At 62.1% G+C, this 56,082-nt stretch carries 55 protein-coding genes (1 of these 55 only partly in view); 21 read left to right on the forward strand and 34 right to left on the reverse strand.

The window, feature by feature from the left end:
- The 8 genes from FAZ95_RS22745 to FAZ95_RS22780 all read left to right on the forward strand — a co-directional run.
- Positions 1-432: the 3' end of an MFS transporter gene (locus tag FAZ95_RS22745; RefSeq protein WP_137334794.1), read on the forward strand. Its footprint begins 825 nt before the window's first position; only the last 432 of its 1,257 coding nucleotides appear in the window; its start codon lies beyond the left edge, outside the window; the stop codon is at positions 430-432.
- 99 nt (positions 433-531) lie between these two features.
- The gene (locus FAZ95_RS22750; protein WP_137334795.1) at positions 532-1,461 is read left to right on the forward strand and encodes a LysR family transcriptional regulator; all 930 of its coding nucleotides are present in this window, start codon (positions 532-534) and stop codon (positions 1,459-1,461) included.
- Positions 1,462-1,576: 115 nt separating this feature from the next.
- A complete protein-coding gene (locus FAZ95_RS22755; protein WP_137334796.1) occupies positions 1,577-2,071 on the forward strand; it encodes a cupin domain-containing protein in 495 nt (164 codons plus the stop codon).
- 90 nt (positions 2,072-2,161) lie between these two features.
- Positions 2,162-3,181: a hydroxyquinol 1,2-dioxygenase gene (locus FAZ95_RS22760; RefSeq protein WP_137334797.1), complete on the forward strand. Its 1,020-nt coding sequence runs from the start codon at positions 2,162-2,164 to the stop codon at positions 3,179-3,181.
- Positions 3,182-3,216: 35 nt separating this feature from the next.
- On the forward strand, positions 3,217-4,683 hold the full coding sequence (locus FAZ95_RS22765) for an aldehyde dehydrogenase family protein (protein WP_137334798.1): 1,467 nt from the start codon (positions 3,217-3,219) through the stop codon (positions 4,681-4,683).
- Positions 4,684-4,690: 7 nt separating this feature from the next.
- Positions 4,691-5,758: a maleylacetate reductase gene (locus tag FAZ95_RS22770; protein WP_137334799.1), complete on the forward strand. Its 1,068-nt coding sequence runs from the start codon at positions 4,691-4,693 to the stop codon at positions 5,756-5,758.
- 85 nt (positions 5,759-5,843) lie between these two features.
- Positions 5,844-6,155 carry a YciI family protein gene (locus tag FAZ95_RS22775; protein ID WP_137334800.1) on the forward strand — a complete coding sequence of 104 codons (312 nt, stop codon included), beginning with the start codon at positions 5,844-5,846 and terminating at the stop codon, positions 6,153-6,155.
- A 4-nt stretch (positions 6,156-6,159) separates the two neighbouring features.
- The gene (locus tag FAZ95_RS22780; RefSeq protein WP_137334801.1) at positions 6,160-6,492 is read left to right on the forward strand and encodes a Rieske (2Fe-2S) protein; all 333 of its coding nucleotides are present in this window, start codon (positions 6,160-6,162) and stop codon (positions 6,490-6,492) included.
- Between the two features lie 130 nt (positions 6,493-6,622).
- Here the strand turns inward: FAZ95_RS22780 and FAZ95_RS22785 are convergent, their stop codons facing one another.
- The gene (locus FAZ95_RS22785) at positions 6,623-7,576 is read right to left on the reverse strand and encodes a LysR family transcriptional regulator (protein ID WP_137337555.1); all 954 of its coding nucleotides are present in this window, start codon (positions 7,574-7,576) and stop codon (positions 6,623-6,625) included.
- Between the two features lie 148 nt (positions 7,577-7,724).
- Here FAZ95_RS22785 and FAZ95_RS22790 point away from each other — a divergent pair, with 148 nt between their 5' ends.
- Both FAZ95_RS22790 and wrbA read left to right on the forward strand, forming a co-directional pair.
- Positions 7,725-8,090 carry a nuclear transport factor 2 family protein gene (locus FAZ95_RS22790; RefSeq protein WP_137334802.1) on the forward strand — a complete coding sequence of 122 codons (366 nt, stop codon included), beginning with the start codon at positions 7,725-7,727 and terminating at the stop codon, positions 8,088-8,090.
- A gap of 38 nt (positions 8,091-8,128) precedes the next feature.
- Positions 8,129-8,728 carry an NAD(P)H:quinone oxidoreductase gene (gene wrbA / locus FAZ95_RS22795; RefSeq protein ID WP_137334803.1) on the forward strand — a complete coding sequence of 200 codons (600 nt, stop codon included), beginning with the start codon at positions 8,129-8,131 and terminating at the stop codon, positions 8,726-8,728.
- A gap of 9 nt (positions 8,729-8,737) precedes the next feature.
- Here the strand turns inward: wrbA and FAZ95_RS22800 are convergent, their stop codons facing one another.
- The 5 genes from FAZ95_RS22800 to FAZ95_RS22820 all read right to left on the reverse strand — a co-directional run bounded on the left by FAZ95_RS22800 (position 8,738) and on the right by FAZ95_RS22820 (position 12,087).
- Entirely contained in the window at positions 8,738-9,643 is a 906-nt protein-coding gene (locus FAZ95_RS22800) for an NmrA/HSCARG family protein (protein WP_137334804.1), read from the reverse strand.
- Between the two features lie 40 nt (positions 9,644-9,683).
- Positions 9,684-10,289 (reverse strand): FMN-dependent NADH-azoreductase, encoded by a 606-nt coding sequence (locus tag FAZ95_RS22805; protein WP_137334805.1) that lies wholly within the window; start codon positions 10,287-10,289, stop codon positions 9,684-9,686.
- A 21-nt stretch (positions 10,290-10,310) separates the two neighbouring features.
- Positions 10,311-10,889, reverse strand: a complete 579-nt coding sequence (locus FAZ95_RS22810; protein ID WP_137334806.1) for a YceI family protein — start codon at positions 10,887-10,889, stop codon at positions 10,311-10,313.
- A 68-nt stretch (positions 10,890-10,957) separates the two neighbouring features.
- Complete coding sequence (locus tag FAZ95_RS22815) at positions 10,958-11,518, reverse strand: YceI family protein (RefSeq protein WP_137334807.1); 561 nt, start codon at positions 11,516-11,518, stop codon at positions 10,958-10,960.
- A gap of 8 nt (positions 11,519-11,526) precedes the next feature.
- Positions 11,527-12,087 carry a cytochrome b gene (locus FAZ95_RS22820; protein ID WP_137334808.1) on the reverse strand — a complete coding sequence of 187 codons (561 nt, stop codon included), beginning with the start codon at positions 12,085-12,087 and terminating at the stop codon, positions 11,527-11,529.
- Between the two features lie 100 nt (positions 12,088-12,187).
- On the opposite strand from FAZ95_RS22820, the gene FAZ95_RS22825 reads away from it, so the two are divergent.
- On the forward strand, positions 12,188-13,111 hold the full coding sequence (locus FAZ95_RS22825; RefSeq protein ID WP_137334809.1) for a LysR family transcriptional regulator: 924 nt from the start codon (positions 12,188-12,190) through the stop codon (positions 13,109-13,111).
- A gap of 6 nt (positions 13,112-13,117) precedes the next feature.
- On the opposite strand, the gene FAZ95_RS22830 is transcribed toward FAZ95_RS22825, so the two are convergent.
- A complete protein-coding gene (locus tag FAZ95_RS22830) occupies positions 13,118-14,083 on the reverse strand; it encodes an alpha/beta hydrolase (RefSeq protein WP_137337556.1) in 966 nt (321 codons plus the stop codon).
- Positions 14,084-14,099: 16 nt separating this feature from the next.
- Positions 14,100-14,510 carry a DoxX family protein gene (locus FAZ95_RS22835; protein ID WP_137334810.1) on the reverse strand — a complete coding sequence of 137 codons (411 nt, stop codon included), beginning with the start codon at positions 14,508-14,510 and terminating at the stop codon, positions 14,100-14,102.
- A gap of 402 nt (positions 14,511-14,912) precedes the next feature.
- Between FAZ95_RS22835 and FAZ95_RS22840 the strand changes: the two genes are divergently transcribed.
- Positions 14,913-15,383, forward strand: a complete 471-nt coding sequence (locus FAZ95_RS22840; RefSeq protein ID WP_137334811.1) for a DoxX family protein — start codon at positions 14,913-14,915, stop codon at positions 15,381-15,383.
- A gap of 183 nt (positions 15,384-15,566) precedes the next feature.
- On the opposite strand, the gene FAZ95_RS22850 is transcribed toward FAZ95_RS22840, so the two are convergent.
- Both FAZ95_RS22850 and FAZ95_RS22855 read right to left on the reverse strand, forming a co-directional pair.
- Positions 15,567-16,181, reverse strand: a complete 615-nt coding sequence (locus FAZ95_RS22850) for an FMN-dependent NADH-azoreductase (protein ID WP_137334812.1) — start codon at positions 16,179-16,181, stop codon at positions 15,567-15,569.
- A gap of 195 nt (positions 16,182-16,376) precedes the next feature.
- On the reverse strand, positions 16,377-17,522 hold the full coding sequence (locus FAZ95_RS22855) for a porin (protein WP_137334813.1): 1,146 nt from the start codon (positions 17,520-17,522) through the stop codon (positions 16,377-16,379).
- 210 nt (positions 17,523-17,732) lie between these two features.
- On the opposite strand from FAZ95_RS22855, the gene FAZ95_RS22860 reads away from it, so the two are divergent.
- Positions 17,733-18,191 (forward strand): MarR family winged helix-turn-helix transcriptional regulator, encoded by a 459-nt coding sequence (locus FAZ95_RS22860; RefSeq protein ID WP_254700258.1) that lies wholly within the window; start codon positions 17,733-17,735, stop codon positions 18,189-18,191.
- 69 nt (positions 18,192-18,260) lie between these two features.
- Here FAZ95_RS22860 and FAZ95_RS22865 read toward each other — a convergent pair whose 3' ends face one another.
- From FAZ95_RS22865 to FAZ95_RS22895, 7 genes are all read right to left on the reverse strand, one after another.
- Positions 18,261-20,492 carry a xanthine dehydrogenase family protein molybdopterin-binding subunit gene (locus FAZ95_RS22865; RefSeq protein ID WP_137334815.1) on the reverse strand — a complete coding sequence of 744 codons (2,232 nt, stop codon included), beginning with the start codon at positions 20,490-20,492 and terminating at the stop codon, positions 18,261-18,263.
- On the reverse strand, positions 20,489-20,953 hold the full coding sequence (locus tag FAZ95_RS22870) for a (2Fe-2S)-binding protein (protein WP_137337558.1): 465 nt from the start codon (positions 20,951-20,953) through the stop codon (positions 20,489-20,491). Before FAZ95_RS22870 ends, FAZ95_RS22865 begins: the two co-directional genes overlap by 4 nt.
- Positions 20,950-22,305: an MFS transporter gene (locus FAZ95_RS22875; protein WP_254700260.1), complete on the reverse strand. Its 1,356-nt coding sequence runs from the start codon at positions 22,303-22,305 to the stop codon at positions 20,950-20,952. The genes FAZ95_RS22870 and FAZ95_RS22875 overlap by 4 nt, the downstream gene beginning before the upstream one ends.
- A gap of 187 nt (positions 22,306-22,492) precedes the next feature.
- Positions 22,493-23,464 carry an amidohydrolase family protein gene (locus FAZ95_RS22880; RefSeq protein WP_137334816.1) on the reverse strand — a complete coding sequence of 324 codons (972 nt, stop codon included), beginning with the start codon at positions 23,462-23,464 and terminating at the stop codon, positions 22,493-22,495.
- A gap of 437 nt (positions 23,465-23,901) precedes the next feature.
- Complete coding sequence (locus tag FAZ95_RS40535; protein WP_137334817.1) at positions 23,902-24,282, reverse strand: BON domain-containing protein; 381 nt, start codon at positions 24,280-24,282, stop codon at positions 23,902-23,904.
- Between the two features lie 150 nt (positions 24,283-24,432).
- Entirely contained in the window at positions 24,433-24,735 is a 303-nt protein-coding gene (locus FAZ95_RS22890) for a Dabb family protein (protein ID WP_137334818.1), read from the reverse strand.
- Positions 24,736-24,893: 158 nt separating this feature from the next.
- Complete coding sequence (locus FAZ95_RS22895; RefSeq protein WP_137337559.1) at positions 24,894-25,796, reverse strand: LysR family transcriptional regulator; 903 nt, start codon at positions 25,794-25,796, stop codon at positions 24,894-24,896.
- 205 nt (positions 25,797-26,001) lie between these two features.
- Here FAZ95_RS22895 and FAZ95_RS22900 point away from each other — a divergent pair, with 205 nt between their 5' ends.
- Positions 26,002-26,817 (forward strand): pirin family protein, encoded by an 816-nt coding sequence (locus FAZ95_RS22900; RefSeq protein ID WP_137334819.1) that lies wholly within the window; start codon positions 26,002-26,004, stop codon positions 26,815-26,817.
- 113 nt (positions 26,818-26,930) lie between these two features.
- On the opposite strand, the gene FAZ95_RS22905 is transcribed toward FAZ95_RS22900, so the two are convergent.
- Together FAZ95_RS22905 and FAZ95_RS22910 are read right to left on the reverse strand one after the other, a co-directional pair.
- Entirely contained in the window at positions 26,931-27,353 is a 423-nt protein-coding gene (locus FAZ95_RS22905) for a DoxX family protein (RefSeq protein WP_137334820.1), read from the reverse strand.
- Positions 27,354-27,401: 48 nt separating this feature from the next.
- On the reverse strand, positions 27,402-28,100 hold the full coding sequence (locus FAZ95_RS22910) for a pirin family protein (protein WP_137334821.1): 699 nt from the start codon (positions 28,098-28,100) through the stop codon (positions 27,402-27,404).
- Positions 28,101-28,278: 178 nt separating this feature from the next.
- Here FAZ95_RS22910 and FAZ95_RS22915 point away from each other — a divergent pair, with 178 nt between their 5' ends.
- A complete protein-coding gene (locus tag FAZ95_RS22915; RefSeq protein ID WP_137334822.1) occupies positions 28,279-29,196 on the forward strand; it encodes a LysR substrate-binding domain-containing protein in 918 nt (305 codons plus the stop codon).
- A gap of 25 nt (positions 29,197-29,221) precedes the next feature.
- On the opposite strand, the gene FAZ95_RS22920 is transcribed toward FAZ95_RS22915, so the two are convergent.
- Positions 29,222-30,187 (reverse strand): LysR family transcriptional regulator, encoded by a 966-nt coding sequence (locus tag FAZ95_RS22920; RefSeq protein WP_137334823.1) that lies wholly within the window; start codon positions 30,185-30,187, stop codon positions 29,222-29,224.
- A 133-nt stretch (positions 30,188-30,320) separates the two neighbouring features.
- Here FAZ95_RS22920 and FAZ95_RS22925 point away from each other — a divergent pair, with 133 nt between their 5' ends.
- The 3 genes from FAZ95_RS22925 to FAZ95_RS22935 all read left to right on the forward strand — a co-directional run bounded on the left by FAZ95_RS22925 (position 30,321) and on the right by FAZ95_RS22935 (position 33,212).
- Entirely contained in the window at positions 30,321-31,205 is an 885-nt protein-coding gene (locus tag FAZ95_RS22925) for an intradiol ring-cleavage dioxygenase (protein WP_137334824.1), read from the forward strand.
- Positions 31,206-31,292: 87 nt separating this feature from the next.
- Entirely contained in the window at positions 31,293-32,360 is a 1,068-nt protein-coding gene (locus FAZ95_RS22930; protein ID WP_137334825.1) for a maleylacetate reductase, read from the forward strand.
- Between the two features lie 201 nt (positions 32,361-32,561).
- Positions 32,562-33,212 (forward strand): TetR/AcrR family transcriptional regulator, encoded by a 651-nt coding sequence (locus FAZ95_RS22935; protein WP_175425726.1) that lies wholly within the window; start codon positions 32,562-32,564, stop codon positions 33,210-33,212.
- Here FAZ95_RS22935 and FAZ95_RS22940 read toward each other — a convergent pair.
- The 9 genes from FAZ95_RS22940 to FAZ95_RS22980 form a co-directional block, all read right to left on the reverse strand.
- Positions 33,209-34,171 carry a hydroxymethylglutaryl-CoA lyase gene (locus FAZ95_RS22940; RefSeq protein ID WP_254700262.1) on the reverse strand — a complete coding sequence of 321 codons (963 nt, stop codon included), beginning with the start codon at positions 34,169-34,171 and terminating at the stop codon, positions 33,209-33,211. The two genes, FAZ95_RS22935 and FAZ95_RS22940, sit on opposite strands and share 4 nt — an antisense overlap.
- 75 nt (positions 34,172-34,246) lie before the next feature.
- Positions 34,247-36,001, reverse strand: coding sequence for an FAD-dependent oxidoreductase (locus FAZ95_RS22945; RefSeq protein WP_137334827.1), 1,755 nt, complete (start codon positions 35,999-36,001; stop codon positions 34,247-34,249).
- A 113-nt stretch (positions 36,002-36,114) separates the two neighbouring features.
- Positions 36,115-37,836, reverse strand: a complete 1,722-nt coding sequence (locus tag FAZ95_RS22950; protein WP_137334828.1) for an AMP-binding protein — start codon at positions 37,834-37,836, stop codon at positions 36,115-36,117.
- Positions 37,837-37,840: 4 nt separating this feature from the next.
- A complete protein-coding gene (locus FAZ95_RS22955; protein WP_137334829.1) occupies positions 37,841-38,629 on the reverse strand; it encodes an enoyl-CoA hydratase/isomerase family protein in 789 nt (262 codons plus the stop codon).
- 65 nt (positions 38,630-38,694) lie between these two features.
- Positions 38,695-40,434 (reverse strand): CocE/NonD family hydrolase, encoded by a 1,740-nt coding sequence (locus tag FAZ95_RS22960; protein ID WP_175425727.1) that lies wholly within the window; start codon positions 40,432-40,434, stop codon positions 38,695-38,697.
- Positions 40,435-40,664: 230 nt separating this feature from the next.
- Positions 40,665-41,588, reverse strand: a complete 924-nt coding sequence (locus tag FAZ95_RS22965; RefSeq protein ID WP_137334831.1) for an amidohydrolase family protein — start codon at positions 41,586-41,588, stop codon at positions 40,665-40,667.
- Positions 41,589-41,748: 160 nt separating this feature from the next.
- Complete coding sequence (locus tag FAZ95_RS22970; RefSeq protein WP_175425728.1) at positions 41,749-43,128, reverse strand: MFS transporter; 1,380 nt, start codon at positions 43,126-43,128, stop codon at positions 41,749-41,751.
- A 37-nt stretch (positions 43,129-43,165) separates the two neighbouring features.
- On the reverse strand, positions 43,166-44,260 hold the full coding sequence (locus tag FAZ95_RS22975) for a porin (RefSeq protein ID WP_254700409.1): 1,095 nt from the start codon (positions 44,258-44,260) through the stop codon (positions 43,166-43,168).
- A gap of 380 nt (positions 44,261-44,640) precedes the next feature.
- The gene (locus FAZ95_RS22980) at positions 44,641-45,429 is read right to left on the reverse strand and encodes an enoyl-CoA hydratase/isomerase family protein (RefSeq protein ID WP_137334834.1); all 789 of its coding nucleotides are present in this window, start codon (positions 45,427-45,429) and stop codon (positions 44,641-44,643) included.
- Between the two features lie 398 nt (positions 45,430-45,827).
- Here FAZ95_RS22980 and FAZ95_RS22985 point away from each other — a divergent pair, with 398 nt between their 5' ends.
- Positions 45,828-46,595: a TetR/AcrR family transcriptional regulator gene (locus FAZ95_RS22985; protein ID WP_175425729.1), complete on the forward strand. Its 768-nt coding sequence runs from the start codon at positions 45,828-45,830 to the stop codon at positions 46,593-46,595.
- Positions 46,596-46,667: 72 nt separating this feature from the next.
- Here the strand turns inward: FAZ95_RS22985 and FAZ95_RS22990 are convergent, their stop codons facing one another.
- A complete protein-coding gene (locus tag FAZ95_RS22990) occupies positions 46,668-47,051 on the reverse strand; it encodes a helix-turn-helix domain-containing protein (protein ID WP_137334836.1) in 384 nt (127 codons plus the stop codon).
- A gap of 79 nt (positions 47,052-47,130) precedes the next feature.
- Here FAZ95_RS22990 and FAZ95_RS22995 point away from each other — a divergent pair, with 79 nt between their 5' ends.
- Positions 47,131-47,943 (forward strand): hypothetical protein, encoded by an 813-nt coding sequence (locus FAZ95_RS22995; protein ID WP_137334837.1) that lies wholly within the window; start codon positions 47,131-47,133, stop codon positions 47,941-47,943.
- Between the two features lie 166 nt (positions 47,944-48,109).
- Here the strand turns inward: FAZ95_RS22995 and FAZ95_RS23000 are convergent, their stop codons facing one another.
- The 4 genes from FAZ95_RS23000 to FAZ95_RS23015 all read right to left on the reverse strand — a co-directional run bounded on the left by FAZ95_RS23000 (position 48,110) and on the right by FAZ95_RS23015 (position 54,920).
- Positions 48,110-51,403, reverse strand: a complete 3,294-nt coding sequence (locus FAZ95_RS23000; protein ID WP_137334838.1) for an efflux RND transporter permease subunit — start codon at positions 51,401-51,403, stop codon at positions 48,110-48,112.
- Between the two features lie 11 nt (positions 51,404-51,414).
- Complete coding sequence (locus tag FAZ95_RS23005) at positions 51,415-52,608, reverse strand: efflux RND transporter periplasmic adaptor subunit (RefSeq protein WP_137334839.1); 1,194 nt, start codon at positions 52,606-52,608, stop codon at positions 51,415-51,417.
- A gap of 28 nt (positions 52,609-52,636) precedes the next feature.
- A complete protein-coding gene (locus FAZ95_RS23010) occupies positions 52,637-54,232 on the reverse strand; it encodes an efflux transporter outer membrane subunit (protein WP_137334840.1) in 1,596 nt (531 codons plus the stop codon).
- Between the two features lie 112 nt (positions 54,233-54,344).
- Positions 54,345-54,920, reverse strand: coding sequence for a TetR/AcrR family transcriptional regulator (locus FAZ95_RS23015; protein WP_254700263.1), 576 nt, complete (start codon positions 54,918-54,920; stop codon positions 54,345-54,347).
- A gap of 543 nt (positions 54,921-55,463) precedes the next feature.
- Here FAZ95_RS23015 and FAZ95_RS23020 point away from each other — a divergent pair.
- Complete coding sequence (locus tag FAZ95_RS23020; RefSeq protein ID WP_254700264.1) at positions 55,464-56,069, forward strand: DUF1345 domain-containing protein; 606 nt, start codon at positions 55,464-55,466, stop codon at positions 56,067-56,069.
- The last annotated feature ends 13 nt before the right edge of the window (positions 56,070-56,082 follow it).

Genomic DNA, 56,082 nt, shown 5'->3' on the forward strand with positions numbered 1-56,082 from the left:
GACCTGGTTGGCCGCCGTCTGGCGAGCATCGTCGGCTTCACGGGAACCGCCGTCATGCTGTACCTGTTCCGAGGACTCGGAGCCCACCCTGTCGAGCTGTTTGCCGTGCTGTTCGTCGCTTCGTTCTTCACCCTGGGCCTCGTCTCGCTGCTTTCCGGACCGATTGCAACGGAAGCGGCGCCGGCCGGCATGGTCTCGACTTCGATCGGCATTGTCGTGGGTGCGGGCGAGATCTTCGGCGGAGGCGTGGCGCCTGCGCTAGCCGGCTTCGTCGCCACTCGCTTCGGAATCCAGAACATCCTCTGGCTGCCGATTTTCGCCGTCCTGCTCGGAATCGGGGTTAGCGTCCTGCTCGAGGAAACGGCGCCGGCCAAACAGCGTCGCCGGAACCTTCCGGCGGCCGAGTTCTCGGCAGCTGAACAGCCCGAGTGAGCATGCCGTTCCGGCCCGCCTTGCGTGGCCGCGATCCATGCGCCAGGCACCGCCGGCCCGGATACACTGAGGGTCTGAACCGGCGGAGACGAGAGCAGCATGGACCGTTTTCTGAGTATCGAAGCATTCGTGCGTGTGGCGGAGACGAGCAGCTTTGCGGAGGCCGCGAGGCAGCTCGGCGTGACGAGTTCGGTCGTCACGAACCGCATCCAGCAGCTGGAGAAGTTCGTCAACGCGCCGCTCTTTCATCGCAGTACGCGGCACGTGCGCCTCTCCGAAGTGGGCGAGGCGTTCTACCGCGAATGCGCCGAAGTCGTCGGGCGCGTCAATGAACTGACCGACCAGATGCGCGAGCTGCGCGCGACGCCGACCGGCCGGCTGCGCATCCAGATGCTGCCGGGTTTCGCGCTGGGCCACTTCGGCGCGCCGCTCGCCGAGTTCAACCGGCGCTATCCCGGCATCCAGATCGACGTGATCGTCAACGACCGCGTGGTCGATCCCATCGAAGAGGGATTCGACGTCGCGTTCCAGATCTTTCCGCCGATCTCCGGGTCGCTGATCGAGCGCCGGCTGTTCCCCGTGCGGCGGCTGTTCTGCGCCGCGCCCGCCTACGTGATCCAGCATGGCGCGCCGCAGCATCCGCGCGATTTGCTGCAGCACACCACGGCGCTCTATTCAGGCTATCCCTCGCGCAACCGCTGGGTGATGACGGGCGGCGGCGAGGTCGTCGAAATGGAGCTGCCCGGCATGATCCGCTCGAATTCGGTGCATCTACTGCGCGACTACGCGCTCACGGGCGGTGGCGTCGTGTGCCTGCCGACGCTCGTGGCCAGCGCTTCGCTGCTCGATGGCTCCCTCGTGCCGCTCCTGACCGACTATGCGCTCTCGCCGCTGAGCTTCGCCGCCGTCTATCCCGCAACGCAGCGACAGGCCTTGAAGGTCAAGGCGCTGGTCGAGTTTCTGGCCGAATACCTGGGCCCGGAGCCCGCGTGGGACCTGCCGCTGATCGAGCGCGGCTGGGTCACTTAGCGAGGCGATTATTCGCGAAGCGCGAATGCGGCAATCGCCTCGCCGCCAGTTGTTGCCGCCCCTCGGCGCTCCTAAAGTTAAGTCCAACAGCAGCTTTTAACTAAAGGAGACAGCAATGACCGAAACGTCATTCCATACCGTCTTTGGGTCGCTCGACGGCTACCGCAAAGGCGAAATCGAAATCACGAGCGGCGATGCCCGCCACTACGTTTTCTCCAACATCTTCGAAGTCGCTTCCCAGTCGGCGCCCTATGAAAAGGTCGTGGTCGGCAAGAACCTCGAATACGTGATCGAGACACTGCGCGTCGAAGGACAGTCCGGCTGGTTTGCCTGTGCGCACGACGAGTTCGTGATCCTGATGGATGGCGAAGCCCGCATCGACTTCGTCGAGCTCGACACGCCGCCCAAGGGCAGCACGGGCACCGTGCGCGCCGGCGAGCATCCCGCCGGCCGCGCGATGGGCCACGTCGTGCTGCGCCGCGGACATCAGGCGCTGCTGCCGGCCGGCTGCGCCTATCGCTTCAGCGCCCAAAAGACCGGCGTGGCGCTCGTGCAAACGATGCTCGGCGAGCTTTCGGTTCAAAAGTGGGCCGACATCTGCCTGCACTGACACGCATCCGAACCGCCCCCCTACTTTCCGCTTTGCATGAGATCGGCGTCAGTGCTCCGCACGCGCTCCGATCGACACAGGAGACACAACATGGCCAGTCTTGAAACCATCACGCACGCAGCCGGCTTTGCCGCCGACACCGTGCGCGCCAGCGAGCCCGACGCCGTGACCGGCTATCGCCGCTTCACGCTCGGCGCATTCGAGTTCCAGCGCGACGAGTACTTCGTCAAGATCGTCTGGCCGGCGAAAGACCAGATGCGCACCCACGCCGTGCCGGCCGATGCGTTTCTGCGCGCGATGATGCGCGACGTCGCATGGGGCTTCTTCTACGGCTGGGTCAACTTCGATCATGTGTTCGGCACGCGCAATCACTACGGCAAGGTCGACGTGTACGCGGGCTCGTTCAACGGCATCATGAAGGAAGCGGGGGTCGACTACATGGAGACCTTCGAGACGCCGACGATCATGGCGACCTTCAAGGCGATCCTGCACGACTGGACCAACGAAGGCTTCGATCCGTTTGCGGCGCCGGAGGAAACGGGCACGGCATTCGGCCGCAAGCATGGCGAGAACGACGCCGCGATCGAGCGCACGCGCATCGCGACGCGCCGCATGCCGGGCCTCGAGGGCGACTCGCCGCTGCGCGAGCACCTGAGCGTGAACCGCGCGTTCGCGGACGTTCCCCAGGACGAGCCCGAAGTTCACGTCGAACCGGGTTTCGAAGGCCAGCTGCACGCGTTCAATCTCTTCAAGTACCTGTCGCGCTCGGACGTCACGTGGAATCCGTCCGTGACGTCGGTATGCGGCCAGAGCCTGTTCTGCCCGACCACCGAGGAATACATCCTGCCGGTCTTTCACGGCAACGATCGCGTCGAGTGGTTCCTGCAGCTCTCCGACGAGATCGTCTGGGACATCGGCGACAAGAACACGGGCGCGCCGCGCGCGCGCATCACGATGCGCGCGGGCGACATCTGCGCGATGCCGGCCGACATCCGCCACCAGGGCTACTCGACGAAGCGCTCGATGCTGCTCGTCTGGGAAAACGCGACGCCCGACCTGCCCAAGCGTTACGAGCGCGGCGACCTGAAGCCGTACCCGGTCGATTTCTGAAACACGCGCCCGCCATCACCAAGGAAGGACCCTTCATGCAAACCCAACTCTTCATCGACGGCCGCTTCACGGATGCCGTCGAAGGCGGCACGATCGACGTGCTCAATCCGCACGACGGCACGCTGATCGCGAAGATCGCCGCCGCCACGGCCGCCGACGTCGATCTCGCCGTGGAGGCCGCCGCGCGCGCGTTCCCGAAGTGGGCGGCGCTGCCCGCCGCCGAGCGAGGCCGCTTGCTGCTGCGTCTCGCCGACGCGATCGAGGCGAACGCCGAGGAGCTCGCGCAGCTCGAATCGCTCGACACGGGCCATCCGATCCGCGACTCGCGCGCCCTCGACGTACCGCGCACGGCGGCCTGCTTCCGCTACTTCGGCGGCATGGCCGACAAGCTGCAAGGCTCGGTGATTCCCGTCGAAACCGGTTTTCTCAACTACGTGCAGCGCGCGCCGATCGGCGTGGTCGGCCAGATCGTGCCGTGGAATTTTCCGCTGATGTTCACGAGCTGGAAGATGGGTCCGGCGCTCGCGGCCGGCAACACGGTCGTGCTCAAGCCTTCCGAGATCACGCCGCTCTCGACGCTGCGCATCGTCGAACTAATGGCGGAGGTCGGCTTTCCGGCGGGCGTCGTCAACATCGTCGCGGGCTACGGTCACACGGCCGGGCAGCGCCTCGCCGAGCACGAGGGCGTCGGCAAGATCGCGTTCACGGGCTCGACGGCGACGGGGCGGCGCATCGTCGAGGCGTCGAAGGGCAACCTGAAGCGCGTGCAGCTCGAACTGGGCGGCAAGGGCGCCAACATCGTGTTCGACGATGCGGATCTCGATGCCGCCATCAACGGCGCCGCGTGGGCGATCTTCCACAACCAGGGCCAGGCGTGCATCGCCGGGTCGCGCCTCATCCTGCACGAGCGCATCGCCGATGCGTTCCTCGAACGTTTCGTGGCGCTCGCCGCGTCGATCCGCGTCGGCAACCCGCTCGATCCCAACACCGAGATGGGGCCGCTGACGTCGAAGCAGCACCTCGAACGCGTGACGGCGTTCGTCGACGTGGCGCGCGCACAGGGCGGCCGCGTGCTCACCGGCGGCACCGCGCCGCACGATGCGTCGCTCGCGAACGGCTACTACGTGCGCCCGACGGTGGTCGAGGCCGCCAGCCCGAACGACAGCGTCGCCCAGGAGGAAGTGTTCGGCCCGTTCGCGACGGTTCTGCGCTTTCGCACCGACGAAGAGGCGCTCGCGATCGCCAACGGCACCGCCTACGGTCTCGGCAGCGGGCTGTGGACACGCGATCTGTCGCGTGCGCATCGCATGGCCGGGCAGATTCACGCGGGCATGTGCTGGGTCAATTGCTATAAGCGCGTCAATCCCGGCAGCCCGTTCGGCGGTGTGGGGCAGTCGGGCTACGGCCGCGAGATGGGCTTCGAGGCGATGCACGACTACACGGAAGCCCGCTCGGTCTGGGTCAACGTGGACGGCCAGGTGCCGCCGCACTTCAAGCGCTGAGGCCGCCATGGAGCCCTTCGTCTATCAGGGGACGCCTTCGCGCGTGGTGTTCTCATGGGGCGCACTCGCCACGCTGCCCGAGGAAGTCGAGCGGCTGGGCGCGAGGCGCGCGCTGATTCTCGCGACGCCCGAACAGCGCGCGTTGGCCGACGAGGTGGCGCGCGTGCTCGGCGAGCGCGCCGCAGGCGTGCACGCCGAGGCGGTGATGCACGTGCCCGTGTCAGTCGCGCGCGCCGCGCTCGACACGGCTGCGGCGCTCGACGCCGATTGCTGCGTGGCGGTGGGCGGCGGTTCGGCCATCGGTCTCGGCAAGGCGATCGCGCTCGAATCGTCGCTGCCGATCGTCGCGGTACCCACCACCTACGCCGGCTCGGAGATGACCCCGATCTACGGCCTGACCGAAGGCCGCCTCAAGCGCACCGGCCGCGATCCGCGCGTGCTGCCGCGCACGGTGATCTACGATCCGTCGCTTACGCTTTCGCTGCCGGCGGAAGTTACGGCGACTTCAGGCATGAACGCCATGGCGCACGCGGTCGAAGCGCTCTACGCCGAGGATGCGAACCCGACCGTCAGCCTGATGGCGGAGAAATCGATCCGCGCGCTGGGCGTTGCCCTGCCCGCCGTCGTGCGCGCGCCGGACGACGCGGCGATGCGCAGCCGCGCCCTGTACGGGGCGTGGCTCGCGGGCACCTGCCTCGGCGCGGTCGGCATGGCATTGCACCACAAGCTCTGCCACACGCTCGGCGGCACCTTCAATCTGCCGCACGCGCGGACCCACGCGGCGATGCTGCCGCACACGGCGCACTATAACCACGCGGCAGCGCCCGCCGCGCTCGCGCGCGTGGCGCGTGCGCTGGGCGGCCGAGAGGCGGCCGAGGCGGGACCGCTGCTGTTCGCGCTGAACCGCGCACTCGGTATTCCGGCGGCGCTCGCGGCGCTCGGCATGCCGGAGCAAGGGCTCGACGAGGCTGCCGACCTCGCGTGCAGGAATCCGTATGCCAATCCGCGTCCGGTGGAGCGCGAGGCGATCCGCGCGTTGCTCGGGCGGGCATGGCAGGGCGCGGCGCCGGCCTGAGCGCAGCGACCCGCCTCATGGAGGAAGACATGACGACGAACCACCAAGAGGCCGAGCGAGCCTTGACTGAGCGGAGCTGAACACGATGCCACGTTACTTCGCGGTTTTCGCGACCGACAAGCCCGGCATGCGCGAGGTACGCGAGCGCGTGCGGCCCGTGCATCGCACCTATTTGCGGACCGCCACGCAGCACGGCGTCTTCGTCCGCCTCGGCGGACCCACGCTCGCGCCGCAATGCGACGCGATGAACGGCACGCTGCTGGTGATAGAAGCGGAAGCGATCGACGACGTCATGGCGTTCGTCAGCAACGATCCGTACATGCAGGCAGGGTTGTTCGAGCGCGTCGAAATACGCCCCTGGAACTGGAGTCTCGGCAATCCCGAGCGGAGGGGGTGAAACGATGGACGGGATGCGGCTGTGCCATATCGACGACGTTCCGGACGGCGGCGCGCGCGTGGTCGCGGCGGCGCACGCGGACGAGTCGATCGTGGTCGTGCGGCGCGGCACGCAGGTTTGGGCTTACGTCAACCGCTGTCCGCACTTTTCCGTGCCGCTCGATTTCGAGCCAGGGGAAATCTCGTGCTATCGGGCGCAGGTGTTGATGTGCGCACATCACAGCGCGCTGTTCCGCTTCGACGATGGGCACTGCATCGAGGGGCCCTGCGCGGGGGCCGGGCTCGATACGGTAGGGGTCGAGGTCGACGCTGGCAGGTGGATTGCTATGAGCCGATAGCGGGACGTCGAGAAACGAGATATCAGCTTTTGGCATCTGCAATCGCGTGCTGCGAAACGATCGCGTGGAATCGATGGCGCCCGCGTGGTCAATGTGTTGTCGTTTCGAGCAACAATCACCCCAGGAATCCCTAGCCGATGCGATGGTCAGGCGGTTTCCAACCCATGAGCGTCTCCGCGCTCCATTCCGCCGCGGCCAGTTTGGAGATGAAGAAATCGGCCAGCGCGCTAACCTTCGCTGGCCGTGCGCGGGCCGTGGGGGTGACGAAATACAGCCCCCCTTCGGGCAGTCGCCAGTCGGTCAGGATCGGTTCAAGCCGCCCGTCCGCGAAATACTGTGTCGCGACAAACTCGGGCAGCTCCGCGACGCCAAGTCCCGCGAGGAGCATGGGCAGTAGTGCTTCCACCGTTGTCACTCGCAGTGCCCCGGTCGGCGTGATCGTGCATTCCTCGCCACCTTGGTGCGTAAAGCGCCAAACATCGCGCTTGCTCCTGTTGGCGTAGGTCAGACACGGGTGGGCGCCCAGATCCTGCGGATGCTGCGGTCGACCATAGCGGGACAGATAGGCAGGCGATGCCACGACAAACCGGCGCACGGGTGCGATGAGACGCGCCGCGAGCGACGAGTCTTCCATGACGGCGATGCGGAGTGCGGCGTCGAAGCCCTCCCCGATCAGATCGGCATGGACATCCGTGAGATGGAGATCCACGGAAATACCCGGATAGGTCTGGAAGAACTCGGGCAGCAGCGGGGCGACCCAGCGAACGCCGAAGGAGAGCGGAGCGGCGAGCTTGACCAGACCACGCGGACGGCTCGAGGTCTCGCGTGCGAAATCCTCGGCCTCTTCGGCGTCGGCGTAGATTTTTGCGGCTCGCTCGGCAAGCGTATGGCCGTAGTCCGTGAGTGCCAGCCGCCGGGAAGTCCGGTTGAAAAGCCTCCCTCCCAGTCGCTCTTCCAGGCGGGTGACCGCCCGGGAAACCGTGGCAACAGAAACGCCCATCGCCGCCGCCGCGGCTGCAAACGAACCCTCTTCGGCGACCTTCGCAAACATCGCGAACCCTTCAAAGTCCGGCAGCTTTGACATCGACAGTCCTGCAACGATGGTTTTCAATCATTTCTGTTTCGAAAAGTAGCACGCTGCCATAGATTTGTCTCGTTACACCGCTTATTTCCAAGGCATCCCTACACCGTGACGCGGCTCAACCCGCAGCCGATCATCAAGGAAAATCTCCATGAATAACCGCATTCAAGAACTGCTCTATCGCAACCTTCAAGAGGTCTTTGGCGAAGGCGACGCAGAGCGTCGCCGCGCCGCCATCAAGGAACTCTATACGGAAGATTGTGTGCTCTACTCGCCTGCGGGTATGGTTGTCGGGCACGACGCTCTCGATAAGTTCGCCGGAGATCTTCGCGCGACGCACCCGCATTTTGCTTATACGCCGCACGGTAAAGCCCAGGCCCTCCACAATGCGGGCCGCCTGTCATGGGGTTCCGGTCCGCGTGACGAAGCACCCGACTATACGGGCGTGGACGTCATCATCGTTCGCGACGGGAGGATTGAAGCGCTCTACGTCTTCCTGGATTCCGTGCCGTCATAGCCGCACCATCACCGCGTAAACATCAATAGGAGTTCAAAATGTCGAAAGTTCTCGTGCTGTATTACTCATCGTATGGACATATCGAGACACTGGCCGATGCCATCGCTCAAGGCGCGCGCTCGACGGGGGCCACGGTCGACGTCAAGCGGGTGCCGGAAACCGTACCGGAGGAAGTGGCCAAGGCCGCCTACTTCAAGCTCGACCAGCAAGCGCCGATCGCGACCGTCGCCGAGCTCGCCGACTACGATGCGATTGTCGTCGGTACGCCGACACGCTTCGGACGCGTCTCGTCGCAGATGGCCGCGTTTCTGGATCAGGCCGGCGGCCTGTGGATGAGCGGCGCCCTGAACGGCAAAGTGGGCGGCGCCTTCACGTCGAGCGCCAGCCAGCACGGCGGGCAAGAAACCACGCTGTTCTCGATCATCACGAATCTGCTCCACTTCGGCATGACGATCGTTGGCCTGCCGTACAGCCACCAGGGGCAGATGACGCTGGATGAGATTGTCGGCGGCGCCCCCTATGGTGCTACGACCATCGCCGGCGGCCAAGGTCAGCGCCAGCCGACCGCCATCGAGCTTGCTGGCGCACGTCATCAGGGGGAACTGATCGCCAAGACCGCGAACAAGCTGTTCGGCTAACGCGTGTTTTCAGGCGGCGGCCGGAATCGCGAAGTTTGCCTTGGCCCATGCGGCAAACTTCGTCGGCTGCCGGCCCGCGACTTTGTCGGCGAGCGCGATCGCATCGCGCGAATCCGAGCCCAGATACGTGTGCGCTTCGAAGTAGGCGAGCATCGCCGCGATGCCCTCGGCGTGCGGAAACCAGCCAGCAAAAACCTCACGCGGGACTCGCTTGAACGAGAGCGAGTTTCCTTGTTGATTCAGCGTGGCGATGATCTCGTTGAAGCTCAGGAAATCGCCGACCAGCGGCAAATGTTCCCCGTGCCCTACGAGGTCCGGTTGCGCGAACGCGCCGGCCACGAGGCGGCCGAGTTCCGTGATGTCGCCCATATGGATGACGCGCCGCTCCGGATCGAGCGGCAGCGCCCAACCCAAGGAGCCATCCGGCTGTTTCTGCGGAGCCATCAGGCCGATCAGGTTTTGGTAATAGAACGGCGCGATCACGAACGTGTGGTGCGCAAATCCGGCTTTGCTCACGACGGGTTCGAATTTCGCCTTCACCGTAAAGTGCGGGACATGGATCGTGCCGCCGCTGATCGCCTCCACATTGGGAAGCGTCGACCAGATGAAGTGCTGCACGCCGGCGTCTTTCGCCGCGTTGACGGCGGCGAGTGCCTGCTTCGGTTCGTCTTCTTGTGCTTCCCAGGAATTCGTGACCAGGAAAACGCCGTGCGCACCGGCAAACGCGGCTTTAAGCGTTTCCGGACGATTGAAATCGGCCAGTACGACTTCGTCACCCAGCTTCGGATGCTGGGCCGGATTGCGCGTCAATGCGCGCACTTTGAATTGACCGCTCGCCTGCAGCGCGCGCACAACGGCGCCGCCTTGCTGACCGGTTGCGCCGACGACGGCGATGAGCTTCTGAGTGTTCGACATGGTTGTTCTCCAGCGAGTATTGTTTCCGGGCGAAGCGACCTCACGCAGCGAGCGCGACAGTCTCTTTCTTCGCCGAGGCGATGGCCCCGTTGCGTGCCTCCGGACCCATCGCCACGCCTTCCGCGCGAATGAAGGCGATATCCGTGATGCCCAGAAAGCCGAAGGCCGCCTTCAGATAGGTCTCCTGATGATCGAAGACGGCGGCCTGGGAGCCTTCGCTGTATACGCCGCCGCGCGACGAGGCAGTGATCAGCTTCTTGCCGCCGCACAGTCCGACCGGGCCGTGCTCGCCGTAGCGGAACGTCTTCCCGGCGACAGAGATGCGGTCGATCCACGCCTTCAGTTGAGAAGGCACGCCAAGGTTGTACATCGGCGCACCGATGACCACGATATCGGCCGCCAGAAAGTCCTCGAGCGCAGCCTGGCCCATGGCGACGTCGGCCTTCAACGCATCGTCGACGGGAGCGCCTTGCTCGGCCGCGAGATGTGCGGCCGTCAAATGGCCGATCGGCGTGGCGGCAAGGTCGAGACGAGCGACATCCAACTCGGGATGGCGGCCCAGGAAGGTCTCGACGACATCCGCCGACAGATCGCGGCTGACGGAGCCTTGCCCGAGAATGCTGGAATCTACGTGTAAGAGTTTCATGAGATCGATCTCCGAACGGAATTACTGCTTGAGCGCTTCGGCCGAGATGAGCAGCTTGGTCTTCATGTTGAAGCCGTACGTCTTGCCAAAGTCGACGCCGAAGTCGCTGCGATCGAATTCGCCGACTGCGTCGACGCCACACACTTCGCGCTTGAGCATCGGATGCGGCATGCACTTGAACGAGTCGATCGTCAGCGTCAGGGGCTTGGTCACGCCGTGCATCGTCAGATTGCCGACGACAGAAGCGGGCTTGTCGCCCTTGAACTGGATCGTGCCCTTGTAGGTCGCTTCCGGGAACTTCGACGAGTCGAAGAACTGATCCGACTGCAGCATTTGGTCGAGCTTCCCGTTACCCGTGTGGACCGACACGATGTCGGTCGTCACGTCGACGGTGCCGGTCTTTGCCGCGCGATCGAGCGTCACCGAGCCCTGCGACTTGTCGAACTTGCCACGCCAGACCGACACGCCGCCCATATGGTCGGCCTCGAAGCTCGGGTACGTGTGATCCGGGTCAAACTGGTAGGTGGTCGCGTCCGCGAATGCCGACAACGACAGCGAGGCGGCCAGGGCACCCGCCACAAACATCAGATGCTTCTTCAATTCAAACTCCTTGAAACGTTAAGTTGCCGCGCTCGTGCGCGGTATCGGGTGATGTCACGCTGCCGCGCTTACTTCGTGGCAACGATATGAAACTTGATCTGCACGTCGTCGGCGACGATCGACGTGTCCTTCCACTCGCCTGTGCCGATGTTGAACACCGAACGCTTGATCGGCAGCACGCCGTCAAACGTCTGCGTCGAGCCGCTCTGGGCAAACGTGACCGGCACCGTGACCGTCTCGGCACGGCCCTTGATCGTCAGCTTGCCGGTCACGTTGTACTGGTTGCCGCCCGCAGGCGCGATCGCCGACGACACGAAGGTCGCCTGCGGATACGTCTTCGCATCGAACCAGTCCTTGCCGGCAACCTGGTCGTTGTACGCCTTGTCGCCGAGGTCGAAGCTCGCGATGTCGATCGACATCTGCGCGCTGCCTTGCGCGGCATTCGCCGGGTCGAACTTGATCTGTGCGGAGAACTTCTTGAACACGCCCTCGGTCGGCACGTTCATCTGCTTCGAGATCGCAGATACCTTGCTCTTCGACAGGTCGGCGTCGGCGAGCGCTGCGCTCGACGCTACGAGCGACACCGCCGCAAGCACGGCCGCCAGGGGCCGGAAAAATGACGTTTTCATCGGGTCCTTCATTTGGTAAAGGGAAGCATGCGTGACAGCACGCCGTCACGGTCGAACACTTGATGCTTGACCACCGCAAGCACGTGCAGCACAACAGAGGAAAGCAAGACGTAGTCCAAGGTCACGTGGAGCGTCTTGAAGGTTTCCTTCAGCACCGGGTCAGGATCGATCAGGCGCGGCAGCGGCACGATGCCGAGATACACGACCGGGATGTTCGACGCCGAGCTGTAGAGGTATCCGGTCACCGGGATCGCGAGCATCAGCACATACAGCAGGACGTGCACCCCATGCGCCCCGATCCGCTGCAACATCGGCATGTCCTCCGGCAACGGCGGCGGCACGTGGGTCGCGCGCCACGACACACGCACGATCGCGAGCGCGAACACGGTCACGCCGATCCACTTGTGCCATGAGAAGTACTTGAGCTTCGTCGGCGTGAAGCCGGGGATGTCGGTCATCACCCAGCCGAGCGCGAAGCCGCAGATGATCAGCAGTGCGATCAGCCAGTGCAGCGCTACTGCAGTCCGCGTATAGCCGGCCGGCGCGGCCGGCATCGAATTCGAAGTCATGGGTTCACCTTACTGTGTGATGCCTCAAGTATGAGGATGGAAAGCGTTTATCACTAGCTGGTAAAATAGGATTTGATTCATCCATTTTTGGTGAAATCTCATGCTCGACCTGAATGATCTGGCGATGTTCGTCCAGGTAGTCCGCTCCGGCAGCTTCTCCGAGGCGGCGCGGCGTCTGCGCATGCCGCCGAATACGCTGAGCCGGCGCATCGATCAACTCGAAGTGCAGCTCGGCACACGTCTGCTGCATCGCTCGACACGCAAACTCGCGCTGAGCATGGAAGGTCAGGCGCTGTTCGAGCGCTACGCGCCGGCGCTTGACCAGCTCCTCGAGATCGGGCGGCTCCATGCCGATGAGCAGACGCCGTCCGGCACGGTACGCGTCGCCGCGTTGGCCGGTCTGTTCGAATTCTTTCGCTTGGAATGGTTGGTCGAGTTCTACGCGCGCTACCCAAATATCAGCGTCGACTTCCTGCTCGACGATTCGCCGTCCGATCTGATCGCCGAGCGCATCGATCTGGCCTTGCGCATGGGCATCGAGACCAGCAGCGGTTTTAAGGTGCGCCGGCTGGGACCGAGCACGATGTTCCTCGCGGCGAGTCCGTCTTATCTGGAACGGCGCGCGGCACCTCGCACGCTGCGTGAACTGGCCGGACACGACTGTCTGATGATTACCAGTCGCCAGGGTCGCAACACGTGGCGTCTGCAGGGACCACGCGGTGCTCAGGAGGTGTCGATCAACAGCCGGTTCGCGGTCAACGACATGCGAGTGCTGACGCAGGCTTGCATAGCGGGACTGGGTATTGCGCTGCTGCCGCAGTTGATCGTTGAGCCGATCATCGCGCAGGGGAAACTGGTACGCGTGCTGCCGACCTATCGGCGCTCGAGCACCGACCTCGGCCTGCAGCTCGTCTATACGAGCCGCCCGCCTGTGCCGCCTGCGGTAACGGTCTTCGCCGAATTTCTTTTGGAGAAGCTGGGCGACTCGCTGACCAACCCGTCACAGGGCCATGCCAGCCGATAAGACGGTTCAAGCTCGTGGCGACGCCTGCAGCTTTTCAAAGAGAAACGCACCGATGGCGTCCAGCGATTGTGCCGATGCCTTCATTTTGCCGACGCTGCCGGCAAATCCATGTGGCATCCCCATCCAAACATCGAGCTGAACATCGACTCCCGCAGCCATGGCACGCTCGACGAATCGACGCGAATCGTCCAGTAGCACTTCGTTGTCTCCGACGTGAATACGGACGGCAGGTAAGCCGGAAAGTCGTCCGTAGAGCGGCGAAGCCAGAGGATGTTCTGGATCGGCGGTCCTCAAATAGGAATGCACCAGCTCCGAAACCTGCGGACGGGTGAAAAGAGGATCGGCATCGGCACGCGTCTCGTACGTTGCGCCCGAAAGCGTCAAATCGGTAACCGGCGACCATGCAGCCACCCCAACAAGCGTCGCATCGACGGAACCCGCTTCACCGGCAACACACGAAGCGAGTACCAGTGCGAGATTGCCTCCAGCAGAGTCTCCCGTGACGGCAATCCGACGAATACCCCTTTCCTCGAGCTCTCTGTAACAGGCGAGCACATCGTCAACCGCTGCAGGGAAAGGATGTTCGGGCGCGAGCCGATAGTCTGGAATAAATGCCCTCGCTTTGGCCCTCGCAGCGATATGCCCGACAAAATGGCGGAATGCCTCGGCGGCTCCGAAATTGAACCATCCCGCGTGCAGATGGAGAATCGCCTCGTCAGATCGATGTTGCTCAGGATAAACCCAAAGCCCTCGGATACCGCCGACCGTGCCGAATTCGAACGTAACGTCGTCGCGCGGCAGGACACTCTCCATCATGGCGTCGAATACTCTGCGTGCTTCGATTCCCAAACGCTTGCCCTTAGCGGAACTCGCCCCGGCTCGCATGGCGGTGACGATAGCCGCATCGTCCGGATCGAGGGCGCGCGTGACGATGAGGTCCCTTGATCCGCTGTCGCTAGGCAAATGATTCATCGTCAGCACTGTCTTCTCAGCTGGCGCTCAGCGCCATTGCTCGCGCGGAGCGCGCGTCCAGGCTGAATGCGCCGGCGCCGAAGTAAGCGATCTGCAGCAGGCCACCTGCCATCATCACGTTCTTCAGGAAGTGAATCATCTGGTTGTGATCGGCGACGTTGTGGTGAAAGAACACCGCCGTGACCAGACAGAACACCGCCATCGCCAGTGACACGAAGCGCGCGCGGTAGCCGGACAACAGCAGCAAGCCGCCGCCCAGCTCGATCAGCACGGCAACGACGAAGGCGAGCGGCGGCACGGGCAGACCCATCGCCGCGATATAGCCAACCGTCGCCGCGGTCGCACTGAGCTTGCCCAGCCCGCTCATGACAAACGGTGCGCCGATCATGATGCGGCCCAACAGCGGAAGAAACTTGTAAGAATCCACACCGAACTCCTGATATGAGTAAGTGGACTTGGAAATACAAGCACTCGGCCGGTGTCCACCATCACCAGCTCAGAATTTTCTATTTACTTCGCATTCCAAATTGTCACAGCATCAGATAAGACCGCCGGAAAAGAAGACTGTTGCCGGGTTAGCGGCCTACTGTGACCCGAGGAAAGGTCGAACCGTGGGACGATGCTATAGGCGGGACGACCCGCCGCATATGTCCTGAGCGACAAAGCATCATTGCGCGTGATGGAACGATGGCGTTCAACCGATACAGGCCAATCCCCTCCAGCATCTATCGCCCCTGACGATGGATCGCATCGGAAGATAGAGACTTCCTCTGGACAGCCGCAACGGCTAATCTGCACCGACCACCCCATCGAACACGTTGCCTCGAGCATGAACACCTCGCAATCCACGCGCCGGGATCTTCGCCTGTTTGCCGGACGCGTTCTGATGGCTGCTGTCTTTGTCCTAAGCGGGATCGGAAAGCTGGCCTCACCGTATGCGGCATTCCGGTATATCGCGTCGTTCGGGTTGCCCGCGGCAGAACCGGCATTGATGGTGGCGATGTTGCTCGAACTCGCGTGCGGAACGTTGCTGATCGTCGGCTACCGGACCCGATGGGTCTCATCGGTACTGACGGCGTATTGCATCGTCACCGCGTTCATCTTCCATCACGCGTTCGAAGATCCGGATCAGATGTTTCACTTCCTGAAGAATCTGGCGATGGCGGGCGGCTTGTTGGGATTCACTGCGTCCGGCGCAGGCGCGTTCAGCCTCGACCATTTTCTCGGCCGGATTTCGAAGCATGGTGCTCAAGTCGCCGAATTGGTACGGTCGCCATACGCGGACAACGCACGCACGTGACCCTCGATCGAAGGGCTCACGCTTTTTTTCACCCTGTCAGACTCCCTGAATTTCGCGCTAAGCGCAGCGGAAATGGCAGCCATACATGGATTGGCGAGGCCGGATAGTCGAATTGTCGATCCGCGCGGACTCGCACCGAATTGGGATACTACGGAACCTTGAACATCGCCCCGCGATTGGGTATCAAGCCGTCATTGCTGCGATGTCGGATCGCGCCTTCCTAATCGCTGTGTTCTTACTATCGAGGCCGAACGCAAGTCCTTCCGCGCGTACGATCGTCACATCATGCAGACCGAGAAACGAGAGCACGCTCTTTAAATAGCTCTCGTGGTGTTCGAGCGCAGCCGTAGGCGAACCCGGCTGATAGACATTCCCTCGCGTCGAGGCGATGAAGACCTTTTTATTGGGCGGGAGGAGCGTCTGGACTTCTCCGGCTTCGCCGTATCTGAAGGTCTGGCCGGCCACGACGATACGATCGATCCACGCCTTCAGTTGCGAGGGAACCGAGAAGTTATACATTGGCGCGCCAATAACGATGATGTCGGCATCGAACAGCTCGGCAATATATTCCTCGCCGGTTTCGAGGTCGCAGCTCAGCCCGGCGCCTTCGACGTGCCCGCCCGCCCATGCTTCGACGTGCGCACCCGACATATGCAGAGCGGGATCGGCTGCCAGGTCACGGTAGGTGAGCTCGATACCTGGGTGCAACGCTGTTTGGCGCTTGACGATTTCAGCGGAAAGCGCACGACTGACGGAGTGAGGACCCAGAATGCTGGAATCGATATGCAACAATTTCATTTCTAAGGTCTCCGGCGTTGGCTTGCCTCACTTCAAATCATCGGACGCGAGGCGAAAAGTCTGCATGAGAAACACACTCGCAATGTCGCATGCATAAGTCGAATCTGAATAGACATTTTCTTTCGATGATTCCCATCGCCCCGGCGAATGGATCGGTCGTGGCCTGCCCCATGTCTTCGGGCGGCCACGGCCCCCTTAGAACAGGTGGCGAATACCCACAATCGCGCCGGTTTGATCCACACCCGGCAATGGCGTCGAAGCGGGCGGCACCACGCCGCCGTCTATCGAGAACGCCGCATTGCGCTGGTTGAATACGCGCCCGGCCGAGACGTATACCGCGGTGCGCTTGGACAGCAAATACATCGCGCGCGCCGCAATGACGGAACCTCCGGCGCTACTGCGCACGGATATATGGCCGAACTGGGCGTCGAGCGCGATATCCGGACGCGGCAAATAGCTGCCGCCGATCCACCAGTAGTTGCTGACCGCATCGAAAAGGGTCGGCGTCTGCGCTCCGTGATTGATTCGATGTTGGAACCCAGCGCCGATCGTCGAGTTGCCGAACTTCACGTAGCCATCGATGACGGCGCGCGTATCGGTTTGCGAGCTGACAGGCAGCGGCGATCCCGTGCCGCCGCCACCGTAGTTGCGATCGACGGCGGCCGCGACGCCCCACCTCCCCGCGTCATACTTCACCATGGCGGACATCGCCTTGCAGGCCTGCCAGTCGGTCGTCGATTGGGCACAGCCTCCTGCCGCCGCGCGATCCACTGCGTCACGTCCGAACGAATACATGGCGGCCACCGTCAGCCCCGATAACGTGAACGTATAGGCGATTGCATTGTCGACTCGCGGCTGGGTCAAGTACGGGTCCAGATCGGCAGCGGCATAGATATTCGGCGCCAAGGTGTCGCCGGTTAATACCGCCCAAAAGATTTGCGAGTATTGCCGTCCGAGGGTCAGCGTCCCCCACCGCCCCGAAAGCCCGACATAGGCTTGCCGGCCGAATAGACGCCCCCCTTGATTCAGCGTGCCCTGTCCCGGGGCAAAACCCGACTCCAACACGAAAACGGCGTTAAGACCGCCGCCCAGGTCTTCTTTGCCACGGAGGCCCCACAGCGACGGCAGCGTGGCCGTCAGAGTCGGCACGTGCACTGAGCTGGACTTCTTGGCGCCAATGTTCGTCACATACTCGACGCCGGAATCGATAACGCCATACAGGGTTACTGCGCTTTGCGCATGCGAAGTACCCGATGCGCTCGCCGCCAGCGACGCGACTCCGCACCCGACCATACGGCGCCATGAGCGGCCACCTCTGGCCCGCTTCAAACGTGATCTCATTCTTTTGTCTCCGTCATTCAACCCATTGAAAAAATTCTTTTTTATATGTATTACTAACTAATGTATCGCGTATCTTTCCGGATTTGCTCGTACCTGCTGCGACATGTTCCGGACTATCGTTTATTTGATTTTTCAACTACTTTCCCGGTGGAGTATAGTTGATTTTTCAAGTATATCTGCCCACGTAAACCCTCGGCGTCACCGATGATCATGAAGACACCCAAGCGGCAGCAAGAGCTCGAGCAGGCAATTCCCTTCCTGTTGACACGCGCCGGAAGCAGGATGGGAAACGCGTTCGCGAAAGCACTGAAAGCCTTTGACCTGAATCTCAGCGAGTGGCGAGTCTGCGCTTCGCTGCTCTACGTACCGCGCCAGACTTTGTCTGAACTATCCGTGCACTCGTCGTCGGATATTTCCGCGCTGTCCAGGATCATTGACCGCCTGGAGAGTCAGGATCTGGTCAAGCGCGAAAGGAGTGCGACGGACGGGCGATCTATCAAGATCGTCCTGACGAGGAAGGGGGAGGAATTGGCTCAGCGCATCGTCCCTATCGCAAAGCAACATGAGTCGGTGCTCCTTTCCGGCTTCACCGCGAGCGACGTTCAGTCGCTTCGCTCGATGCTGCTCAAGTTGTACGAGAACGCGGGCGCGCTTGACGACCTTGAATAGCCCGGCTCGAACCTGACCACTTCGCTTGCACTCTCAACGCCCTTGCCTGGCAGCGGAACGCTGCGAGCATCAAGAGCGTTGCGGGTTCAAAACCTTCTCCGGCACCAAAGGCAGATCGCGTATGCGCACGCCGCTTGCATGGGCGACCGCATTGGCCAGCGCCGCGCCAGTCGGACCGACCGAACATTCGCCCGCGCCAAGCGACGCGTCATCGGGACGTTCCAGCACCACGACGTCGATCGGCGGCACCTCCTCAAAGGACAGGATCGGATAGTCCTGCCAATGGCGCGTCGTGATCTCCGTTCGATCGAACATGACGCGTTCCTTGAGCGCCCAGCTCAGTGCCTGGACGATGCCGCCCTCGATCTGGTTCTTCACGCCGTCGGGGTTGATCACGCAGCCCACGTCGACTGCGGCGGTCACGTTCGTCACACTGATCACACCGCTGGAGCGGTCGACGTGTACATCGACAACGATCGCCGCATAGGCTTCGATGTTCTTGTAGCGCGAATAGGCGAAGCCGCGTCCGCGCTGCCCGTCGGCATTCCGCCCGGGCTGCCAGCGGGAGCGGATCGCCGCCTCACGCACCACGGCGATCGCCCGCGGATCGCTCAGATGCGCCAGGCGAAATTCGACAGGATCTGCGTTTGCCGCGAGCGCCAGTTCGTCCATGAACGACTCGATCGCAAACACATTTCCGAAAGCACCCAACGTGCGCAATGAACTCGAGCGGATGGGTGCGTCCAATAGCAGATGATTGGTCACTCTCGTGCGCGGCAAATCGTAGACGGGCACGGCGTTGCGATCACCATTGCCGTATGGCTGCGGAATCTCCGGCGGCGGCGACGGTTGGAACGGCTTGGCAAGGTGCCAGGCGGCCAGCAGATTCACACCTCCGGGCTGGCCCGGCCGCATCGCGTGCGAATTGCTCCATACGTCATAGTTCCAATCGGAAATTCGGCCGTCCTTGGTCAAGCCCGCTTTCAGCCGCATGACCATGGCCGGGCTGATTGGCTCCCAGGCGAATTCGTCATCGCGCATCCATTGAAGCTTCACCGGACGCCCTTCGGCTTCACGCGCAAGCAACGCGGCATCGAGCGCCACGTCGTCCGCGCCGTTATGCCCGTAGCAGCCCGAGCCGGGAACATGCACCACGTCAACTGCACTTGTCGGCATATCGAGCACCTTCGCAAGATCGCCCCGCAGCGGAAACGCGCCCTGCGTATGCGACCAGACGGTCATATGCCCATCCTTGAGCAACGCAACGGAACATGAGGGACCAATCGAAGCATGCGATAGATACGGCCGGGAATAGACGGCCTCCAGTTGGGTCGCGATATTGGAAGCCGGCGTATCCTGCCCCGCTTCACCGACCACCTTGTCTTTGCTTCGCCAACTAAGCAATGCCTGCTGGAGATGATCCACGTCGGGCAGCGCCACATAATCCGCGCTCCACTGCGCGGCCTCCTGCAACGCGCGACGCGCTGCGATCGCCTGCTCTTCCCGCTCGGCGATCACACCGAGGAAGCTGCCGTTTCGAACCACGGCGACCACACCGGGGAGCGCTCTAACGGACGCGTCGTCGACGGCCACCAGCTTGGCGCCGTACCTCGGCGGCCGCACGATCCGGCCGAACACCATGCCGGGCAGCCGCATGTCCTGAACGAACGACGCGCCACCCGTAAACTTCGCCGGAAAATCAATCCGAGGCACCGACTTGCCGACGAGCTTGTATTCCGACGCTCGCTTGGGCGCGACGCCTGCGGTCACATCGCGCGAGAGAAGCGCCCGCTCGTCCCTGACGATATCCACATAGGCGATCCGGCGACCATCGGCGAGCAAGACTACGCCGTTCTCGACACGGACGTCCGACTGCGAAACGCCGAACCGTTGGCATGCCGCTCCAATCAGTACCGCACGCGCTTGCGCTGCGGCGGCTCGTATTGCCGCCCCGCTCTGCTCGACCGACTGGCTGCCGAAGGTATAGCCCTCGTTCGGGCTGTGTGCCGTATCCGCGGATTGCATGCGAATGCGTGCGAAATCGACATCGAGTTCGTCGGCGGCGATTTGCGCGAGTGCCGTAAGAATGCCTTGCCCCAGCTCCGCCTTTCCCGTGAAGATCGTGACCGTTCCGTCGAAGTCGAGTCGAATCCAACCGTCGAGCCTGCGATTGGCACGCAGGTCGATCGGCAAGTTCGGCTCCGATTGTGCGAACGCTGAGAATGGCGCGAGCGAAAATGTCGCGACAATTGCACCGGCCAATTTGCCGAAGGCGCGCCGGGAAAGCTTGACGGTCTTCATCCGCGCAATTCCTGCGCTGCGCGCTGGATGGCGCGGACGATCCGGTTATGCGCGCCGCACCGGCACTTCTGGCCTGCCATTTCGCGGCGTATGACCGCCTCGTCCGGATTCGGATTCCGATCCAGCAGCGCTTTCGCGGCCATGATCATGCCGCTCGAGCAATAACCGCACTGTGCGGCCTGTTCCGCGAGGAAAGCCTTCTGCAACGCGTGCAGCCGTTCGCCGTGCCCCAGGCCTTCAATCGTGGTCACGTGAGCCGCGCCTACCGCGCCGACCGGAAAAACACACGAGCGCGTTGCAGCGTCGCCGACCATGACCGTGCATGCGCCACATTGCGCCTCGCCGCAACCGAACTTCGGGCCGTTCAACTGAAGATCGTTGCGCAGCACGTAGAGCAGCGGCGTATCGGCTGCAATGGCCAGACGGTGTCGCTTGCCATTCACCGCGATCGAAATACTCATTTCGTTTCCCTTGAAGTCCGGCTGAGCAAGACAATCATCAGACAGGCCGCGAGTGCCGGCACCGCGGCCGCGACGAACAGCGCGGTGTTCGTCCACTGCAGCTTGATGAGCTGTCCGGCCACCACCGGACCGATAATCGAGCCCGCCCTGCCAATTCCCAGACTCCAGCCAACCCCGGTTGCCCGCAGCGAGGTGGGATAGCGCGTCGCGGTCAACGCGTTGACGGCGGGCTGTCCGCCCACGATGCAGATCCCGCTGATCAGCACGACGGCATAGCGGAGTCCCGTCGAAAGATCAGGAAGGCCGACGCACGACACCGCGAACGTCGCCACCAAAAAGCTGAGCGACAAGACACGATAGAAGCCGAAGCGGTCCATCAACGGTCCCATCAGAAGCGCCCCCGCCGTACCGCCGATTTGCAACGAGGTTCCGATGAGCACGGCCGTCGAGACACCGTGGCCGACGCGCAAGGAAAGCATCGGAAGCCAATTCGACAGGAAGAAGAGATCGAGCAGGTTCGCGAAGTTGATGCCCCATAGCAACAGCGTGGTCGTGCTGCGGCCATGGCGAAAGAGCTCGCCGACGGACGCCTTCGCGTTCGTCTGCCCGTGAACGGCAAAGCGGGTCGCGGGTCCGACTTGCAGGTCCGGCGCGATCTGCCTCAGCCACTGAGCGATCCGTTCCGGGCTGCGCTGCTTGAGCACCATCAGCTGAAGCGATTCAGGCAGATACCTGGCCATCGCGACCGCAATGACCAACGGCAATACCCCCCCGACGACGAACACCGACCTCCAGCCCATCGAAGGGAGCAGCGTTGCGCAGAGCAGTCCTCCTGCGATCGCGCCGCCCGTGAACCCGCATGAGACCCATGTCATCAGCGACGCCCGGTATTTCTGCGGACTGTACTCACTGACAAGTGCAATCGCATTGCCCATCACGCCACCGATGCCGAAGCCCGTCAGGAAGCGAACGACGAGAAACTCCGGAACATGCTGAACCAGGCTGGTGGCGAGCATGCATAGCCCATAGAACACCGTCGCTCCGACCAAAACCGGCCGGCGCCCCACCCGATCGGCCATCGCGCCGAAAACGATCGAGCCCGCCAGCATCCCCAGCAAGCCTGCGCCGAAAACGGGGCCGAGCTCCGCAGGGCTGATGTGCCACGCCTGCACGATCGCGGGCGCGACAAAGCCCATGGTCTGCACGTCGAAGCCATCCATCACCACCGAGCAGCCGATCATGACCATGATCCACTTCTGGAAGGTGCTCAGTGGCCGGCTATCGATCAGCGCACTGATGTCGACGATCGACGATTGCGCCTCTTCCACGTGTTGCGCAGTACTGGGTGTCAATTTTTCACCTCGCTCCGTTTGAGCATGAAAACATCCGCGCTAAAAGGGGTAAGCGGGAAGCTCATCACGACTCGTCCCCGCGCCTGCCGCTTTCCATCCGCCGCTATAGATTTTGTTGCGCCACACGCTTTCTGGCGCCAAGCCTGTCACGGACATCGGAGTTCTCCCGTTCCTCGCCTCATTGACATCATCGAAGACCGAACAGCCGTCGCGCGTTTTCCCGGCCGATCTTGACGCGATCGGTTTCGCTGATCGAGCACGTGTCGAACCACTGAGACGCCTCGTCATGCGTTTCGAACGGATAGTCGACCGAATACATGATCCGCTCGCTACCCATCTCGAGCATCGTGGCAAGCAGCGTCTGCGTTCTGAAATTCCCGCTCGTCGTCACGAAGACGTTCTCCCGGAGATATTCACCGACGCTGCGCTGGCAAGGCAATCCTCGCGGCGCCTTCTGCAGAATATGATCGACACGCCAGACGTTGAAGGGAATCCCCTCGCCGAGATGGCCCAGAATCATCTGCAACTGAGGATTGCGGTCAAAGAGACCTGACGTCATCAATCTCAGCGCGTGAATGCTCGTTTCGACCGCGAACGCCCAGGTCGCAGCGGTCAGCCATGGAAAACCGTCGTAGATCGGCTCACGGGACGGCAACGGATCGCGCGGATGCATATAGAACGGCTTGCCGAGCGCCGCCGCGCTTGCCCAGAAATCGGTGTATTGCGGGGCGTCGTAATACACGACGTTTTCCGCATCGCCCACCTGCGAGAAACCATTCACCATGAAACCGTGGAATCCGAACTCCTTCACGCAGCGCTCGAGTTCACGTGAAGCGGCTTCCGGGTCCTGCATCGGCAACGCGGCGAATCCGCCCAAGCGCGACGGATGACGCGCAACGTGTTCGGCGAGGACATCGTTGGCCCGCCTCGCGACATCGATCGCGTCCTTGATGTTTGGAATGCCCTGGATGCCGGGCGAGTTGAGCGACAAGATCGAATACTCGGTTCCGCCCTGCTCCATCCGCTCGAGCCGCTGTTGCTCGATGTCCAACAGATTCGACTTCAGCATCTCCCAGACGTGGGACGGTGCATAGCCCTTCGATTGCTCGATAGTCAGGTCGATCGCAAAGTGTTCTTCAAGCGCAATCTTGTTTCTCATCAATCAGCTCCAGTTCAGCGTGTGACGCCTTGCTCACATAACGAAGTTCACGGGTCCCCGAGGTCACTGCGGCATCATTTATTTGATTTTTCAACTACTTTCCCGACGGAGTATATTTGATTTTTCAAGTAAAAATACCCGCGTAAACCCTCGGCCTCTTCGATGCCGATGAAAACACTCGAGCGGGCGCAAACGCCCGCGCGGCGTGGCGCTTCGTGAGACGCCGAATTTATGGGGATTGGATGGAAGAGCGCGTCATGTCATGAACACCACTGGGTGTGTGGCGCGACAGCGAGCATGACGGCCTCGAGATGAACGCGCCGATCTGCAGCACGGCAATACCGCGTGGATGACTCAACGCGCAGCGCACGCTCCAAAAGCGGCGGCGTCCCCGACGCGTCACTGCCACGCGCCGGGCACGGGTCAAGCCGGAACCGTCAAAGCGGCGGACGCAACACGATCTTGCTGGTGACCGACTTGACGCCCGGCACCTTGCCGGCAGCGTCCGTTGCAATGTGTTCCTGGTCCTGGGTATCGATAAAGCCCCCGAGGACCACGTCGCCCGTTCGCGCGTTCGCAAACACCGCGATATCCGCACCTGCGAGCCCCTTCGTTTTGTTCAACACCTGATGTATTTTTTTCGCAAACAGGCGGTTCGCTGCGCGCGCTGACTTGTTCGAGGCCCCAGGTTGCGACGCTTCGCTCGCCGCTGTGGCGCCGTTTGGCGCGCTCGTGTTGGACGCCGGTCCCTGAGCGAGAGCAACCGTTGACAGCAATCCGGCAAACGCACACAGCACCGCTCGATATGTCGTTCTCATTGGCCCACCATGGTCTTTCACAGGTTAATGTCGTTCGGTGCGTGCACCGAATCCGACGCCGTACGCGCCCCGTCACCGGGGCCCCTCTACTTGCTACGACGCAAACTGCAAACGACGGGGGCGCTCGCGTGAAAGCGCCCCTCGGCGTGCCTAGCGGGCAACGTAGTCAACCTGGTGACGCGTCTCGCGCATGCCCGAAAGCGCCGCGCGGACCCGAAGGTGTTCGGGGTGGTCCGCATAAGCGTCGAGGGCAGCGCGTGAATCGAAATCCGCCACCAAGACGACGTCGCACGCGTAGTCGACGCCGCTGACATCGAGACCCACATCGAGCTCCAACAGTCCGGGGATCAAGCCTCGAAGACTCTCGAACTCCTTTTTGACCCACATGGCCGTTTCACGGCGCTCGCTTGCTGTTTCGCCCGCGACACGCCACATCACGATATGCCTGATCATTGCCCTGCCTCACGAAGTGGATTCTATTATCTTTTCCGTCTGCCAAGTTTTATGGTTAACGATAATCGGCCGCTCCGCGAAGAAAAATGCCCTCAAGGGAAAAGTGATTTCCACCAACTGGAAGAGTGAACTAGAAGCGCGGATGACCGCGCACACATTCACGCAGGCGCAGCGCCCGCCTTTAACGTCTTCACGAACCAGGTGCCCGCTGGGCCGGGCGGCGTGTCTTTGCGAAAGGCCGCGAACATCGGAACAGGCGGCGTCACTGGTTCGAATTTGTCGAGACGAAGCCGGTGCAACGCACCGGACGCGATGTCGCCCTTGACCATCGCGAGCGGCATATGCCCCCAGCCGAACCCGCCCCGCAAGAAGTCGTGCTTCGCGTGCAGATCCGCCAGCTTCCAGGTGAGCGGCGAAAAAACCTCGAAGCTTTTCCCTTGAGTCAGATCGGTGCGATCGGTCAACACCAGCTGAACGTGATGTTCAAACTCATGCGTTCCGATAACGCGCTTGAGCGATGCCAGCGGATGGGTCGGGGCCACCACCGTGACCATGGTGATATCCATGATTTTTTCGGCATGCATGCCATCCGGAACAGCAAGCGTCGAGCCAATGATTCCCAGCCGGCAGACACCGTCTAAGATCCGTTTGGCCGGCCCGCCCAAAGCGTCGACATAGAGGCGTAAAGGCGTGTGTGGAAACTCAACGGCAAATGCCTGCACGGCCGCGGTCAAGCGCTCCATCGGATAGAACGCGTCGACCGCAACAGCCAGCTCCGGCTCGAGACCTTCTGCCAGGGTGCGGGCGCGAGCCTTGAATCCGTCGATGTCGCGCATCACGGCGCGGGCCTCGCTGACCAGCGCCGCGCCGCCGGCGGTCACGCGAGGATAGCGTCCGCTACGGTCGAAAAGCTGTATGCCCACCTGCCTTTCGAGATTCGCGAGCGTCTGGCTGACTACCGACTGTGTCCGGTGCAGCCTGCGGCCCGCAGCCGAGAAACTGCCTGCGTCGACCGCCGCGATGAAGGTCCGCAACTGATCGAGGGAAACCCCATCCAACATATATCGCTCCTGACGATGGATCGCATCGAAATATTTAGGCTTCCTCTTTAAACGAGGAACGGCTAACCTCCACTTGACATCAAGATGATCGAGGAATGCCGCTGCCATGTCTGCGCGAACCGTCAAATCGACCGACTCACCCACGCGTTCAGGATACAAATCCATCGCCGCAAACGATACGGCCAGTCTTGCGACGCAGCTTCCCATGACGAGAACGATCGTCGCCCGAACCGCAGGCAGGCCGCATGGCCCCGTCAATCGATTGTTCAGCCCAGGCGACCTTGGCGCACTGCTCAAACCCTTTGTCTTCCTCGACTACTTCGACATCCCCGCGCATTCCAATGCACGGTTTCCGATGCACCCGCATTCCGGAATCGCGACCACCACCATCCTGCTCGATGGCGAAGTCCGATACGAAGACACGACGGGCGCATCCGGCGTCATGTCAACGGGCGGCGTCGAGTGGATGAACGCCGGCGGTGGCGTGTGGCATGACGGCTACCCTGAAGGCCGCACGCGAGTGCACGGCTATCAGCTATGGACGGCGTTGCCGAGCGACCTGGAACTGCGCGAAGCCAAGAGCCAGTATCTGTCCGCCCGCGAGATTCCTATGGCCGGTCCGGCCCGCGTCATTCTGGGCCGCTACGACAATGCACAGAGCCCCGCGTCGGCGCCCCCGGGCATCAACTACCTGCATGTGCGGCTCGCGGCCGGCGAGCAATGGCGGTACGCGCCGCCTGCGGGTCACGTTGTCGCTTGGCTGAGCATTCAGCGCGGCGCGCTTCGCGTCGCCGGGCAGCGGATCGATGCCGAGCTTGCCGTCTTCAGCGAGTCGGAGGGCGTTCTGGAGTTCATCGCCGAGTCAGATGCGGAATTCGTCCTTGGTTCCGCGGTCCCGCATCCGCACGAGCTGTCGCTCGGGTACTACTCCGTGCACACCTCGGAAGCCGCGCTGCAAGCCGGAGAAACAAGGATTGCGCAGCTAGGGGAACAGCTTCGCCGCTCCGGTCGTATCAGGTAGTGCTCGTGCCAGTGAGGACAGACTGCGACCCTCCGGTTGCGATCAATACGCATCCGAAGGGTCCGATGATGAAGCGCAAGGCATCGCCGCCAACCACACTGTCGTGTCGCCGCTTAGCTCGCGTCCAAAGACGGCACGTACGCTCCTGCCCGTCCGGCGCGCGCGTCCAGGCTGAATGCGCCGGCGCCGAAGTAAGCGATCTGCAGCAGGCCGCCCGCCATCATCACGTTCTTCAGGAAGTGAATCATCTGGTTTTGATCGGCAAAGTTGTGGTGAAAGAACATCGCCGTGACCACACAGAACACCGCCATCGCCAGCGACACGAAGCGAGCCCGGTAGCCCGACAACAGCAGCAGGCCGCCGCCCAGCTCGGTCAGCACGGCAACGACGAAGGCGAGCGGCGGCACGGGCAGACCCATCGCCGCGATATAGCCAACCGTCGCCGCATACGCGCCGAGCTTGCCCAGCCCGCTCATGACAAACGGCGCACCGATCATGATGCGGCCCAACAGCGGGAGAAACTTGAAACGTTCCATGACGAACTCCTGAAATGAAATTGCGTAGGTGGAATGCGAGAAAAAGAGTTAGCCGGCGTCCACCATCACCAGCTCGGAATCTTCAAGCGCGGAAATCTGCGCCGTGCCGACCTGTGTGATCGCCACGCCGTCCAGCGGCCCAACGAACTCGCCGTTCACTGCGATGCGTCCCGAGGCCACGACGAGATAGGCACGGCGCGCCGGGCTCAATTCGTATCGAACGCGCTCTCCTGCCTTGAGCAATGCGCCAAGCACACGCGCATCGGCGCGGATAGCAAGCGCACCTTCATCGCCTGCGAATCCGCTGGCTAGGACTACGAATCGTCCCGATCGGTCGTCTTTGGGAAATGGCTTGGTGTCCCACGCGGGTTTGCCGCCCGCTTCACGAGGCAGCAGCCAGATCTGATAAAGCTTGAGCGGCACCTCGCCCCGGTTGAACTCGGCGTGCCGTATGCCCGTGCCCGCGCTCATGACCTGGACATCGCCGGCGTGGATCGCTCCCTCGGACCCCAACGTGTCGCGATGCCCGAGCAAGCCCTGGCGCACGTAGGTGATGATCTCCATGTCGCGGTGCCCGTGCATGGGGAAGCCGCCTCCCACCGCGATCTCGTCGTCGTTCCAGACGATCAGCGGGCCCAGCGCGGCATGCGCGGGATTGCCGCCGGCGCTGACCGCGAAATGATGTTTCGCGCGCAGCCAGTCCAGATCCGCTCGGTCCAATGATTTCCAACGCCGGTGTGTGAGCATGTGCGCCTCCGGTTCCCGCCGCCGCGGATGCGGCGCTTGTCACCTAGGCCGCTGACAGGATTCAGCGCTGGTGCGGGCGATGGGAGAATGCTATATTTGCAACGAACTCGTGCATAGCAGCGAAATTGGAACGCATCATTGCCGCTGATAGAACGATAAACGGAAGCAAGGCCCGCCCATGAACTCGATCACTGACCTCAACGATCTTCGGCTCTTCGCAGAGGTGGTCGAGCATGGAAGCTATACGGCGGCCGCGCGCAACCTCGGCATTCAGACGTCGAAACTCAGCCGGCGCATTCGCGCATTGGAAGAGGAACTCGGCGTGCGCCTGCTCAATCGCACGAGCCGGAGCCTGTCCTTGACGGAGACCGGGCGGCAGTTCCACCAGCATTGCCTTGCGCTGGTCTCGGAAGCCAAGGCCGCCAAAGACATCGTGGACCGGACGCTGTCCAAGCCGCAGGGCACCGTCCGCATCAGCTGTCCCGTTGGACTGCTGGAGTCCGGCGTCTCCGCGATCATTTCGCGATACATCCAGGACAACCCCGATGTGCAAATCCGGCTGGATGCCACCAACCGCCGCGTGGACGTCGTCGAGGAAGGCTTGGACTTTGCCATCCGTGTCAGGCTGCCGCCATTGGAAGACACCGATCTCGCTGTCCGCCAGCTTGGCGTGTCGAGCCAGATTCTGGTTGCCAGTCCCGAATTGGCGGCGCGCCATCCGGTGCCAAGCTCGATCGAATCCCTGAACGACTGGCCCACGCTCAACATGGCCAGCAGCAGCGAGCGGTTCGTCTGGAACCTCGTCGACGCCGAAGGGCGCGCGACATCATGGGACCATCAGCCCAGCCTGGCCACCGACGACCTGGCCAGCCTGCGGGTTGCGGCGATATCCGGCGTCGGCGTGGCGTTGCTGCCAAGAGAGCTGGTGGACACGGATCTTCGGAGCGGCCGGCTGCAGCACCTGCTCCCGAACCTGGCTTCCATGCCGGGCATCGTGCACGCGATCTTCCCCACGCGCCGAGGGATGGTTCCGGCCGTCCGTCACCTGCTCGATGCGCTCGTGACGGGATTCGAAGACATGAACCGGAAACGGTAGAGCGGCGGCGATGCGCTGCCCCTGGTCAGCGAGCCTGGTTTTTCTGAGCGCTTCGTGCAGCGAAGGCTTTTTTCGGCACCGCGTTCCAGCGATTTTCCAAGTCCAGTTTCCTCACATGCTCGCTCAACGCATCGGCAAAGACCCGAATCTTCGCCGGCTGATTCCGGCGGCTCTGGTACGCCAGATTGATCGTCAGCGGCGGCAGCTCCCAGTCGTCCAGCAGCGGAATCAGCCGGCCGGCGACGATATCGTCGTGCACGATGTAAAGCGGCTGGACCACGATTCCCAGACCGGCCCGGCCCGCTGCGCAAATCACCTGACCTTCGTTCGACTCGAGCACCCCGCTGATGGGAATGTTGCGCCGCTCTCGGCCTCGCTTGAATTCCAGCAGATAGGGGTTCGCCGTGTAGCTATAAATGAGCACTTTCTGATTGACGATGTCTTCCGGCGTCTGAGGCACGCCGTGCTGCGCGAGATACGCCGGCGAGGCGGCCAGCACGCGGCGCGTGTGCGCCAGCCGCCGGATGGTGATGCCGGAATCCCCTTCATGTTCGCGCGTGCGAATCGCGCAATCGATGCCCTCCTCAATGAAATTCGGGTAACGGTTCGCCGCCGTAATGTGCACCGACAGCTCGGGGTACCGCTCGTTGAATTCCGGCAACCAGGGCGCAATATGCAGCACTGCGAAGGACACCGAACTGGTTACGCGCAGCACACCGCTTGGGCGCAAGGCCATGTCGCTCACAGCACCATCCGCCTCCGCGATGTCCGCGAGAATCGACGCGCAGCGCCGCTGATACTCGCGCCCTGCATCGGTCAGCCACAATCGGCGGGTGGTTCGCTCGACCAGACGCGCGCCTAAGCGGTCCTCGAGCGCGCTCAACATGCGGCTCGCCGCTGCATTCGAAATACCGAGGCGTTCCGCTGCCTTGGACAGACTGCCGAGGTCGGCCGTCATCGCAAAGAACTCCATCTGCGTGTAGCGATCCATGCGACGATTCTTCCGCTCAGTGGAAATATGTTTTCACTATAGCGCATATTTTTCCGCCTCGAACGTCGCTAGAGTGCCGATATGACCGCCTCTTCGGCAGTGGAGTCGGCAAGCAAAAACTCGGAGACAGGCAATGCGCAATATCAGCGAAGACACCATCACCCAGGCCGTGCTCGCAGCGATGTCCGGCTGCAGCAATGACAGGCTGCGAACGGTCATGACCAGCCTCGTCCAACATTTGCACTCCTTCGCGCGAGAGGTCAGGCTGACCGAGAGCGAGTGGCTGTACGCGATCAACTTCCTCACCGAAGTCGGCCATATCACTGACGATAAGCGTCAAGAGTTCATACTTTTGTCGGATACGCTCGGCCTGTCGATGCTGACCACGACGCAGAACAACCGGAAGCCGGCCGAATGCACGGAAGCGACGGTACTGGGTCCGTTCTTCGTCGAAGGCGCACCCGAGTACCGGAACGGCGACGACATATCCAACGGTGCGGCAGGCCAGCCGTGCTTTGTCACGGGCCAGATTCGCGGTCTGCATGGAGAGCCGGTGCCGAACGCGACGCTTGAAGTTTGGCAATCGGACGAAGAAGGCAACTACGACGTGCAGTATCCCGAACCGCAGCAAGCCGAAGACGCGCATCGGGGCCGCGGCCGCTTGCGCACGCTTCCTGACGGACGCTTCCACTTTCGGTCGATACTCGCGGAGGCGTATCCCATCCCCCATGATGGTCCGGTGGGCAAGATGCTCGATGCGCTCGGACGACATCCTTGGCGCCCGGCACACCTGCATTTCTGGATCAACGCCGCCGGGTACGAGCCCTTGATCACGCATGTTTTCCGCAACGGGGACCAGTACCTCGACTCGGACGCCGTCTTCGGCGTGCGCTCGACGCTTGTGGCGGACTGGATCGAGCACCCTCCGGGCATCGCGCCGGATGGCACTCGAATGGACACGCCGTTTTACACGCTCGACTACGACTTCGTCCTGAATCCTGTCGGACACACGCGATGATGCGGCGCATCGAAAGTGACTCTGCGCCTAAGAAATCCAGTCATTCCATCCGAGCTCTACGCGCTCAATGCGTCTTCGAGGTCCTCCGTGCCCGCTTCTGACTTTATCTATAACGGTCGCGCCACACGCGTCGTATTTGGGAGTGGATCACGCGTCCATCTCGAACGCGAATTACTGGCGCTGGGCGCGCAGCGCGCGCTGGTTCTGTGCAGCCCGGAACAGCAGGCGCTCGGCGCATCGGTCGCCGAGCAACTGGGGAACCGGGCTGCGGGCGTATTCGATCGCGCCGCGATGCACGTACCGGTCGAGCTGGCAGCCGAAGCACGAACGGTCGCCGTAACGCTCGGCGCCGATTGCGTGATCGCCGTCGGCGGCGGATCGGCGATCGGCCTTGCGAAAGCGATCGCACTCGAGTCGAGCCTGCCCATTCTCGCCGTGCCCACCACTTACGCGGGCAGCGAAATGACGCCTATATACGGGCTCACGGATGCGGGCCTTAAGCGGACCGGGACCGACATTCGCGTGCTGCCCAAGACGGTCATCTACGATCCGGACCTGACGCTGACTCTGCCCGTCGGCATGTCGGTGACAAGCGGCATCAATGCGATTGCTCACGCGGCAGAAGGCTTGTATTCACGCGACGCCAACCCGCTTACGAGCTTGATGGCGGAAGAAGGCATCGCGGCGCTCGCGCGCAGCTTGCCCAACATCGTCGCCAATCCGAGCGATCCCTCTGCGCGCGCCGACGCCTTTTACGGATCCTGGCTGTGCGGTGCCGTGCTCGGAAGCGTCGGCATGGCGCTGCATCACAAGCTCTGCCACACGCTTGGCGGCAGTTTCAATCTGCCGCACGCGCCGACGCATACCATCGTCCTGCCGCACGCGCTGGCCTACAACGCCGACGCTGCACCCGACGCGATGAAACGTATCGCCCGCGCAGTGGGACATGAAAACGCCGCGCTGGGTCTGTTCGAGCTCGCGCGTGCAAACGGCGCACCCATTGCGTTGAAAGATATCGGCATGCGTGAAGATCAGCTCGATCAGGCCACCGACCTCGCGTGCAGCAATGCGTACTGGAATCCCCGGCCGCTGGAACGCGACGCGATTCGCGCGTTGCTGCAACGCGCATTCGATGGAAGTGCACCCAAGCCGTGAAGCATGGCACTATTCAGTGTTTTTTGATTCGTCATTCGCACTGCCACACATAATGGCAAATCACGCCAGCCATTAGGCCGAGAAAATCGCAAGGATCTATGCTAATGTGCATAGACATATCTCCTTGTGTTTTCGCAATAGAGTCACGGCATGGCGCAACGTATAGCTATCGATTCAAAGTCCGCCCGGACACATCGTCCGATGGAATCCAAGCGTGCCGAGCAGCAACGAGCACAAGAAACCCGTTCGGCTATTCTGGACGCTGCATTGGCGGAATTCGCGTCCAAACGTTTCGACGCCGCAAGCATTCGCGGCATTGCAGACCGAATTGGTTTGCAACATCCGCTCATCACTTACCATTTCAGAACCAAAGAAATCCTATGGCGAGCCGTTGCCGAATACGTATTCGAGCGCGTGCGCCGGGAACGCGATTCCTATCTAACAGACTTGGGTTCGGTAAGCGCGCTCGATCGGGTTAAGCTCGCTTATCGGGCGCTATTCCGTTTCACGGTTGACTATCCGGAGCTTCATCGTTTCATGCTTCAAGAAACGTTAGGCTACAGTCCCCGGCTGCAATGGATCGCCGACACGATTCTCAAGCCGCTGATCGATTGGCTCCTACCGCAAATTCGCGCGGCTCAAGACGAGCAGGCATTGCCGAAGGTCGAGCCTATTATTTTTCACTATATGTTGATCAGCTTGACGTCGACGCTGTCGGGCTTTGGCCCGGAAATCTCGGCGACCAGCAATCTTTCACCGTCCGACCCGGCTTTAGCCGACGCCTATTGGCGCACCGTCGAGCAGCTCGTGTTCGAGACATTGCCCGCATTCGGTGCGCTGGCGAGCGTTTAGACGACGCGCAATCCATTGATGGACTTGCGCGCCGCTAACGCTTTGCCGGCACGCGAGCCATTTTCCTTGCCCATTTTTTGACTCATCCACGCGCCTGTCGATACGATCGCGTCGAGGTCAATACCGGTTTCAATGCCCAATCCATCCAGAAGGTACAGCAGGTCTTCTGTGGCAACGTTCCCCGTGGCGCCTTTCGCGTAGGGGCATCCGCCGAGGCCCGCGACGGACGAATGAAATACCGACATTCCGACCTGCAGGGCGCCAACGATATTGGCCAGCGCCTGGCCGTAGGTATCGTGAAAGTGGCCAGCCAAGCGCTCCAACGGAAACACGCTTGAAGCCTGTTCGATGACTTGCTGGACGTGCGTCATCGTACCTACACCGATCGTATCGGCAATGTCGATTTCATCGCACCCGAGGTCACGGAAGCGCATCACCATGTCGACGACCGCATCGACGGGCACTTGCCCCTGGTACGGGCATCCAAACGAGCAGGAGAGGCTGCCGCGCAAACGCAGTCCCGCTTCTTTCGCCCGTTGCGCCACCGGGACGAAGCGTTTGACCGATTCCTCGACTGAGCAATTGATGTTGCGCATGGAAAAGGCTTCGCTTGCCGCGCCGAAGATGACGACCTCGTCGACGTTGCTCTCCATGGCGGCTTCGAGCCCTCTCATGTTGGGCGTGAGCGCGGCATAGGAGACGCCCTGCACGCGCTCGATTCCCGCCATCACGGCCGCACCGTCCCCCATCTGCGGGACCCATTTCGGCGATACGAAGGAGGCCGCTTCGATTCGTGTCACGCCTGCGCCGACGAGCCGATCGATGAGTTCGATCTTGACTTCGGTCGGCACGAGTTTGCTTTCGGCTTGCAGGCCGTCTCGAGGCCCCACTTCGACAATGTGGACTCGCTGCGGAAAGCGACCTGCCCCGCCCGATGTTTGCGGTATGAGTTCCTTCACTTTTCTCTCCCCTCTCTCCCGCGTCTCGCTCCTCGCCCTTCCCAAGCGGCTCGGAGCAAGACGCAGCGACAGCGCCTATTTTGCAAGCACGCTGTGCAAGACGCGGCGAAGTTCGGCAGCCGGATCCGCCACGAGCTTGAGGCTCCGCCAAGCGACATGATGGTCGGGACGGACCAGCAGACAGCCCGTGTCGCTGATTTCCTTCAGGGGTGCCCACTCGCCCGCATGGTCCGCGTAAGCCTGTCGCGGGCCGATGACGTGGACATCGATTTCGACGCCAAGCTCCTCGCCGGCAAGCCGGGCCGCCTCGACCCATGCCTCGCCTCCGAGCCCCGTGAAAATCGTGAACCGTCCATGCCCGGCCAGGTCCAGCGTCGAGTGCTGACGTCCACGCTTGTCAAACACCCAGGCGTGCGGCAGGCGGGCGCCCGGCCACGTCGTCGACTGGTAATACAGTTCGGGGTCGCGCTCGAAGGCCGGTTCCGTCTGACCATCCGTGACGATCGCGTCTGAGCGATAGCGCTGATTCATCTCGACCCCATGAGCGTCGAGTTCATATTTCTTGAACACGAGCGCTTCGCGAATTTCCTCTCGCTGCTTTTCCGCGGCTGCAGTCGACTGGCTGCGAGCATGCATGTTGGCCTGCATGACGGACCCTTCCGTCGTTTCGTCAATGCCGAGCGCACGATAGAGCGGCGCGAATTCGGCAATCGACTGGTTGGCGCGCGTGACGATCTGCTTCGCGATCGGAGCGCGCTCCAGCGTATAGCTGTCGAGCAGCGCTTCGCCCGCCTTCCCCTTGATCACCGCTGCGAGCTTCCAGGCGAGATTGAACGCGTCCTGAATCGACGTATTGGAGCCCAGGCCACCCGACGGCGGATGCCTATGCGTGGCGTCGCCCATGCAAAACACGCGTCCGTCTTGCATGCGCGTGGCGTACATGTTGTTGACGGTCCACGTGTTCGCTCCGAGCAATTTGATTTCGAGATCGGGCTTGCCGACGAGCTGACGCGCGATTTCAGTTGCCTTGGCCTCGTCGATGACCGGCGCAGGTTCGTTGATGTCGTAGCCCCAGACGATCAGCCATTCATTCCACGGCCGCACCATGCGGATCAGGCCCATGCCGATGCCGCCGACCTCCGCGCCAGGCTGCATGATCGGGTAGAGCACCGCAGGACGGTGCGCGACGAGTTCGGAGAGATCGGCACGGAACCAGATGTTCATCGAGCCGCGCACCCCCATCTTTCCTTCGAAAGGCAGTCCAGCGTTCTTCGCTACCTTGGAGTTCCCGCCGTCCGCGCCGACCAGATACTTCGATCTGACCGTGAACTCCTCTCCGCTCAATCGGTCACGGCAGACCGTGATCACCCCCTCATCCGTCTGAGTGTGGCTCACGTATTCGGTGCTCATCCGCGCCTCGGTGCCGCGCGAGCAAGCCGTTTTGAACAGCAGCGGCTCCATGAACGTCTGAGGCAGATCATTCATTTTCGTGGGACTCGCCAACCGGCGCTCCCCTCGCGACGCGGGATGCAAGCCCCAGCTCGGCGCCCGGCCAATCTCCTCGCCGGTCAGGCTCTCACAAAAAACCGTTCCGCCCATGAGATCGTCGCTGGTCGCGTGCAGATAAGCCTCCTGCTCCACTTCCGGGCCGAGATCGCGAAGGACCTCCATGGTTCTCTGGTTCGTGATGTGTGCCCGCGGCGTATTGGCCAGCCAACGGTACATGTTGACGACCATATTCTCGACACCGTAGGTCGAGAGCAGCGCGGCGCAGGCGGAGCCCGCGGGCCCCGATCCTACGATGAGCACGTCTGTAGTGAATTCTGCCATGTCGAAACTCCTAGTCTCAAGATCTCGTCATCTGCTGACGTTGAAATTTTTATATGGATAACTAATTACATTAGCGGGTCTATCGGCCTGATTGAACAACGCCCATCCGTCCGTCACGCGGTCTTCTTCTCGCTCAAATTCAGCAACCGAATCATTTCCTCGCGCATCGCGAATTTCTGCACCTTTCCCGTGACCGTCAATGGCAGTTCATCGACAAAGCGAACGTACTTAGGCACTTTGTAATGTGCGATTTGTCCGCGGCAAAAATCGCGGATGTCCTCCTCGCTGGCATATTCGCCTTGCCGAAGCACAATCCACGCGCACAGTTCCTCGCCGGTCTTTTCGTCGGGTACGCCGAACACCTGAACGTTCTGAATCTTGGGGTGCCGGAACAGGTACTCCTCGATTTCGCGGGGATAGATGTTCTCGCCGCCGCGAATCACCATGTCCTTGAGTCTGCCGACGATGTTGCAATAGCCGTCGGCGTCGATCGTCGCGAGGTCGCCCGTATGCATCCATCCATCGACGATGCTTTCGCGTGTCTTCTCCTCGTCACCCCAGTAGCCCAGCATGACGGAGTATCCCTTCGTGCAAAGCTCTCCGGTTACGCCAACAGGCACGATATTGCCAAGTGGATCGACGATCTTCACTTCGAGGTGAGGCTGGATTCGCCCGACCGTGGTCGTGCGCTTATCGAGCGGGTCCGTGGTGCCACTCTGAAACGACACCGGGCTCGTCTCCGTCATGCCATATGCGATGGTGACCTCCCGCATGTGCATTTTCGCCACCACTTGCTTCATGGTCTCGATCGGGCACGGCGAACCCGCCATGATGCCCGTGCGGAGACTGCTCAAGTCAAAGGACGGGAAATCCGGATGCTCGAGCTCCGCGATGAACATCGTCGGCACGCCGTGAAGTGCCGTGCAGCGCTCTTCCGCGACTGCCGCGAGCGTTGCGCCGGCATCGAATCCCTCGCCTGGAAAGACCATCTGCGCCCCGACCGATACGCACGCCAGCACCGCGAGAACCATTCCGAAGCAGTGGTAAAGCGGGACAGGGATGCAGAGCGAATCGGCTTCGGTCAGCTTCATCGCCATCGCCACGAAACGCCCGTTATTGACGATGTTTCGGTGCGTCAGCGTGGCGCCCTTCGGGTTGCCCGTGGTGCCGCTCGTGAACTGAATATTGATCGGATCGTGAGCGGAGAGCGCGATCGTCGTTTGACCTTGGTCGCGCAGGATCGCCTCGCCCTTCTCCATCACCGCGGAGAACGGCAAAATGCCCGGCATGCCCGGATCACCGACGCATATGACGGTACGGAGGTCCGGCAGGCGCGCGCAATGGAGATCGCCGGCTGGCTGCGATGCGAGTTCCGGGGCGATGTCGAGCAGCATGGAAACGTACTTCGACGTTTTGAACTGCTCTGCCGTCACGAGCGCTTTGATTTCGACCTTGCGCAACGCGTATTCGAGTTCCGAAACCCGGTAGGCGGGATTGATGTTGACCAACACCGCGCCGATGCGCGCCGTGGCGAACTGCGTGAGCAGCCATTCGAATCGATTGGGCGACCAGATTGCAACGCGATCGCCCTTCGCTATGCCCAACGACAAGAGTCCTGCGGCGAGCTGATCGACTCGTTCGTCGAATTCCTTCCAGGTCCAGCGCACGCCCTGCTCGCGGAACACCACGGCTTGCCGCTCGGGAAAGCGGTGCGCCGTGTCTCTCAGAAACTCGCCGATCGTGGCTTCGCTCAATGGAATATCCGCCGCGCCGCGGACGTAGGCCATGCCGTCGGCAGGCGCGATGAGCGCAAGGGAACCGGGTAAGGTTTGCATGACGTTACTTCCCGTAGAACACCATGTCAGCCGGCTCCTCGTCGCGGTCGAACGCTTCAGCCGTGTTGGCAAAGCCGCGCGTGGCGTCTTCCGTGAGGTAAAGGGGCATCGTGATATCGAGCATGGCGATATCGGCGCCCGCCACGCCGCCGCTCGACCACGTCTTGAGCAGCGTGCGCGTCGCCGCATACGAAAGCGTCGGGCCGTCTGCCAGTTTCGTCACCAGCGCCTTCGCGACGCGCTCGAGCTGATCCGGTTCGGCCACATGGGTGGCAATCCCGAGCTCCCCGGCCAGGCTGCCCGGAATCGGCTCGCCGAGCATGGCGAAGCGTGACGCGCGGCTGCGCCCCACACGCTCGGCCAGCCGCTGCAGCGCACCGGCGATCGGCAACATCGCCGTCGTCACCTCGACACAGCGGAACACGGCATCGGTCGCCGCCACGACGAAGTCGCAAGCCAAGGCGAGCTCGAGGCCGCCGCCGAACGCCAGGCCCTGCACCACCGCCACCGTCGGCACACGCAGCGCCTCGATCGCGCGATACGACGTATTGACCTCTGCAACGAACGTGCGGAACCAGTTCAGGTCCTTGCCCGGCCATTCGCGAACCTCGCCGCCGAGGCTGAAATGCGGCCCCTCTGCGCGGATGACGAGCACCCGGATATCCGCTTCGCTGGCCTCGTGAACGGCGTCTCGCAGGCATTGGGCAAAGCGCTGGTCGAGGCGGTTGTAGGGCGGATTCGCCAACACGATATGTCCGACCTTCCCATCACGCTCAAAACGAATGCTCTTCATTAGCTAACCTCATGTTGTCCGTCAAATTCACCGGGCGCCCGCGGCGCCCATCAAGATTTCGCGCTTCAGGACGACTCCCCATTCAGCGGAATGATGGGGAGCAGCACATGCGATGGGCGCTCGGCGTCGCGGTAGACCTTGTGCGTGACCGTATTGCTGCTGCAAACGTGATACGGGATGTACTCGACGTCGGTCATCGCGCCCGTGCCCGTAGGCACGTCCAGGCTGCAGATTTCGATGCAGATGCGATGACCGGCCTTGAACTGGTTGGCCGTCGCCAGGATCTGGATTTCATACTTGACGACCTCGCCTGGCGTAACCGGCTCGATCGAATCCTTCGTCAGCTTGTAGAACGGCTCCGCCGGCGTCGAGCGGTCGGGATCCAATGCACGGTACGATGCCTTTAGCCAGCCGCGGGTCAGCTCGCGCTCCGGCAGATTCTCCGGAACGTTCCGCTCGCCTACGCGCGCGGTCACGACCGATACGTCGGGTCCCACATCCTTCAGCACGACGATCCAGTTCGTGTCCGGCTGGTCGATCTCGGCATAAAGCGTGAGCGAGATCGGTCCCGCCACGAGGACGTCGTGCGGCAGCGGATCGGTCATGTAGCGCAGGCGCTCGACCTTGGCGGTCTTCTTGAGCGGCATCTGCGTGAAGACATCGGGCTCGCGCAGCGCATTGCCGACTTCCGCCGCAGGACGCGGCGCGTCCGTGGAAAGCCGCTCCCAGCCGCCGAGGTAATACTTGGTGTATTGCGCTTCGGGCAGCGGCCAGTCGGTGCCCGTGCGCCATTCGTTGGCGCCCATGACCCAGTAGCGAACCGGCGGCTCGTCCATGATGCCGGTGTCGATACCCTTGAGCCAGTAGTCGTACCAGCGGATGACCTCGTCGTGGTATTGGTGGAACGGGCGCTCCAGGTGCGCCGGGCCCGTAAAGACGAGCTTGCGCGGCTGCTTGACGTTCGCGAAGTAGTGCTGAGCGCCCAGCCAGTGGAGCTTGTAGGTGTAGGCATAGGCGCCGGAGCCCGTATAGAACGGCACCTTGATCTTCGTGAAGGTTTCCTCGGCTCGCTCGACAGTCCCGTCCGGCTCCCACGGATTCGTCATGATGTGATACATCACCCATGTCCGCTGACCCTTCTGCGTCAGGATGTTGTAGAGGTTGATGTACATCTTGTAGTCGGGATTGCGCATGGCCGAGCGCCAGAGCGCCTCTTGCTCATCGGGCAGCGGCCCTGGCCTGTCGCGCGATTCGTGCACGGTGCTGAAAACGTCGAGCAAGTACGGGAACGTATGAATGACGCCGCCCGGATTGAAATCCCGGAACCCGAACATGCCGCCGTATGCGCTGCAGGCGTCGTAGGGGAAGATCGCCTTGAGCGCCGGGTGCCCTTGCGCGGCCGCGCGCCATTGCTCTCCCGCGAAACCCGAAATGCCGACCATCCCGACTTTGCCATCCGACCACGGCTGCTGCGTGATCCACTCGATCATGTCGAAATGATCGGTGTTCTCTTCACCGTAGTGACCTTCCGACTTGGCCGAGCCGCGCGGCTGTGCAATGACGTGCACGTAACCATTGGCAACGAAGCGGCGCGAGTCGCCGGCTTCGACCGGCCCGAACCACAGCGGCGCATGCGCGGGTTGCGGAGGCAATACGTCGGCAATGTCGGGACCCTGAAGGTCCTTGTTGTGCAGCGCCGATGCATAGAGCACCGGGTACTTTCCGCTCCCCTCCGGCCGATACACGTCGACCGCGAGACGGGTGCCGTCTCGCATCGTTACGATGATGTCGCGTTCTTCAATCATGTCCCCTCCACATTCATTGGTAGGTTCGGCTTCAACGGTCGGCCGCTGTCGTATTCGAGGCGGCCCATACTTTCGGATGTCGGACTTCGCGCTTGCCGATTGGCGATGTCCTGCGACCATGCAGGTTCTGAAAGTCACTATACTTCACGGTCGTAAAGTATGCAAGACGAACAAAGCCCAATAACGGAATGGGGTCCAACATTGGCAATGCCTCGTCTAGCTACGCAGCTCTAGCGACCGAGCAACCGAGCAGCATTTTCTCCGTACACCTTATCCATCTCGACACCCGGAATCTCGATGCCGTCGAGCACCGTTCCGAATTGTCGAATGGCATGCGTCGGCGCAAACGGGAAGTCCGTGCCGAAAAGGATGTGATCGGGATCGGTGATCTGCGCAAGCGCGCTCAGGGACGATTTCCCGGCCGATAGCGCCGTGTCGAAGTAGAAGGCCCTGACCGCTGCAAGCGTGTCGCCGACGCGCTCGGCTACTGCAGGCATCATCGAGATGGAAAGGGCAATGCGAGGAACGAGGAACGGCAGGGTTCCGCCGGCGTGAGACAGGATGAACCGAATATTCTTGAAGCGAGTCATTGCGCCCGACATGATCAGACTCGTGGCGGTACGTGTCGTCTCAAAGGGATACTCGAGCACCGATGCCGGCGCCACGCGCGGAATATCATGCGGCGGCTGATTGGGGTGAACGAAAACGACGGCGCCGCGCCGGTCCAGTTCCTCGAAGAGAGGCACGAAATGCTCGTCGCCCAAGTACATCCCTTCATAGTTCGTAAAAACGATGAACCCGTCGACGTTCAGCTCGTCGAGGCAATAACTGACCTCCTTCAAGGCAGCGTCAACGTCCGGCAGGGGCAAGCTCGCAAACGATCCGAATCGCCCCTTATAGCGGGATCGAAGTTCGGCTGCGTGGTCGTTGCATTTTCTCAGCAGCACCGCCGCATCCGGAATCGCCGGCCCGGACGAGATGGACAGGATGCCTTCGTCGATGCCGTTCTCGTCCATCATGGCGATGGCGGCCTCTTCTGACCACGTAGGGGCCACGCCGTTTGGCATAGCCGCATTCAGCAGATCCAAACCTACGGCGTCCACATACAGCTTCGGCAAGAAATGCTGGTGAGTGTCGATCTTTCGCTTAGACATGATCTTTGTCTCCTGATTTGCGATTCCGGACTTTGAGCGCGGCAACCCACGCCGCCTCGCGCTCCATCCATCTTATACGCAATACTTTACACGCGCAAAGTTTAGATCGGTGAAGTCGCGTCATCGGACGTGATGTGCCGGAAAAACAAGAACGAAACTGTTACTGCGCTGCGCTATTCGGCAACGTTCCGTCGGTCGCTGATACCTCACCGATGGGTTCCACGTTTTCGCTCGGCAGCCGTCGTTGCGCATCGAGAACGCGGGTCATGCGGGCCATACAAGCACTGGCGATCAAAAGCGGTATCGACAACAAAGCGCAAACAAGCAGATAGGACCACCCCGATACGATGATCAAACCAATCAACGACGACCCGATAATCGAACCGAGCCGACCGATCGCAACCGTCCAGCCTCCGCCGGACGCACGAAGCGCGGTTGGATAGAAGATGCCTGGAATCGTATTGACGCAGGTCAGCGGCCCACCGATGGCCAGCCCCGCTAGAAAGACCACGTTCGTGTGCCACGAGGTGGCCTCGGACATTCCAAGGGCGACGACCAGCAACGAACCCGCTCCAAATGCACCACAGATGACCGCGGCTACGTTATAACGGCGCACGAGAAATGCGAAAAGGACCGAACCGCCAAGCGCGCCGAACTGGAACATCGACGATACCTGCGAAGCCTCATGCATCGACAAGCCGGCCTGCTTCAAATGCGTGGGCAACCAGCTTCCAACGAGAAAGAACACCAGATACCCGGAGAATTCCGCAACCCAGGTCAGCACGGTTCCCAGCCTGTATTCCTTTCCGACGAGCGCCAGGCTTCCCCGCTTCGAGCCGGCCGGGGCCGCAATGACGAAACGAAAGCGGGAAGAGTCTGCCGTGGGGAACAGCTTGGCCACGACTCGCTGGACAGCTGCGTTGGACTTGCGGCTCGCCACCAGGTAGAGCGGCGACTCGGGTACTTGCCAAACAAAAAGGCACGCGACACACAGCGGCAGTGCGCCGCTCAATGCCAGCATCCCTCTCCAACCCAGGGCACCTATTGCGAACGATGTGACGAAACCGGCGGCAGCGGCGCCGAACAGGAACCCGCAAAAGAGCGAGGCGAGCATGGCGGAGCGCGATCGATCCGGACTATATTCAGCGACAAGCGCCGACGACGCAGGCATCGCGGCACCGATACCCAGTCCCGTGATAAAGCGCAAGAGAACGAGCTGAGCGATCGATTGCGCCTCGCTGGAAGCGAGAGCCGCGATGCCCACTGCCCTGCGACCCACACGATCGGCCATCATCCCACCCACGATCGAGCCGACCAGCAGCCCAACCAATCCTAAAGCGACCAATGGCGCCGATGCTGCAGGGGGCAGTTGCCATTCGTGACTGACGGCGGGCGCGATAAACGCCATGACGATCGTATCGAATCCCTCGATCGCGACTGCCGCGAAGCAGGCAAAAAACACGATCCACTGTTTCTTCCCCATCGGAATCTCGTTGAGGAATTCGCGTATATCGCGACGAACATAGTCTGTGTGTTCCATTACGTTTCCTTGAAGCATGCGTGGAAGCGCGTCCTCGTCAGAAGCGGTGACGAAGCCCGACGCGCAAAAGACCTTGGGACTGCCCGTTTGAGGGATTCGTGACATAGGTCATTTGTGCCTGCGTCGCCGAACCTCCGGCCTTCATCAACTGAGCCGCGAAGTAGACATCGGTTCGCTTGGACAGGTAGTAGTCCGCAAAGAGACCGAGCGCGCGGTAGATGGGCGCAGCGCTGGTGGCATCGACCTTGCCGTGTGTATAGACGTACACGATGCCGGCCAAAATATCCGGCCGGATCAGGTAGCCAACGTTCGCCTCATAGTTGTCAAAGCGCACGTCGTTGCCCAAGAACGCGTTCTTGAAACGCGTGTTGGTATATTCAAGACCGATCGTCGCGTTGCCGATTTTGTAGGTTCCGCCAACGCCTGCGAGCGTCTGGCTCTTCGCGTTGGGCACATAGGCAGCAAACGTGACCGCGTTCGGCGCGACGCTGTTGAACACGGCCGCAAAAGGATTCTTGATATACGTATAGGCGGCGGCAACATACAGCGGTCCGCCGGCGTAAGTCACGCCAAACGATTTGACGCTATTCGTGGAGAATTGGCCCGCCTGTCCTCCAAAGCTATACAGTCCGGCGAGCGAGAATCCTCCCACTGTCGGACTGACGTATTTGACGGCGTTGTTGATACGGTTGGTCCCTGCGGTGTTATCGATGTCGCCGGCGTGAGCGAAGTAGACCGACCAATTCAATCCGGCATTGATTTTCGACAGCAAGTCAGCCATCTCTTCGTACTGGCGCCCAAGCGTCAGCGAGCCATACTTGCTTGTGACGCCGACGTACGCCTGACGACCAAAAAGCGCTCCGTTATTGCCGATGTTGCCGGTGGACGGATCAAAACCGTCCTCCAGCACGAAAACGGCTTTCATGCCGCCACCGAGATCCTCCGCGCCCCGAAGGCCCCATCTCGAGATCGACGCGCCGCCGCTCTGAAGCTGCCAATTCGAGGCACCCTTCTGATTGGTCGTATAGGTAATACCTTCGTCAACGATTCCATACAACGTGACACTGCTTTGCGCATACACGGAAGCGGATGACACGCAAAGTAACGCGATGGCGCACGGCAAGCCCTTCATCTCCAATCTCCTGACCTTTTGGTTCTACTGGCGGCTGAACGCCGCCGATAGTTGTGTACCGATTTATATTTTCCGATCGTGCAGCTTTAGTTTAGGAAAACACTTTCCGATCGTAAAGTATTGAGAGACTGGGACTATCCCTATGAGATCGAGTCGCGCGGTCGCATGGCCGCCGCTCTATGCGTGGCCGCGAAGATCGAGGGGAGAGACAAAGAGGCGCGGAGGGTGCGCGTGGAGGCGACAGGCGCGCCTTTTGGCCGTTTCTGTGGCCCCGTCAAGCTCGATTGAACTCAGGGCGCCGCTGCAATTGTTTGGTGACGTGCTGCTACGTCTCGTGCGACCCACGAGCGATGTGTGGTCCGCTGGCGGGACCTTCGCCTTCAGGTTGGCGAGTGTCTTGTCGAATCCGATCGTCCAACGAACGCGGCGACTCGCTGATAAAACGCTTCCGTCGAGGCACATCTCAAGAATGCCTGCTTTTCGTCCTCTAGATGTTGCTCGAGGCCGTGCTCCGAAGCCTTGCCGACCAGCGATTTCATCTCGCTGACCGCCGATGGCGGCAAGTTCGCCACCTGCCGCGCGATAGCGAAGGTGGCCTCCTCCAGAGACGCCGGATCAGCAACGTCTTGTACGAGTCCCAGCGAACTCGCTTCTTCTGCATTCAGCGAATCTTTCACCAGCAGAAGTTGCAGGGCGCGCGCTGCACCCAGGCGGCGTGCCAGATGAAAGGAGAGGCCTCCGTCTGTCGAAGTACCGAGCTTGCCGTAACCGACAACGAAGCGAGCCGAATGTGACGCGACGACCAGATCGCACGCCATGGCCAACGAGAAGCCTGCGCCTGCTGCGGCCCCTTGTACGCTCGCGATCACAGGAACCGGCAAGCGCCGTAGTTTCAGGATCACAGCGTTAAGCGCGCTGATCAGTGTTTCCAAAAAGCCATCGGCTCTTTGCAGCCCATCCAGGATCTGAACGAGATTTCCACCCGCCGAAAATATCCGGCCCGTGGCTTGCAGAACCACCGCGCGATACCTCTCGTTCGCCTCGACGTCGCCGAGGGCCCTCAACAGGCCTTCGCAGAACTCCAGGTCGATTGAGTTTGCCTGCGCTTCGTTTCCTAAGGTGATGACAGCGAGATCGTCACGCGAGGTCAAAGTGATGTTGGTCTGCATGAGCCGATACCTGCATTCAGGGAAGTCGAGTAGAGAGAGTTGGCGCTGTTCACGCGGCGCGTTCAGACATTCAGGGACGCACGCACCACGGCGCTGCAAATTCAGTGGTCTATTAACTCGTCGTCGAAGCAAGGTGCCATGCCGAGGTCCTGCTCGCACCCGCGACGCCACTATACTTTACCATCGTTCAATTTAAAATGGGTGACGTCACGACCGTGCGCCAGCCACTCAACCGAGCGGCGCACGTGATCCGTTGTATTATCCTTTTGTATAGTTTTTTACGGCCACGCTCGCTACGCGGGTTTGAGACTGCTCGCCGAAACCGGAATCGAAGCCCGTCTTGCCAGGGTTCCCGTTCAAGCACGCTCCGGCAACGACATTCCTACTTGAGAAGCCAAATGGTGCAACGTAAAGTTTCCAACAAGAATCCTGACAGGAAGGGCCGTCCGACAGAGCTACAGCGCGCGGAGCAGCAGCGTTCGCAGGAAACGCGGGCCGCAATCCTGAACGCGGCGCTTTCGGAATTCGCCGCTAAGGGCTTCGAGGCCGCAAGCATACGCAGCATCGCTGACCGGGTCGGGTTACAGCACCCGCTCATCACTTACCACTACCGTTCCAAAGATATTCTGTGGCAAGCGGTAGCCGAATTTGTTTTCGAGCGCATCCGTCACGAGTGGGAAGCGCATCTGGCGGATACGCCACCTACCGCCACCGCCGCGGAACGCGTAAAAGTGATGTACCGGGCGCTCTTCAGATTCACGGTCGACTATCCCGAGTTTCATCGCTTCATGCTTCAGGAATTCCTCAGTTACAGCGCTAGACTGCAGTGGCTCGCCGATACGGTGCTCAAGCCGCTGATCAATGGGCTGCTGCCGCAGATTCGTGCTGCACAAGAAGAAGGCGCGTTGCCTCAAGGCGAACCGATCATCTTTCACTATCTGTTGATCAGCCTGACGTCGACCCTTTCCGGTTTCGGCCCGGAGATGCAGGCAACCTCCAACATTTCCTCGTCAGATCCCGCTGTCGTGGATGCCTACTGGCAAACGGTCGAGGAACTCGTCTTCCGCAAACGGACGCGCTCCAGCCGGTCCGAAAAGGCCGACTCGCATTCGAGCCACGCGGACAGGCAGCCGCGCGTGTCGGGTCGCGCCAAGAGCGCCAGTTAGCTCCCCGCAAATCTCGTAGCCAACCGCTCCCGCTCGAACGCCTCGACAACGAGCCAGTGTTCGGACGGGCGATCAACCCGCTCGCCGACGCCCTTCCCCCGTGGGCGCCGCCGGCCCCTCGGCCCGGCCGCTGAGCCCCTTCAAACCTTCGATCACCCTGAGCAAGGCGCGCCCGTGCTCGTCCGAACCGTCCCACGCATCGACGATCGCATTGCGCAGCAACTCGTTGTAGCCGCCGACTCGCTTCCCCGCAAGACGCGCGTCGACACCATAGAAACTGCATAGCTTATTGAATGACGCACTTCTGCGCATCCGGTGCCCGCTCGATAAGCGAAGGCGTGAGACCGTAGGCTGACTGACTCCAGAAAGACGCGCTATTTCGCTGGACGAACGACTATCCGCCATGAGTCGGCGCAACAGGTCCTGCACGGGAAAATCGGTGTCCGGGGCTTCCATTCCATTCATTATACCGACACATTAACGGCTAATGAATTGCCCGTCGAATTCGGCGAACGGCACTGTCCCGAGGAAGTTGATGACACTGAAGCACCTACCGCCCGCGTTTTGCTGGACCAAGATCGGCAGCGAGTCCGGCGAAACGCTCCCCACGATCGTTCTTCGAAAGGAATGGGAACGCAGGCTGGGCGGCGGACGCTTTCTATGGGGCACGAGCCAGTCGCTCGGCAGCAGTGCGCGGGGCGCGGCACACCGCATCGGCTCGCTCATGGCCCTTTTCTCGCCGGCGTCGAGCAACGTCAAGCCCGCCGACAGAAAGCGCGAGGACGTGCTCCTGTGGAACGCGTGGATCGACGTGAGCGGCCAAGTGCGGCCGTTGCCGCCCCACACCTTCATCACGAGCCGCAAAACGCTTCCGTCGGGTCGACGCAGGGAACACCACTACGCGCTGGTTTGCTCGTCTCCCACAGAACTGAGTATCGGCAGCCGAGTGAAGGCGTACCCCGAGCACCTGCGCAATGTGTGCACGGGAAAGCCCTTGGGGGCTGCCTTCGGCACCGTGGTGGTGGAGTGCATTGGGCGAACGAGCGAACAGACCGGCAAGCGCTATCCCATCGCGCTTGCGGTCGAGCTCGAGGCGCCTTATTTCGTTCGGCTCGCCCAGCCGAGCGTGCTGAAAGGCCGGGACCTCGCCGCGATGCACAAAGCGTCACGCGAAGGAGACTTCGAAACCTGGCTCGAGCTCGTGAAGCGTTTTCGCAACCCGCCTTCGATCGAGCGCGAACGTGGCTTCACGCGCGATCTCTTCGATATGCCCTCGGTGGAATCGGCTACTCCCTTGGGCAACGTCGCCGGCGCGCAGCCTAACTTCGCGAGCAGACCGCGTCCTTGAACGCGGAACGACCGTTTAAAGACGGCACAACCGTGCACTAGCAGGCAAGACGTCCTGCGCTGACGGGCAAGCGCTCCGGCTTTATTCGGCGATATCGTTGTCTCACCCCGCAATAAGCGGCGGCGCCGCGTCACACTATGCGTACCCACTCCGGTCGCTGTCTCCATCACCGATACCGACCGATATCGCCACCTTCGTCGTGCGGACGCGCGAACGCTTCCGTTGTCCCTCCGTGGTGATGCTTCAGCTTGTGCGAGGCCTCTTCGAGCTTGTCACCGAGCAGCCGTCGCACCGTCACGTAGAACACCGGAATCAGCAACAGCCCGAAGAACGTCGCGAAGAGCATCCCGCCGATCACGCCAGTGCCGATCTCGTGCCGCGACGAAGAACCGGCCCCTGTGGAGATGACGAGCGGGAACACACCCAGAATAAAGGCCATCGAAGTCATCAGGATCGGGCGCAAGCGCAGGCGTGCCGCAGTCGTGACCGCATCGTAGAGCGTCATCCCGTTCGCCTGCCCTTCGACCGCGAATTCGACGATCAGAATCGCGTTCTTCGCGGCCAGGCCGATGACCGTGACGAGCCCGATCTTGAAGTAGATATCGTTGGGCACATCGCGCCACAGACAGAACGCCAGCATGCCGAGCATTCCGAGCGGGACCACGAGCAGCACCGCAACCGGAATGGACCAGCTCTCATAGAGCGCGGCCAGGCACAAAAAGACCACGAGGATCGAAAGCGCCATGAGCGTCGTCGCCGAGCTTCCCGCCAGCAGCTCCTGATAGGACTGCCCGGTCCAGTCCGCGTCGAATCCCCGCGGCAGTTTTTGATTGACGAGGCCCTGCAGCGTCTGCATTGCCTGGCCCGTCGAATAGCCGGGCGCCGAATTGCCGACGATTTCGACGGCGGAATAGCCGTTGAAGCGCGGCAGCACGGTCGGGCCGTTGTACCAGCTGGTCTTGACGACGCTCGAAAGCGGCACCATGTCGTACGGGCTGATCGACGTATTGGCCACCGACGGGTCAACCGGCGTCAGATACCCGCTCGTGTTGGTCACCAGCCCGGCCGTGCTCGTCGTCCCCGACGCGGCGTTGGTGATGCCGGCCGGCGTGTAGAGGTGCTGAAACGCATCGAGACCCATCCGGTAAGGCGCATCCGCCTGGATGAACACCTTCTTCACGCGGCCGCCGTAGGTGAACTGGTTCACGAAGAACGGCGCCAGTTCCATTTTGATGGTGTCGTAGACGTCCGTCAGCGACAGCCCCATCGACTGCGCCTGCGGGCGATCCACCGCGATCTGCAGTTGCGGCGCGTTCGGCAGCGAATTCGGCCGGATGCCGAAGAGCACGTTGCTCTTGCCGGCGTCCGCGAGCAGCGTCGCCTCGGCTTGGCCGAGCTCCGCGCGCGACTGGCCGGCGCGCGCCTGCAGGTACATATCGACGCCGCCGAACTGGCTCAGCCCGCGGATCGTCGGCAGATTGACGACGAACAATTGCGCGTCGGGAATGCTGTGCAGAATCTGGTTGGCCTGGGGAATCAGCTGCATCGCCGTTCGCCCGCGCTTGCTCCAATCGACCAGCTTGATGAACGACATACCGACGTTCTCGCTCGTGCCGACGAAGCTGAAACCTTCCGGCTGGAATATGCCGTAGATATCCTTGCCGATATCGCTATGCAGCAGCTTCTCGCGCACTTCGGACATCACGCGGTTCGTGCTCTGCAGCGTCGAGCCCGGCGGCAGGTTCACGAGCGCCAGCATGAAGCCCTGGTCTTCGTCGGGCACGAAGCCCGTCGGCAGTTTCGTGTAGAGGAAGCCGGTCAGAACGACCACGAGCACGAAGGCCATCATCCAGCGGGGCGCATGGCGCACTGCCCGTCCGACGTGTCCAAAATAGGTGTGCGACATCCGGTCGAAGCCGCGGTCGAACCAGCGGAAAATCACACCCTTCTCGTGCGCGTGAACCGGCCTCAGGAACGCCGCGCAGAGCGACGGCGTGAACGACATCGCGAGAAATGCGGAGAACAACATCGAGACGGCGATGGTCAGCGCGAACTGCGCGTAGATGATGCCGGTTGCGCCCGGCTGCAGCGCGGACGGCACGAACACGGCGGACAGCACGACCGTGATCGCGACGATGGCGCCCGTGATCTGCGCCATGGCCTTGCGCGTGGCCGCTCTCGGCTCCGTATGCTCCTCGCTCATGATCCGCTCGACGTTCTCGATCACCACGATCGCGTCGTCCACCACGATCCCGATCGCGAGCACCATACCGAAGAGCGTCAGCTGGTTCAGCGTGAAATTCAGCGCCGCAAGCCCGATGAACGTGCCGAGCAGCGCAACCGGAATCACGAGGGTCGGGATGATCGTGGCCCGGATGTTCTGCAGGAAGATCAGCATCACGAAGAACACCAGGATGACGGCTTCGACCAGTGTCTTGACCACATCGGTGATGGAAGCCGTGATGAAGGGCGTGGTGTCATACGGAATGTCCCACGTCACGCCATACGGCAGGTCATGCGCGAGGTCCGCCATCGCGGACTTGACGGCATTGGCCACCTTGAGCGCGTTGGCGCCAGGCAGCAGATAAACCGCCATACCCCCGGCGGCCTTGCCGTCGTAGACCGGCGCCAGGCCATTGGTCTGCGCGCCGAAACTGATGCGCGCGACATCCGAGAGCCGGACCGTCGTGCCGTTGCTGTTCGACAGCAGGATGATGTCGCGGAACTGCTGCAGCGAAGAGAACAGCGCGTCGCCGGAAACCGTCGCCGTGAAGACCTGCCCCTTCACCGCCGGATCCGCCCCGAGCGAACCGGCGGCGAACTGCGCATTCTGGGAATTCACCGCGTTGAGCACATGGGTTGTCGAGAGTCCGTAACCCTGCAGCTTGTCAGGGTCGATCCAGATGCGCACGGCGTATTCGGAACCGAGCAGCGTGGTATTGCCGACGCCGGTGATACGCCCGATCACCGGCTGGATCTGGGACGCGAGGATGTCCGAAAGCCGTGCCGCGTCGACGCCCGGCCGGTTCGAGCGCAGCGCGATGAACAACAGAATGTCGGGGCTCGACTTCGCGACCACCACGCCCAGTTGCTGCACCTGCGAGGGCAGCAACGGCTGGGCGATCTGAACCTTGTTCTGCACCTGCACCTGCGCAATGTCCGGGTTGGTGCCGGTCGCAAAGGTGAGCGTAATGACACTCTGGCCGTTCGAGCTCGAATTCGAGCTGAAGTACAGCAGGTTGTCGATGCCGGTGAGCTGCTGCTCGATGACCTGGGTCACCGTCGATTCCATCGTTGCAGCGCTCGCACCCGGAAAGGTCGAGGTGATCGTCACCTGCGGCGGCGCGATGTCGGGATACGAATCGATCCCCATGCTGCGCAAGGCGATGATGCCGAACAGCGAGATCAAAATGGCGACCACCCAGGCAAATATCGGCCGTTCAATGAAGAAACTCGGCATGGAATGCTCTCCTATTGCGCCGCGCTGGCCGGCTGGCTGCCGGATGCCGCCGCCAAGGGTTGAACGGCCGGCTGCCATGGGGTCGCGGAGACCTCGCTCCCCTCATGCACGCTCTGCACGCCCGTGACGACCACGCGGTCGCCCTCGGCGAGGCCCTTCGTGACGATCCAGTCAGTGCCGAGGCTGGCGTTCGTCTCGACGTCCTTGCGCGCCACCTTGTTGTCCGGCCCGACCGCCAGCACATACGGCCCCTCGGTATCGCGCAGCAGAGCCTGTTGCGGGATCAGGACGACGTTGCTCTGCTGGCCTAAGTGGGCAATCAGCGTCACATACATGCCGGGCAGCAGCAGGTGCTGTGGATTGGCTACGAGTGCGCGCAGGTTGACGGTGCCCGTCGTCGCGTTCACAGCGGGATCCGAGAAGTCGAGCGTGCCGGTGTGGTCGTAGGGCGTGCCGTTGGGCAGGCTCACCTGGACGGTCATCGAGCTTTGCTGTGCGAGATCGACCCCGTTGCCCTGGGATTGCCGCAACGTGATCAGGTCGGCGGCGCTGATCGTGAAGTTGACATAGACCGGGTCGACCTGCTGGACGGTGGTCAAGAGCGTACTGCTCGCTCCGGTGTCGCTCGTACCGCTGCCGACCAGGGCGCCCGCCGTCACGAGCTGCTGCCCGGCAATGCCGCTGATCGGGGCGGTCACCCGCGTGTAGCCAAGGTTGATGCGCGCGCTCTCGACCAGCGCCTGATCCGCCTGCACCTTGGCGGCCGCGCTGCGCTCGGCGGCATCGGAATTGTCGACCGTCTGTTGCGACACCGAGCCGACCGGCAGCAGCTTGCGGTTGCGCACGGCGGTGATGTGGTCGTTGACGTAGATGGCCTGGTCCTGCGCAAGCTGTGCGATGTCGTTATCGAGCTGGGCCTTGTAGAACGCCGGATCGATCTCGAACAGCACCTGGCCTTGCCGGACAGCGCTGCCCTCGGCATAGATGCGCTTCACCAGCACACCGGACACGCGAGCGGTCACGTTGGCGCTGTAATAGGGCGAAAGACGTCCCACGAACTGCCGCGTCAGCGGCACGGTTTGCACGTGAGCCGTCGTCACGGCCACCTTGGGCGCGGGCGGCGCAGCCGGCTTGTTTTTCGAGCAGGCTGCGAGAGCGAGGAGGCTCAGACACAGCACCGACACGCTATTGGGGAGTGACTTCATGAAGTGGAGACTCCATTCAGAAGCGCATTCAATTGGGAGGCGATCCAGCGTCCAGTTGGCGCGCCTGCGAATCCATCGACGAAAACGCCGTCGACGACAGCGGGTGGCCCGCTGCCGATGCAGCCTTGTTCTCGTCCCATTGCCAGCCGCCGCCGAGGTTCTTGACGAGCGTGACGCTGCTCTGCGCCAACACCGACTGCGTGTCGCGCAGGCTCTGCTCCGCCTCGACCAACGTAAGCTCCTGCGTGAGCAGGTCCTGTTCGCTCGCCGCGCCAAAGTCGCGCTGCGCCTGCATGCTCGAAAAGAGCTGCTGGTTGCGGCGAAAGATGTTGGCGAACGACGCTTCCTGTACGCGCAGATGATTGACCGACGACAGGCTGTCCTCCACGCTGCTGAAGGCGGTGAGCACTGTGTTGCGATAGGTCGCCACATCCTCGTCATAGGTCGCGCGGGCTTGCCTCACCGCGGCGGTACGCGCGCCGGCATCGAAAATCGTCTCGGCAAGATCGGGGCCGAGCGTCCAGAGCCGGTTCGGCAGCGAGAAGAGATGCGCGAGCGTGTTGTGCTGGAAGCCGCCCTCCGCCGACAGCGTCACGCTTGGAAAGAACGCCGCCTCGGCCACGCCGATCCTGGCATTCGCGGCCGCGGCCGTGCGCTCGGCGCTCACCACGTCATAGCGCCGCTCGAGCAGTTCCGAGGGCAGCCCGAGCGGCACGTCCGGAGTCACGAATGCGTGATCCGGGTCCGGCGGGATCGCAAAGTCCGCCGGCGGCACGCCGGCCAGCACGGCCAACGCATGCTCGTCCTGCTCGCGGGCTATCTTGGTGGTCTGCAGTTCGGCCACCACGGCTTCGAGATTGTCCTGGGCCACGAGCACCTGATCGCTCGACGCCGCGCCTTCGCGATACGAAGCCTGGGTCATGTCGAAAATCCGGCTGTCGATCTCTTGCTGCCGGGTCAGCGACTTGATGTCGTAGTCGCCCTGCCGCAGCGCGAAGTAATCGATGACCACGCTCGCTTCAATCGAGAGCCGCTCGCCGGCCAGCTGCGCGTCGCTGGCCTGCGCACTTTCCTTCGCGGATTCGATCGCGCGGCGAATCGAGCCCCACAGGTCGAGCTCCCAGCTCGCCGACACCAGCGCGCTCGCGCTGTTGACCACGCGCCCGCCCGACCCCGCCACGGACGACGAACCGCTGGGCAATTGGGTCACGCCACTGCCGAAGCCGGTGCGCGAGCCCGAAAGGCTGCCCGTCACCACCGGAAAGAGACTCGCGGTGTTGGCCTCCACGGTCGCGAGCGCGACGCGATAGGCGGCCTCGGCCGCCACGATCGACTGATTGGCATTCAGCGAGCGCTCGACGAGGTCGTCGAGCGTTGCGTCCTGATACATGCGCCACCAGGTGCTGGATAGCGACGCTGCCGGATTGGCCTCGGCGCGCTGCCAGTCGACGCCTTCTTTGAAGCCTTGAGGGATCTGCACCTCGGGCTTGCGATAGTCGGGACCGGCCAGGCAGCCCGCGAGCGACACGACGATCGCAAGCGCCACGCCGCCGCAGAGGCGCCGCCATCCCGGCCGCGCGACGCCTCTTGCTGCAAAGCCGACGGTCTGCGGATCTGTCTTCATGCGCGTTTCTCCATGAACGCATGGCAGTGCGGGCACACCAGCTACCTTTATTTGTCTACATTTATTCCCAGTCCTACACAATCAAAAGACGCAAGCGCACAAAAGCGATGCGCTACGCTGCGTATCCCGACACGAAAATGCCGACGGCCTGCCGTGCGATGCGCCGCCGGCTCGCCGCATTCGGGCGGGGCGCACAGCCGAGCAGCATCCGCGCACGCACGCCGCCGAGCACCAGATTGACGAACTGCTCCACGGCGAGATCGACATTCTCGATCGTGAGCTCGCCCCGCTCTACGGTGCGCCGCAGATAGTCCGTCAGCGGCTCGAGGCCCAAAAACTTGCCACAGCGGTCGCGATACGCGTAGACAAGCTCCGGAAATCGGCGCGATTCGACCAGCAGCAGCCGGTACAGCTCGATCATGTCACTCCGCGTACCCACATCGAGAAGATGCAGCGCCGCGGCTTCGAGCACGGCAGCTGGATCGTTATCGTTGTCGACGATTTTCCGGAGTTCCTCTACCCACACATCGGTCAGGGTCCGCACGATCGCGTCGAACAGGCCAGCCTTGCTGCCGAAGTGACAATACAGCGTCTTTTTCGCCACCCCGGCGTCGCGGGCAATCGCATCGAGGCTCGTTTCCCGATAGCCGGCCGAAAGAAATTTTCCCTTCGCCACCTCGAGCACCACCTGCGCGCGAACCTCCGCTTCGTGCCGCGAAGGCCGACCGCCCCTCACCGACTTCCTGGCCAACTGGTTGTCCATGACGCTCCCCGTTCATGGCGCATGTGCGGGAAACTCTACTGGTGCGTTTCGTCCAGACTAGTCGAGCGGAAGCCGGAATTCAATGTCGGGTACAGAAAGTCCGCCTCTGGACCCGCATGGCCTGACCGTGGCCCAAATCGCAGGATTCATTGGCCGAAAGCGCGGACGAAAGCCGGGCGTCAGCACCCTTGACGGGAAGGGGGGCGTCGGAGCGCAGTTCGGCCGTAGCCGACGTCGGGGCACGCGCAATTCGCCGCAGTCCGCGATTCATCGGTGATGTTATGGTGACGGACCAGGCCAACGTCTGCACGTTGTTGATTTTCCAGCGGACCCACGCGGCGATTTTAGCGACCTGCCGACCGGTGCAACGCTGCGGCCCTCACCCCGTCACTTACTCGATCGGATTCGTATGGACGCTTCGGCGCGCATTCTTCGTTTTTTGAGCACCGTCCTCGTATTGTTATCGGCGTGGCCATCGGAATCATCGCGTACGTCATCGAGCCCTGGCATTTGCGGCCGATACAGCGGGCGCTGTTCGCATGGGACGTCGGCATGTGGCTCTATCTCGCCATGATCTGGGCACGGATGGTCAGTGCAAGCCCCGAAGAGGTACAGCGAGTGGCCGAGCGGGAAGACGAGGGGGCGACTGCGGTACTTGCGATCATCACTGCGGCGGCCGTTGCGAGCCTCGTGGCGATCGTGGTCGAATTGTCGGCTGCCAAGGGCTTGGGCCCGCGCCAAGCGAGCATCAACTACGCGTTGACAGGCGCAACGATGGTCGGCGCATGGCTGCTGATTCCCACTGTCTTCACCTTGCAGTACGCGCGGTACTACCATCAGGCCGGCGAGGATGGCGCATCGTTGAAGTTTCCCGAGCAGAGCCAGCCGCTCGACTACTGGGACTTTCTCTACTTTTCTTTCACGATTGCGGTGGCGTCCCAAACCTCCGATGTTTCGCTGTGTTCGCGCCGCGCGAGACGTACGGCATTGGGGCAGTCGATTTTGTCGTTTTTCTTCAACGCCGCGGTGCTGGGACTGTCGGTGAACATTGCGGCCGGGTTGCTGGGGCCCTGAGGCGGGGCCGTCC

The organism is Trinickia violacea (genome assembly GCF_005280735.1).
In the GTDB taxonomy this organism is placed as follows: Bacteria; Pseudomonadota; Gammaproteobacteria; order Burkholderiales; family Burkholderiaceae; genus Trinickia_A; species Trinickia_A violacea.

What these genes read in the sequence shown, in the direction of transcription:
- FAZ95_RS22820 (WP_137334808.1), bottom strand. Translation starts at nt 12,087, where the DNA reads ATGACTTCGAATTCGATGCCGGCCGCGCCGGCCGGCTATACGCGGACT.
- FAZ95_RS22815 (WP_137334807.1), bottom strand. Translation starts at nt 11,518, where the DNA reads ATGAAAACGTCATTTTTCCGGCCCCTGGCGGCCGTGCTTGCGGCGGTG.
- FAZ95_RS22935 (WP_175425726.1), top strand. Translation starts at nt 32,562, where the DNA reads ATGGAATCCAAGCGTGCCGAGCAGCAACGAGCACAAGAAACCCGTTCG.
- FAZ95_RS22925 (WP_137334824.1), top strand. Translation starts at nt 30,321, where the DNA reads ATGCGCAATATCAGCGAAGACACCATCACCCAGGCCGTGCTCGCAGCG.
- FAZ95_RS22805 (WP_137334805.1), bottom strand. Translation starts at nt 10,289, where the DNA reads ATGAAACTCTTACACGTAGATTCCAGCATTCTCGGGCAAGGCTCCGTC.
- FAZ95_RS22910 (WP_137334821.1), bottom strand. Translation starts at nt 28,100, where the DNA reads ATGCTCACACACCGGCGTTGGAAATCATTGGACCGAGCGGATCTGGAC.
- FAZ95_RS22955 (WP_137334829.1), bottom strand. Translation starts at nt 38,629, where the DNA reads ATGAAGAGCATTCGTTTTGAGCGTGATGGGAAGGTCGGACATATCGTG.
- FAZ95_RS22850 (WP_137334812.1), bottom strand. Translation starts at nt 16,181, where the DNA reads ATGAAATTGTTGCATATCGATTCCAGCATTCTGGGTCCTCACTCCGTC.
- FAZ95_RS22970 (WP_175425728.1), bottom strand. Translation starts at nt 43,128, where the DNA reads ATGGAACACACAGACTATGTTCGTCGCGATATACGCGAATTCCTCAAC.
- FAZ95_RS22950 (WP_137334828.1), bottom strand. Translation starts at nt 37,836, where the DNA reads ATGCAAACCTTACCCGGTTCCCTTGCGCTCATCGCGCCTGCCGACGGC.
- wrbA (WP_137334803.1), top strand. Translation starts at nt 8,129, where the DNA reads ATGTCGAAAGTTCTCGTGCTGTATTACTCATCGTATGGACATATCGAG.
- FAZ95_RS22960 (WP_175425727.1), bottom strand. Translation starts at nt 40,434, where the DNA reads ATGATTGAAGAACGCGACATCATCGTAACGATGCGAGACGGCACCCGT.
- FAZ95_RS23010 (WP_137334840.1), bottom strand. Translation starts at nt 54,232, where the DNA reads ATGAAGACAGATCCGCAGACCGTCGGCTTTGCAGCAAGAGGCGTCGCG.
- FAZ95_RS22865 (WP_137334815.1), bottom strand. Translation starts at nt 20,492, where the DNA reads ATGAAGACCGTCAAGCTTTCCCGGCGCGCCTTCGGCAAATTGGCCGGT.
- FAZ95_RS22765 (WP_137334798.1), top strand. Translation starts at nt 3,217, where the DNA reads ATGCAAACCCAACTCTTCATCGACGGCCGCTTCACGGATGCCGTCGAA.
- FAZ95_RS22985 (WP_175425729.1), top strand. Translation starts at nt 45,828, where the DNA reads ATGGTGCAACGTAAAGTTTCCAACAAGAATCCTGACAGGAAGGGCCGT.
- FAZ95_RS22785 (WP_137337555.1), bottom strand. Translation starts at nt 7,576, where the DNA reads ATGTCAAAGCTGCCGGACTTTGAAGGGTTCGCGATGTTTGCGAAGGTC.
- FAZ95_RS22775 (WP_137334800.1), top strand. Translation starts at nt 5,844, where the DNA reads ATGCCACGTTACTTCGCGGTTTTCGCGACCGACAAGCCCGGCATGCGC.
- FAZ95_RS22870 (WP_137337558.1), bottom strand. Translation starts at nt 20,953, where the DNA reads ATGAGTATTTCGATCGCGGTGAATGGCAAGCGACACCGTCTGGCCATT.
- FAZ95_RS22800 (WP_137334804.1), bottom strand. Translation starts at nt 9,643, where the DNA reads ATGTCGAACACTCAGAAGCTCATCGCCGTCGTCGGCGCAACCGGTCAG.
- FAZ95_RS22780 (WP_137334801.1), top strand. Translation starts at nt 6,160, where the DNA reads ATGGACGGGATGCGGCTGTGCCATATCGACGACGTTCCGGACGGCGGC.
- FAZ95_RS22920 (WP_137334823.1), bottom strand. Translation starts at nt 30,187, where the DNA reads ATGGATCGCTACACGCAGATGGAGTTCTTTGCGATGACGGCCGACCTC.
- FAZ95_RS23005 (WP_137334839.1), bottom strand. Translation starts at nt 52,608, where the DNA reads ATGAAGTCACTCCCCAATAGCGTGTCGGTGCTGTGTCTGAGCCTCCTC.
- FAZ95_RS22790 (WP_137334802.1), top strand. Translation starts at nt 7,725, where the DNA reads ATGAATAACCGCATTCAAGAACTGCTCTATCGCAACCTTCAAGAGGTC.
- FAZ95_RS22945 (WP_137334827.1), bottom strand. Translation starts at nt 36,001, where the DNA reads ATGGCAGAATTCACTACAGACGTGCTCATCGTAGGATCGGGGCCCGCG.
- FAZ95_RS22880 (WP_137334816.1), bottom strand. Translation starts at nt 23,464, where the DNA reads ATGAGAAACAAGATTGCGCTTGAAGAACACTTTGCGATCGACCTGACT.
- FAZ95_RS22760 (WP_137334797.1), top strand. Translation starts at nt 2,162, where the DNA reads ATGGCCAGTCTTGAAACCATCACGCACGCAGCCGGCTTTGCCGCCGAC.
- FAZ95_RS22975 (WP_254700409.1), bottom strand. Translation starts at nt 44,260, where the DNA reads ATGAAGGGCTTGCCGTGCGCCATCGCGTTACTTTGCGTGTCATCCGCT.
- FAZ95_RS22770 (WP_137334799.1), top strand. Translation starts at nt 4,691, where the DNA reads ATGGAGCCCTTCGTCTATCAGGGGACGCCTTCGCGCGTGGTGTTCTCA.
- FAZ95_RS22905 (WP_137334820.1), bottom strand. Translation starts at nt 27,353, where the DNA reads ATGGAACGTTTCAAGTTTCTCCCGCTGTTGGGCCGCATCATGATCGGT.
- FAZ95_RS22755 (WP_137334796.1), top strand. Translation starts at nt 1,577, where the DNA reads ATGACCGAAACGTCATTCCATACCGTCTTTGGGTCGCTCGACGGCTAC.
- FAZ95_RS22825 (WP_137334809.1), top strand. Translation starts at nt 12,188, where the DNA reads ATGCTCGACCTGAATGATCTGGCGATGTTCGTCCAGGTAGTCCGCTCC.
- FAZ95_RS23000 (WP_137334838.1), bottom strand. Translation starts at nt 51,403, where the DNA reads ATGCCGAGTTTCTTCATTGAACGGCCGATATTTGCCTGGGTGGTCGCC.
- FAZ95_RS22855 (WP_137334813.1), bottom strand. Translation starts at nt 17,522, where the DNA reads ATGAGATCACGTTTGAAGCGGGCCAGAGGTGGCCGCTCATGGCGCCGT.
- FAZ95_RS22890 (WP_137334818.1), bottom strand. Translation starts at nt 24,735, where the DNA reads ATGATCAGGCATATCGTGATGTGGCGTGTCGCGGGCGAAACAGCAAGC.
- FAZ95_RS22895 (WP_137337559.1), bottom strand. Translation starts at nt 25,796, where the DNA reads ATGTTGGATGGGGTTTCCCTCGATCAGTTGCGGACCTTCATCGCGGCG.
- FAZ95_RS22915 (WP_137334822.1), top strand. Translation starts at nt 28,279, where the DNA reads ATGAACTCGATCACTGACCTCAACGATCTTCGGCTCTTCGCAGAGGTG.
- FAZ95_RS22995 (WP_137334837.1), top strand. Translation starts at nt 47,131, where the DNA reads ATGACACTGAAGCACCTACCGCCCGCGTTTTGCTGGACCAAGATCGGC.
- FAZ95_RS22860 (WP_254700258.1), top strand. Translation starts at nt 17,733, where the DNA reads ATGAAGACACCCAAGCGGCAGCAAGAGCTCGAGCAGGCAATTCCCTTC.
- FAZ95_RS22900 (WP_137334819.1), top strand. Translation starts at nt 26,002, where the DNA reads ATGACGAGAACGATCGTCGCCCGAACCGCAGGCAGGCCGCATGGCCCC.
- FAZ95_RS22840 (WP_137334811.1), top strand. Translation starts at nt 14,913, where the DNA reads ATGAACACCTCGCAATCCACGCGCCGGGATCTTCGCCTGTTTGCCGGA.
- FAZ95_RS22830 (WP_137337556.1), bottom strand. Translation starts at nt 14,083, where the DNA reads ATGAATCATTTGCCTAGCGACAGCGGATCAAGGGACCTCATCGTCACG.
- FAZ95_RS22980 (WP_137334834.1), bottom strand. Translation starts at nt 45,429, where the DNA reads ATGCAGACCAACATCACTTTGACCTCGCGTGACGATCTCGCTGTCATC.
- FAZ95_RS22990 (WP_137334836.1), bottom strand. Translation starts at nt 47,051, where the DNA reads ATGGAAGCCCCGGACACCGATTTTCCCGTGCAGGACCTGTTGCGCCGA.
- FAZ95_RS22750 (WP_137334795.1), top strand. Translation starts at nt 532, where the DNA reads ATGGACCGTTTTCTGAGTATCGAAGCATTCGTGCGTGTGGCGGAGACG.
- FAZ95_RS22965 (WP_137334831.1), bottom strand. Translation starts at nt 41,588, where the DNA reads ATGTCTAAGCGAAAGATCGACACTCACCAGCATTTCTTGCCGAAGCTG.
- FAZ95_RS40535 (WP_137334817.1), bottom strand. Translation starts at nt 24,282, where the DNA reads ATGAGAACGACATATCGAGCGGTGCTGTGTGCGTTTGCCGGATTGCTG.